We start from the raw sequence: 56,860 nt of genomic DNA on the forward strand, positions 1-56,860 counted from the left end.
GACGGGGTCGCGGACGGGACAGGGGTCTCCTCGCCGGAGGCGGGGATGGTTTCGTTGGAGTTGCCGGAATCGGCCACGAAGCGCCCTTTCTGGCACAGCACAAGCCTTCCCCTGCGACCGGAGGGAAGAGTTCCGGAAGGTCTTCCGGAGACCCTGTCCGCACGGCAGGAGCGGCTGCGTCGTTCGACATGTTCCGCAGTAAGGCGGGTGTGTCTCCAGTCTACCGGTACCACTGACATCGATGGGGGTTTGCCGGTACCTGGGACCGCATGTGCCGCCCTGAACCGGCCTCCGCCGACTCCCCATATGCGGGCCGGGCCCCCAGGACGCTCACGACGGCCCTCAGCGCCTCGGCATGTCAATGGACCGTCACTGTGAGCGCACTCACGGAACGAGAGCTTCCGGCTCTCCCCGCGCGCTGGTCATCCGTGCTGGTCAGAGGCCTTTCCCCAGCAGTGGAGCGGTCTCTTCCGGAACCCGGGCCGCCCACGGGGCACGGGCGGCCCGCCGAGGCCGCCCGTCAGCCGTAGGTGTCCCCCGGCCCCCGGCTGCCCGGAGCGCGCAGCCGGCCGTGCCGGGTGTCCGGCGCCTGCGGCCCCCGCACCCTGATCGACTTCACCGACCCCTGCCCGAGATCGGCGTTCAGCCGCGCCACCAGCTGGGGAGCCAGCAGCCGCACCTGCGTCGCCCACGCCGTCGAGTCGCAGCGCACCGACAGCACCCGCTCCCGCTCGTCGTAGGACTGCGGTACGCAGTGCCGCGCCAGCTCCGGGCCCACCAACTCCGGCCAGCGGCCCATCACACCGCCGACCGCCATCGGCATCTCCCAGCCGCGCTCGGTCTTCAGCCGCTCGATCGCCGCCCCCAGCGGCAGCGGATCACGGCCGTCCCGCCGCGCCCCGGACCGCAGACCGCCGCCGGTGCGCGCCTGCCGCTTCTGCCGCGCCGCACCGCCGCGCGCCCGCGCCTGCTCGCGGGCCGCCCGCAGCGCCACCCTGGCCAGATCGACTCCCGACGGCTCGGCCGCCGGTCCCGGAATCCGCACCTCCACGGAGTCCCCCCGCCCGCCCGGGGAGGGGGCGGGAGAGCTCCCGGGCAGGCCGGAGAGCTCCTCCGGACGATCCTCACGCCTCACAACCGGGTCACCTCCCCGCCTCCGACCGCGTACCGCGCCCCCGCCAGCAGTTCGGGGACGTCCTCCTCCACGGCCGCCGTCACCAGCACCTGCTCACCGTGCGCCACCAGCTCCGCCAGCCGCTCCCGCCGCCTGGTGTCCAGCTCGGCGAAGACATCGTCGAGCACCAGCACCGGCTCGTTGCCCTCGCCGCGCAGCAGGTCATACGAGGCCAGCCGCAGCGCCAGGGCATACGACCACGACTCCCCGTGGCTCGCGTACCCCTTGGCCGGCAACTCCCCCAGCCTCAGCACGAGATCGTCACGGTGCGGACCCACCAGCGTCACACCGCGCTCGATCTCCTGGCGGCGCGCCTCGGACAGCGCGGCCAGCAGCCCCTCGTACAGCTCCTCACGCGTACCGCCCTCAACCGGCGAGCGGTACTCCAGCACCACCGGGCCGCCGCCGGGAGCCAGCCGTTCGTACGCCTTGTCCGCCAACGGCCCCAGCGCCGCCACCAGCGACATCCGGTGCGCCAGCAACTCCGCCCCGGCACGGGCCAGATGCTGGTCCCACACATCCAGGGTGGACAGCGCCCCGCCGCCGGAGGCGCCACCGTGCCGGCGCGCCATCGCGGCCGTCTTCAGCAGGGTGTTGCGCTGCCTGAGCACCCGGTCGTAGTCCGACCGCACCCCCGCCATCCGCGGCGAGCGCGCCGTCACCAGCTCGTCCAGGAAGCGGCGGCGCTCCCCGGGATCGCCCTTCACCAGTGCCAGGTCCTCCGGAGCGAACAGCACCGTGCGCACGATGCCCAGCACATCCCTCGGCCTGACCTGCGAGGAGCGGTTGATCCGCGCCCGGTTGGCCCGCCCCGGGTTCAGCTCCAGCTCCACCAGTTGCTGCCGCTCCCCCTGCCGCACCACCGCCCGCACCACAGCGCGCTCGGCGCCCTGCCGCACCAGCGGGGCGTCGGAGGAGACCCGGTGGCTGCCCAGCGTCGCGAGGTAGCCGACCGCCTCGACGAGATTGGTCTTGCCCTGGCCGTTCGGACCGACGAAAGCGGTGACGCCCGGATCGAGCGGAACCTCGATCCGGGCGTAGGACCGGAAGTCGGCCAGCGACAGATGCGTGACGTGCATCGGATCCGCTTCTGGGCCGGTCAGCCGCCGACGGGCGGGGTGACGTCCGCGCCCGGCGCGTCGGCGCCCTTCTCGGCGCCGGCCGCGGCGGTCACCGCGTGGCCACCGAACTGGTTGCGCAGCGCGGCGATCATCTTCATCTGCGGGGAGTCGTCCTGGCGCGAGGAGAAGCGGGCGAACAGCGACGCGGTGATCGCGGGCAGCGGAACGGCGTGGTCGATCGCCGCCTCCACCGTCCACCGGCCCTCGCCGGAGTCGGCCGCGTAGCCGCGCAGCGCTCCCAGGTGCTCGTCGTCGTCCAGCGCGCGGACGGCCAGGTCCAGCAGCCAGGAGCGGATGACGGTGCCCTCCTGCCAGGAGCGGAAGACCTCGCGGACGTCGGTGACGGCCTCGGCCGCCTCCAGCAGCTCCCAGCCCTCGGCGAAGGCCTGCATCATCGCGTACTCGATGCCGTTGTGGACCATCTTCGCGAAGTGGCCGGCGCCCACCCTGCCCGCGTGCACGGAACCGAACTCGCCCTCCGGCTTGAGGGCGTCGAAGACCGGCTGCACCTTCGCGACGTGCTCGGCATCACCGCCGTACATCAGCGCGTAGCCGTTCTCCAGGCCCCACACGCCGCCGGAGACGCCGCAGTCCACGAAGCCGACGCCCTTGGCCGCCAGCTCCTCGGCGTGCCGCTCGTCGTCCGTCCAGCGGGAGTTCCCGCCGTCCACGACCACGTCGCCGGGGGAGAGCAGCTCACCCAGCGCGTCGATCGTCGACTGCGTCGGGCCGCCGGCCGGGACCATGACCCACACCACCCGCGGGGCCTTCAGCGAGTCCACGAGCTCCTCGAGGCTCTGGACGTCGGCGAGGTCGGGGTTGCGGTCGAATCCGACGACGGTGTGGCCTGCGCGGCGGATGCGCTCGCGCATGTTGCCGCCCATCTTGCCGAGACCGACGAGACCGAGCTCCATCAGGGGGGCCTTTCTTCGGAGTCCTGGTGTTGCGTTACCCGGGTACGAGCCTACGACGGAGGGGGTGGCGCACAGCTGCGGGCACACTCCGCTCGTATGCGCATGCGCGCGGACGGCTCCGGCGGCCCTCCCGCTCTCCCGGCCTCGGCCCGGCAGCCGCACCGGCATACCGCCCCCGTGCGAGGGACGGCCCTCCTGCACCCGGGCGAGCACACCCCGGCCGCCCGCCACCGGCCTCAGCCCGACAGCCGCACCGGCATGATCAGGTACTTGTACGCCTCGTCCGCCTCAGCGTCCACCGCCGGCCTGCCGCTCAGCAGCGCGGGCTTGGTCGAGGTGGTGAAGGAGAGCTGCGCGACCGGCGCGTCGATGGCGCTCAGGCCCTCCAGCAGGAAGCCCGGGTTGAAGGCGATCGAGATGTCGTCGCCCTCCAGCTGCGCGTCCACACGCTCCACAGCCTGTGCGTCGTCGCTGGATCCCGCCTCCAGGATCAGGACGCCCTGCTCGAAGGTGAGCCGTACCGGGGTGTTCCGCTCGGCCACCAGGGACACGCGCTTGACCGCCTCCACGAAGGGAGCCGTCTCGATCACCGCGACCGAGTTGAACTCCGTCGGGAAGAGCGTGCGGTACTTCGGCAGGTCGCCCTCGAGCAGCCGCGTCGTGGTCCGCCGCCCGTTGCCCTCGAAACCGATCAGGCCCTCGCCCGCGCCGGAGCCCGACAGCGCCAGCGTCACGTTGTCGCCGCCGCTGAGGGACTTCGCAGTGTCCAGCAGGGTCTTGGCCGGGACCAGGGCCACCGCGGAGGCGTCCGGCGTCTCCGGCTTCCACAGGAACTCGCGGACCGCGAAGCGGTAGCGGTCGGTGGACGCCAGGGTGACGGTGTCGCCCTCGATCTCGATGCGCACACCGGTGAGCACAGGCAGGGTGTCGTCGCGTCCGGCCGCGATGGCGACCTGGGCCGCAGCGGCGGCGAAGACCTCGCCGGGGACCGTGCCGGTCGCGCTCGGCATCTCGGGAAGCGCCGGGTACTCCTCCACAGGCAGTGTGTGGAGTGTGAACCGCGAGGATCCGCAGACGACGCTCACCCGTACACCGTCTGTGGAGATCTCCACCGGGCGGTTGGGGAGGGCGCGCGAGATGTCGGCCAGCAGGCGGCCGGAGACGAGGACGGTGCCGTCCTCCTCCACATCGGCCTCCACCGAGACCCGCGCCGAGACCTCGTAGTCGAAACCGGACAGGCTCAGCGAGCCCTCCTCGGCCTTCAGCAGCAGTCCCGCGAGGACCGGCACCGGGGGCCGGGCCGGCAGGCTGCGGGCCGCCCAGGCCACCGCCTCCGCGAGGACGTCGCGCTCCACCCGGATCTTCACTTAAGCCGCCTCCCGCTGTTGCTGGCTGCTCGCCTTGCTGGTCTTCGTCGTCGGCTTGTCGCCGGGGACCAGTCTGACGCACCCGGCTGACAGTCGGGGCGGGCCGGGGTCAAGTCGGGCGGAGGGACCTGGAGCGAGGTCGGACCGAGTTGTGCACAGGGCCCGTTTCCGATCGAAGTCCGCCCTTTATCTCCGTGGTCGTAGTAGTAGGGCCTGTGGAAACCGGGGATAACTCGATCCGCGCAGGTCAGGCAGGAGATTTTGTCCACCGGCCCTGTGGGTGGGGACGTGGACGAACAGGGGGGTCCTGTGGACGCCGGAAAGTTCTGCACATCCCGTGCACAGCGATCCGGGACTTCTCCCCAGGGCCGCCCACAGTTTTACCCACCTTCTCAACAGGCCAACCCAGCCCCTCGGTGTGACGCCTTTCACACGGAGGGGTGACATCGCGCGCCGTGTTGTCGAACAGTGGACAGCCCTGTGGAGAAGCTCGTGAAAGCTGTGCACAACGCGGCCGAGGCTGTGGGCAGGTGGTGGACAATCCGATCTGCCGCTTGTGGGCGCATTCGGGATCCACAGTCTGTGGATAACTTCTGACCACAGATCCACAGGCACCTGACCAGGCTCATTCGAGCATCGGGCGGTGTGCCTGTGGACGCTATCTGGACAACCCGGCGGTCCCCAGAGTGTGGACGGAAGAAAGTCGGTGAATCTGTGGATCACTCTTCTCGCCGGCTGTGGATTCGAACAGTGAGAAGCCCCCGGGAGGGACCTCCTTGGGGGCTTCTCACTGTCGGGGCGGCCGGGGCGGCCGGGGCGGCGCGTGCGGTCTGTGCCGGGGACGGCGCGGTCCGCACGCGCCGCACACGGCGGCGGGCGCGGCGGCGTCAGGCGTTCTTGATGCGGTTGGTCAGTTCGGTGACCTGGTTGTAGATGGACCGCCGCTCGGCCATCAGCGCGCGGATCTTGCGGTCGGCGTGCATGACGGTGGTGTGGTCCCGGCCGCCGAACTGGGCGCCGATCTTCGGCAGCGACAGATCGGTCAGCTCGCGGCACAGGTACATGGCGATCTGCCGCGCGGTGACCAGGACGCGGCTGCGCGAGGAGCCGCACAGGTCGTCCACCGTCAGCCCGAAGTAGTCGGCCGTCGACGCCATGATGTTGGCCGCGGTGATCTCCGGGGCGGCGTCCTCGCCGCCGGGGATGAGGTCCTTCAGCACGATCTCGGTCAGGCCCAGGTCGACCGGCTGCCGGTTGAGGCTGGCGAAGGCCGTGACCCGGATCAGCGCGCCCTCCAGCTCGCGGATGTTGCGCGAGATCCGCGAGGCGATGAACTCCAGCACCTCCGGCGGCGCGTTCAGCTGCTCCTGGACGGCCTTCTTGCGCAGGATCGCGATGCGCGTCTCCAGCTCCGGCGGCTGGACGTCGGTGATCAGCCCCCACTCGAAGCGGTTGCGCAGCCGGTCCTCCAGGGTGACCAGCTGCTTGGGCGGCCGGTCGGAGGAGAGCACGATCTGCTTGTTGGCGTTGTGGAGGGTGTTGAAGGTGTGGAAGAACTCCTCCTGGGTGGACTCCTTGCTCGCCAGGAACTGGATGTCGTCGACCAGCAGGATGTCCATGTCGCGGTAGCGCTTGCGGAACGCGTCCGCCTTGCCGTCGCGGATGGAGTTGATGAACTCGTTGGTGAACTCCTCCGAGCTCACGTACCGCACCCGGGTGCCCGGGTAGAGGCTGCGGGCGTAGTGCCCGATGGCGTGCAGCAGGTGGGTCTTGCCCAGTCCGGACTCGCCGTAGATGAACAGCGGGTTGTACGCCTTGGCCGGCGCCTCGGCCACGGCCACCGCGGCGGCGTGCGCGAAGCGGTTGGAGGCGCCGATGACGAAGGTGTCGAAGAGGTACTTCGGATTCAGCCGGGCCGTCGGCTCGCCGGGGCCGGTCGCGGGCGCGGGCTGCGCGGCGAGCGGGCCGGGGGCGCCGCTGGGGGCGGGCAGCTGCTGGGGATCGGGGCGACCGGTGCCCCGGGAGCCGTCGTAGCGCGGCACCGGCGGCTGGTCGTAGGGGGAGGCGTGGTGCCTGCCGTCGTAGGAGGGCGGCTCGTACGACGGGCCCTGCGACTGGTACGGGTCGCGCGGCGGCTGCCAGGCGTCGGGGTCCTGTGACCGGGGCCAGGCACCGGGCTGGTGCTGCCGGGGGGCGTGCGGATAGTCCGGATAAGCGGGCCGCGCGCTGGGCAGCTCGAGTTCCTGCTGCCGGTCCTCGTGCCGGGGGTCGCCGTGCCGGGGGTCGTGCTGCCGGGCGTGGCGGCCGCCGTGCGGGGGAGCGTCGTAGCGCGGCTCGTCGAAGTGCAGCGGCTGCTGGTGCGGCGCCGGCCGGCGGTGCTGCGGAGGTTCCGGGGACGCCGGCGGTACGGGAGGCGCCGGGGCCTGGGGCTCGGGGACCGGTCCGGTGACGGTGATCGCCAGGCGGATCGGCTGCTGGCACTCGCGGCTGAGCGCGTCGGTGATCAGCGGGGAGAGCCGTCCCTCCAGTACGCCCTTCGCGTACTCGTTGGGCACGCCGAGCAGCGCGGTGCCGGAGACCAGCACCAGGGGCTGGCAGTCTTTGAGCCACCGCTGGTCCTTGGCCTCGACTCCCTGGCCGTCGGCGAGGAGCTGTTCCAGCACGCGTGGCCACACTGCGGCAAGATCGGCAGGTAGGTCAGCCACAGGGCACGCTCACTCACTCACTCACTCGCTGGGTGGGGTTGTTCGGGCTTCGACAGTCCCACCCATGTGTGGTGCTTGGGACGGTCGGGAGGAAACGGAAGTTCGGCCACGGTAGTCAGCGCGGCGTGCGCGGTTCAAGTCGTTGTCCACAGGCTGTGTACAGAACCCCCCGCCCGGCCCTGGTTTGACCTGATGGTGCGGGCGCGCGTACCGTAACCAGGTCGAGTTGTCGATGGCTGCTGCCGCCTGCCTCCGATGGGCAAGATCCTGGTGATCATAGAAGCGGTGCACTCGGGCGTTGCGAGCTACTCGTGGGCGCACGGTGACAGCCAGTCGGCGCCCCACACGTCTCGTACGAGACACAAGCATTCCTGGAGCCCCGAGTGAGCAAGCGCACCTTCCAGCCGAACAACCGCCGCCGCGCGAAGACCCACGGTTTCCGGCTGCGCATGCGGACCCGTGCCGGCCGCGCGATCCTCGCGTCCCGCCGCGGCAAGGGCCGCGCCCGTCTGTCGGCCTGACCGACCAGGCAAGTCCGACCGCGGATCCGTGACGTGCTGCCCACCGAGAACCGGCTGAGGCGGCGTGAGGATTTCGCGGCCGCGGTACGCCGAGGACGCCGGGCCGGACGCCCGCTTCTCGTCGTCCATCTGCGCAGGGCGTCGCCCCGGAGCGATTCCGGGGAACGTACGGACCCGCACGCCGCCGGGGGAGCCACTCCCCCGGCGCGTGCGGGTTTCGTCGTGAGCAAGGCAGTGGGCAACGCGGTGGTTCGCAACCTCGTGAAGCGGCGACTGCGTCATCTGGTCCGGGAGAGGCTTGACGTCCTGCCGCCCGGTAGCCTGATGGTCATACGGGCGCTGCCCGGTGCGGGGGAGGCGGACCACGACAGGCTGGCCCGTGATCTGGACACCGCGCTGCAGCGGCTGCTTGGAGGCCCGTCGTGAAATACCCGCTGCTGTGGTTGATCAAGTTGTATCAGTGGACCATCAGCCCGCTGCTCGGTCCGGTGTGCCGGTATTACCCGTCGTGTTCGCACTACGGCTACGAAGCCATCCGGCGGCACGGCGCGGTGAAGGGGACGGCGCTGACAGCCTGGCGCATTCTGCGCTGCAATCCATGGTCGCCCGGCGGGGTCGACCACGTTCCCGCCCGGAAGCATCCGGTCTGGCACCAGCGGATGCGTGACCGCTGGCAGCACCGGACTCAGTCCAATGCCCAAGGAGCCTGACTCGTGGACACGATCGACACGATCCTCGGTCCTCTCTATGCCGCTGTTTCCTGGATCATCGTCCAGTTCCACAAGCTGTACAGCCTCGTGTTCGACGAGGACAGCGGTTGGGCCTGGGGTCTGTCCATCGTCTCGCTGGTGATCGTGATCCGCATCGCCCTGATCCCGCTCTTCGTGAAGCAGATCAAGGCGACGCGGAACATGCAGGCGATCCAGCCGAAGATGAAGGCGATCCAGGAGCGCTACAAGAACGACCGGCAGCGCCAGTCGGAAGAGATGATGAAGCTGTACAAGGAGACGGGCACCAACCCGCTCTCCAGCTGCCTTCCGATTCTCGCGCAGTCGCCGTTCTTCCTGGCGCTCTACCAGGTGCTGAACAAGATCGCCAACAACCAGGAGGTCGGCGTCATGGGCGCCGACCTGGTGGAGAGCGCCCGGAACGCGAGCATCTTCGGGGCCCCGATCGCGACCCGGTTCATGGACAGCGCCGAGAAGGTCGAGGCGCTGGGCGCCTCGCTGACCGACGTGCGCGTGGTCACGGTCATCATGATCCTGATGATGTCGGCGTCGCAGTTCTACACGCAGCGCCAGCTGATGACCAAGAACGTCGACCTGACGGCGAAGACGCCGTTCATGCAGCAGCAGAAGATGCTGATGTACGTCTTCCCGATCATCTTCGCCGTCTTCGGCATCAACTTCCCCGTCGGTGTCCTCGTCTACTGGCTGACCACCAACGTGTGGACCCTCGGGCAGCAGATGTACATCATCAAGCGCAACCCGACGCCGGGATCGCTGGCCTACAAGCAGCGTCAGGAGAAGCTGCGGGCCAAGGGCAAGCTCAAGGAGGACCCGGCGGAGGTCGAGGCCAAGAAGGCCGTGGAGGCCGCCCGTGCCAACCGTCAGCAGCCCAAGCGCATGACCAAGGCGCAGCGCCAGGCCGCCGCGGCCCAGGCGGAGGCGGATGCCAAGGCGAAGAATGAGGCCGGGCAGAAGACCTCGCTGAGCAAGGATGCCTCCAAGGACTCCCCGTCGACGCGGCCCGGGCAGCAGTCGAAGAAGAAGCCCGGGCAGCGCAAGGGCTCGCAGCGTTCCAAGCACCCGTCCAAGAAGTAAGAAGGAGTCCACTCGTGACGGACACGACCGCAGAGGGCACCGACACCCTGACCCGCCTTGAGCAGGAGGGTGAGATCGCGGCCGACTATCTCGAGGGGCTCCTCGACATCGCGGACCTCGACGGCGACATCGACATGGACGTCGAGGGCGACCGTGCCGCCGTGTCGATCATCAGTGACGGTGACAGCCGGGACCTGCAGAAGCTCGTCGGCCGGGACGGTGAGGTGCTGGAGGCTCTGCAGGAGCTGACACGGCTCGCGGTACACCGTGAGACCGGCGACCGCAGCCGGCTGATGCTGGACATCGCCGGTTACCGGGCCCGTAAGCGCGAGGAGCTGTCGGCGCTGGGCACCAAGGCGGCCAAGGAGGCCCAGCGCACCGGTGAGCCGGTGAAGCTGAAGCCGATGACGCCCTTCGAGCGCAAGGTGGTGCACGACGCTGTGGCCGAGGCGGGGCTGCGCAGCGAGTCCGAGGGCGAGGAACCGCAGCGCTGCGTGGTCGTGCTGCCGTGACCGACTCCGTGTCGTCGCCTCTTCCTCCCGCGCCCGAGGTGGCGCGGGAGGTTTTCGGTGACCGCTTCGACGATGCTGTCCGCTACGCGGAACTGCTGGCGGAGGTCGGGGTCAAGCGCGGGCTGATCGGACCGCGCGAGGTGCCCCGGCTGTGGGAGCGCCATCTGCTGAACTGCGCGGTGCTCTCCGAGGTCGTGCCCGAGGGAGTGACGGTCTGCGATGTCGGCTCCGGCGCGGGCCTGCCGGGTGTTCCGCTCGCCCTGGTGCGGCAGGACCTGAAGATCACGCTGCTGGAGCCGCTGCTGCGGCGCACGACCTTCCTCCAGGAGGTCGTCGAGCTGCTGGGGCTGGACCATGTTTCGGTGGTGCGGGGCCGGGCCGAGGAGGTTCTGGGGTCGCTGCCTCCGGTGCATGTGGTGACGGCCCGGGCCGTGGCCCCGCTGGACCGTCTCGCCGGCTGGGGTGTGCCACTGCTGCGGCCGTACGGCGAGATGCTGGCCCTCAAGGGAGACACGGCTGAGGAGGAGCTGAAGGTGGCGCGGTCCGCGCTTCAGAAGCTCGGCGCGGTGGACTCCTCGGTGCTCCGCATCGGTGAGGGCCTGGTGGATCCGGCCGCCACCGTGGTGCGTGTGGAGGTCGGCGAGAGCCCGGGCGGGGTGCGCTTCGCGGCCAAGAAAGCGAAGGCCGCCAGGACCGGTCGTTCACGGAGTGCGCGCCGCCGCCGGTGATCCTCGGAAGACGGACGTACACCTTCTGGAGAGACTCCCGTTACTCCGTAGAGTCGCCAAAGACGAGCCATGCGGAGTGTCGTCACGCTCGCAGGTGAACGTGGATGCATCGTGCTTCCCGTGAAACGTCGCTTTCTGCATGGATTCATCCGTCGAGGGCGCGCGACTGACGCGTCAGACCCATCCGAGCCCCGCTCAGAGGTGGATTCATCCACAGGTGAGCGGGGCTCGCTGGTTCCCGGCCCGGAGAGCATGGCAGTCTCTTCTCATTGCGAGCCTGACGTCGAGGAGAGTGAACCGTTGCGGTCCGACGGCCATATCACGGGACCGATGACCGATCCGGTCCCGGGTCCCCGTTCTGAAACGGCGGATGTTTCACGTGAAACGATGAGTGAGACGCCGCCTCCGATGGACGCCTCCCCCCGGTACGAAGGGGATGTCTCCGCCCCCGTCGGCCGTGCCGCTCAGCAGGCGGTCGAGGCGATGAACCGTGCCGGTGAGGGTCTCCCCAGGCCCGAGGAGACCCGGGTGATGGTGGTCGCCAATCAGAAGGGCGGAGTGGGCAAGACCACGACCACGGTCAATCTCGCCGCCTCCCTGGCTCTGCACGGGGCTCGGGTTCTGGTGATCGACCTTGATCCGCAGGGCAATGCGTCCACCGCCCTTGGGATAGACCACCACGCCGAGGTGCCGTCGATCTACGACGTTCTGGTGGACAGCAAGCCGCTTTCCGACGTCGTCCAGCCGGTGCGGGATGTGGAGGGTCTCTTCTGCGCCCCGGCCACGATCGATCTCGCCGGCGCGGAGATCGAGTTGGTGTCGCTGGTCGCGAGAGAGAGTCGTCTGCACAAGGCGATCTCCGCTTACGAACAGCCGCTGGACTACATCTTCATCGACTGTCCGCCCTCGCTCGGCCTGCTGACCGTCAACGCGTTGGTGGCCGGCGCTGAGGTGGTCATCCCGATCCAGTGCGAGTACTACGCACTCGAAGGGCTGGGGCAGCTCCTGAGGAACGTCGAGCTGGTGAAGGGGCACCTCAACCCCAAGCTCCATGTCTCGACGATTCTGCTGACGATGTACGACGGCCGTACGCGGCTGGCCTCCCAGGTTGCGGAGGAGGTGCGTGGGCATTTCGGCAAGGAAGTCCTGCGAACCAACATCCCGCGGTCGGTGCGTATCTCGGAGGCACCCAGCTACGGGCAGACGGTTCTCACTTACGATCCGAGTTCCAGTGGCTCGCTCTCCTATCTGGAGGCAGCCCGGGAGATCGCGCTGCGAGGCGCCGGTAAGCAGCAGGCACAGCACATGGTGGAGGGGACTCAGTGACGGAACGACGTAGAGGGCTGGGTCGAGGGCTCGGCGCGCTGATCCCCGCGGCGCCGACGGGACCGGATGACAGCGTCTCCCCCGTAGTGGGGGAGAACGGAGCGACATCTCCGACTGCTGTCCCGGTACTCACCCCGGGACGCGGTGTGGCGGCGGCCAAGGTGACAGGTCTCCCCAGTGATGCCGGGCAACAGCATGGCAGCGGCGTTTCACGTGAAACCGAAGCCATGGACGACGCTGTGAGCAGCGAGGCGGCAGGAGCTCACTTTGCCGAGGTGCCCGTCGACGCGATCACTCCGAACCCTCGGCAGCCGCGCGAGGTGTTCGATGAGGACGCTCTGGCGGAGCTGGTGACCTCCATCCAGGAGGTTGGTCTCCTGCAGCCGGTGGTCGTTCGGCAGACGGGCCCGGAGCAGTATGAGCTCATCATGGGGGAGCGCCGTTGGCGGGCCTGCCGGGAAGCGGGTCTGGAACGGATTCCGGCGATCATCCGTGCTACGGAGGACGAGAAGCTCCTCCTGGACGCCCTGCTGGAGAACCTGCATCGGGCACAGCTGAATCCTCTGGAGGAAGCGGCAGCCTACGATCAGCTGCTGAAGGATTTCAACTGCACCCATGACCAACTGGCGGACCGTATCGGCCGCTCGCGTCCTCAGGTCTCCAACACGCTCCGGTTGCTGCGTCTCTCTCCGTCGGTGCAGCGCCGTGTGGCGGCCGGGGTGCTGTCGGCGGGGCATGCGCGTGCGCTGCTGTCTGTGGAGGACTCCGAGGAGCAGGACCGTCTCGCCCACCGCATCGTGGCCGAAGGGCTGTCGGTTCGGGCGGTCGAGGAGATCGTGACCGTGATGGACCCCAAGCCGAAGGGAAAGAGCAAGGCTCGGGCACGGGCCGGTAAGCGGGTCTCCCCCGCGCTGGACCATCTGGCGAGCCGTCTCTCGGATCGCTTCGACACTCGGGTCAAGGTTGACCTTGGTCAGAGGAAGGGGAAGATCGTCGTCGAGTTCGCCTCGATGGAGGATCTGGAGAGAATTCTGAGCCAGTTCGCGCCCGGCGAGAACCAGCTTCTGGAGCGCCAGCTCGCCCAAGGAGACGACGACAGCGGCGAGTGAATCCGAGCCATCGAGGACACAGCCGAGAGCACCGCCGTACGACGCCCCATGGATACCATGTCTCCATGGGGCGTCAACTCGTTCCGCTCACCCTGGACAACCTGCCGGATCTCCCGAAGCGCTGCCGCAGGTGCGTCTTCTGGGAGCTCGATCCTGTCAGCGGTGATGCCGCTGTGAAGGCGGGCCGGCCTGATCTGGAGAAAGAAGCCTGGATATCGGCGGTGCTGTTGGAGTGGGGTTCCTGCGGACGGCTCGTCTATGTCGATGGCGTACCGGTGGGCTTCGTACTGTACGCACCACCCGCGTATGTGCCGCGCTCGACGGCTTTTCCCACCAGCCCTGTCTCGCCGGACGCGGTACAGATGATCACAGCCTGGCTGATGCCCGGATACCAGGGGCAGGGGCTGGGCCGGGTGATGGTGCAGACCGTGGCCAAGGACGTGTTGAGGCGGGGATTCAAGGCGATCGAAGCGTTCGGGGACGCCCGCTGGAAGGAGCCCGCCTGCCTGCTCCCCGCCGATCACCTTCTCGCTGTGGGTTTCAAGACGGTCCGGCCGCACTATGCCTACCCCAGGCTGAGGTTGGAGCTGCGTACGACTCTCTCCTGGAAACAGGATGTGGAGCTGGCGATCGACCGGTTGTTGGGAGCGGTGCATAAGGAACCCGCTCTCAGGCCCCTGTGATCTCTGCGGTGGCGAAAAGACGACAGGCCCGCCCCGTTTCGGGGCGGGCCTGTTCCACGTGAAACGTCAGCCGATGAAGTCGGCCAGGTCACGCTCGATGGCGGCCTTGGGCTTGGCGCCGACGATGGTCTTCACGACCTCGCCGCCCTGGTAGACGCTCATCGTCGGGATGGACATGATCCCGTACTTGGCGGCCGTCGCCGGGTTCTCGTCGATGTTGAGCTTGACGATGGTGAGCTTGTCGGCCTGTTCCTCCGAGATCGCCTCCAGCGACGGGGCGATCTGACGGCACGGACCGCACCAGGCTGCCCAGAAGTCGACCAGGACCGGCTTGTCGCTCTTGAGGACGACTTCCTCGAAGGTGGCGTCGGTGGCGGTCACGGTGGCCATGGTGAATCTCCTTGTTTCTCGGGGTGGGGTGGTGGCTGTTGGTGTCAGACGGCGGCGGCCGCGGCCTTGTCGGTCTTCTCCGGCTCGGCGTGGTGCCTCTCCGGGGCGTCGACCAGGGCGGCCAGGTAGCGCTCGGCGTCCAGGGCGGCGGAGCAGCCGGTGCCTGCGGCGGTGATGGCCTGCCGGTAAGTGTGGTCGACCACGTCGCCGGCGGCGAAGACGCCGGGAATGTTGGTGCGGGTGCTCGGCGCGTCGACGAGCAGATAGCCCTCGCCGTCCAGGTTGAGCTGGCCGTGGAACAGCTCGGTGCGCGGGTCGTGGCCGATGGCGATGAACAGCCCGGTCACCGGCAGCTGGGAGGTGGCGCCGGTGGTGGTGTCGCGCAGGGTCAGCCCGGACAGCTTGCCGCCGTCCTCGTGGAGCTCGGCGACCTCGCTGTTCCACACGAACTCGATCTTCTCGTCGGCGAAGGCCCGCTCCTGCATCGCCTTGGAGGCGCGCAGGGTGTCGCGGCGGTGGACGACGGTGACCTTCTCGGCGAAGCGGGACAGGAAGGTGGCCTCCTCCATGGCGGTGTCACCGCCGCCGACCACCGCGATGTGCTGGTTGCGGAAGAAGAACCCGTCGCAGGTGGCGCACCAGGACACCCCGCGGCCGGACAGCTCCTCCTCCCGGGGCAGGCCGAGCTTGCGGTAGGCCGAGCCGGTGGCCACGATGACCGCCCTCGCCCGGTGCACGGTGCCCGCCGAGTCGGTCACACTCTTGATCTCACCCTCCAGGTCGACGGCGGTGATGTCGTCGGCGACGAGCTCGGCACCGAACCGCTCGGCCTGGGCGCGCATGTTGTCCATCAGGTCCGGACCCATGACGCCGTCACGGAAGCCGGGGAAGTTCTCCACCTCGGTGGTGTTCATCAGCGCGCCGCCGGCGGTCACCGAGCCTTCGAAGACCAGCGGCTTCAGGGCGGCACGGGCGGTGTAGAGCGCTGCGGTGTATCCCGCCGGCCCGGAGCCGATGATGATCACATTGCGGACGTCGCTCACGGAGTCTTCCTTGTCTGCCGATGGGTTGCCGATGCCTGTCTGGAGCATCGCCTTGGGGAGGCCTATCCCGCCCAACGAATCCTAGGAGCCAGGCATTCCCAGCCGTGGTATTGCCTGAGCGCACCACTCAGCGTGGATAGGTACGGGTGGTCAGCACTGTGCCGGGGCCGGAGGGCTCCCCGCCGACGCAGTCGGCGTCGATCACATAGGCCTCCACCTGGGAGCCGTCGGTCTCATGAGGCAGGACCACGATGTACGCCCGCCGTCCCTCGTACTCACTCGTACCAACGGCCAGAGGAGTCATGTCACGGCCGACACCCTCCCGGACACACAGCGGCATGGTGGTCGTGGGCGCACTCGGGGATCCCGGGCTTGCCTTGAGGCTGAAGTCCGGGGAGCCGGGATCCGTCTCTCTCAGGCTTCCCTGACCTTCCTGCTTCTGCTTCCCCGATTCGCTGTCGGCCAGCAGGGAGCGTACGCGTGCTTCCAGCGCCTGATCGCTCCGGTAGCTCTCCGCGTTCGCGTCCACGGCCGCACCCTTGTCCGTGCCTCCGGAGGAGTTCGCCCCCACACCCGGAAGGAAGACCGCGCCAAGGGTGAGAAGAGCTGCCGCACCCGCGGTGCCGAGCAGGGCGGTGCCCCAGCGGCGCGGTCGCCTGCCACCGGCCCTTCCCGGGCCTCCGGTGCCCCGCGGCCGTCCCGTGGGCCGACCGGCAGACCGGCCCGCGGGACGGCCGGGACGGACCGTTTCACGTGAAACAGCGTTCGGCTCGTCCGCTGAAGACGCCGAGGACGGAGCATCCGGGGCTTCACTGCCGGAAGGGCCGGATGCACTGAGCAGAGCCTCGGCGGCCAGCGCGGCGTCGATGCGTCCTGCCGCGTCTGACGGCATCGGGGCCGGGTCCGGAAGGGTGCCCAGTGCGCTGCGGATCTCTTCCAAGGACGCCCGTACATCTGCGCACAGTGCGCAGAGCGACAAATGGGCGCGTACCTCGGCCGAGCGTCCCGGAGAGAGCAGCCCCTCGGTGAAGTCGGAGATCTCGTCGACCTCGGGATGCCCGTCAGCGCCGAACGACGCGGAAGACATGGACGTCATGCGTGCTCACCTCCGCCCTTCACGGCCCCGGTGCCTGGTTTCCCTCTTGCCGGTGGGACGGATGCCCCCTGTGTCCGGTTCCTTCTGCCGGCGCCCGCTCGGGATTCACCGGCCGGACTCTCCGAGCGTAGATGGCCGACCAGCGGCAGCAGCCGGGCCCTGCCGCGTGCACAGCGGCTCTTGACGGTCCCGACGGCGACCCCGAGGACGCGGGCCGCCTCGGCGACCGGATAGCCCTGCATATCGACGAGGACGAGCGCCGCCCGCTGCTCCGGTGGCAACTGGGAGAGCGCGGCGATGAGCTGACGGTGAAGGTCCCGGCGCTCGGCGGGCACGGCGGCGGACTCGTGCGGCTCCAGGAGCTGTTCCAGGCGTTCGGGTTCGGCGATGGGCGAGGTGCGTCGGCCGGCCGCCTTGCGTGCGCGGTCCAGGCAGGCGTTCACGGTGATGCGGTGGAGCCAGGTGGTGACCGCGGACCGCCCCTGGAAGGTATGGGCGCTTCGGTAAGCGGAGACGAAGGCGTCCTGGACGGCGTCGGCGGCTTCCTCCCGGTCCCTCAGAACGCGCAGGGCGACAGCCCAGAGCCGGTCGCGATGGCGGCGCACGATCTCGCCGAAGGCTTGGGGGTCACCGGCGACATGGCGGGCGAGGAGTTCCCGGTCGTCGACTCTGTCCGTATCATCTGGGCTTCTCGCACCTCCGGCGCCGTCGACGGCGCCGCCCGTCATATCGTCGCCCACCAGCCGGTCCCCTCCTCAGTCCGCTGTGCCCACGGGCGCCAGGTCAACTGAGGACCTCGACCTCCGTGATGCGGCCACGGTAGTTGCCTTCCTCCGTCAGGGGGAGTTCGGTGAGCCACACCAGGACATAGCGCGTCCTGATCGGCTTCTTGGCCCTGAGCTCCACCTCGGTTCCGGAGCCGCTGCTGACCTTGCTGAAGCCGTTCAGCGAGCCGGGCATCTGCGCGGTGTCCTCGTCCGCCGCCAGGAAGTCGACGGAGGTGCTGCCCCTGAAGCCGACCTTGACGGTGCTGATCTGCCGGGACTCGCCCAGGTCGAGGACCAGGCCCACTCCGTCCTTGAGATTCCCGAACTTCGCGCTGTTGTAGTACATGCTCTGCCAGAAGGTGCCCGCGTCGCCGTCGATCGCGTTGCCCACCTGGTCACTGTTCTCGGTGGGATCACCCCCGAACGGGTCGAAGTCCTTGGCGAGGGAGATCTCGACCGGCCTGCCCGTGGGAGCGGTCTCCGGCTGCTTCTGCTGCTCGATCTCGCTCTGTCCGGGGTCCGGCGCCGGGGGCTCTCCGCCCTTCAGGAGGGTGTCGGCCAGTTGCCAGCTCCCCAGTCCCAGAGCGGCGATGAGCAGAGCGGAGACGCCCCACTTCAGCAGCCTGCCGGCGCGTCCGGGCAGTGCGGGGGGTGCCGCGGGAGTCGTCACGGTGGGTGCGCCTGCGGGCCCCGCGGGAGGGCGGGGCACAGGGCCGCCATAGGCGCCCTGCCGGTAGCCGGGACTCTGGTACGGCGGCGGAGCGGTGAACTCGGGCTCGGGCGGCCGGATGCGCGGCAGCGCGGCGATCGCCTTGGCCAGCTCCTCGGGGGTGGTGCAGGGCTGTTCCTGGCGGGAGGCCGTGGCGCCGTCGTTGACCATCGCACGCATGGCCAGCTCGGAGAGCCCGCGGTGCACCCCGGCGCGTACCTGGTCCGGGGGGACGAGGGAGTCGCCGGTCAGCTCGGCCATGCCACCGAGGCCGTAGGCGTCCTCGCCGTACGGCCAGCGGTGGGCGAGGGAAGCGTAGAGCAGGGCGCCGATCGCCTCGGTGTCGGTGCGCTGGGGATGGTCGGAGATGATGCCGCGCAGGGCCGCGTTCACGGCCAGGCCGCGGATGCGGTACTGGCCGGCGGCGGTGCGCAGGACGCAGCCGGGGGTCAGCCGCAGATGGGCCAGACCCTCTCGGTGGGCGGCGGCCATCGCCTGGGTGATCTGGGTGACGAGCTGGTAGGCCTCGTGGGTGGGCAGCGGGCCGGAGGCGAGGAGGGCTGTGAGGGGGGTGGCGTCCGGGAGCCACTCGTGGACGACGTAGACGAGGTCGTTCTCCTCGACAGCGTCCAGCACCTGCACGAAGCGGGGGTCGCCGAGGAGGGCTGCGGAGCGGGCGGCGGCCAGGACCGGCCGGGCGCGGGGGTGGTCGGCTGCGAGGAGGTGGACGCCGACGGCGCGGCGCAGTTTCTCGTCGACGGCTCGCCAGCTGCTGAAGCCGTCCAGACGGGTGATGCACTCCTCCAGGCGGTAGCGCCGGGCGAGCTTGTGACCGCTGTGCAGCTCGGGCGGCTGCGGGGCCTGGGAAGGCTCGGGGGGCGGTGTCATCGTGTCGGTGGTGTCAGGGGTGCCGGAGGCGTCCGCCGTCGCACTGTCATCGCCGTCGTGGTCCGTGGAACCGTCGGCCGTGGTCCGCTCGACAGCGGCGGTCGGCGGCTTGTTCCCGCCGTCCGTACCGCCGCTGTCGCCGGTCACGTCGACGGCAGCCGTGCTCCGTTCCGCCACCGTCGCTCCCGCCTCCCCATTCGTTGCAGCCTGTTTCCCAACACAGCCAGAGACAATTGTGCCCACAGTCCGCCGCTGTGCACGACACACGGGTGGGACCGAAGGTTGTGCGACCGGCCTCGGAAGGCCGGTCCGTCAGCGGCCGAGCTTCGCGCGGACCATGCCCATCATGGCGGTCAGCTCCTCCACCCGCATACGCCGGGCTGCCAGAACGAAGACCGCGCCCAGCACCAGGCCGCCCGCGGCCAGGGCCGCGGCACCGCTGACGACGCCGGGGCCGAGGGCCCGGACGACGGCGTAGGCGATCGCGCCGCCGGCCAGGGCGGCCGGGATGCCGGCACCGCAGAGCCTGGCGTAGGTGCGCACGATGCGGGGGCCGTCCAGATCGCCGCCCAGCTTCGTGCGCAGCCGCTTCCAGGCGACACCGACGCCGACGACGTATGCGAGACCGTAGGCGGCGGCCATGCCGACGACCGCCCACCGGCTGGGCAGCAGCAGGAAGGCCACAGCGGATCCGACGGCATTGCAGACGGCCACGATCACCGTGTTGTAGAAGGGGGTGCGGGTGTCCTCATAGGCGTAGAAACCGCGCAGGACCACGTACTGCACGGAGTAGGGGACCAGGCCGAGGCCGAAGGCCATCAGGGTGTAGCCCATCGAGGTGGCCGCGTCGATGCCCGCCGAGGAGTACATCAGCAGGCACATCGGTACGCCGAGGGCCACGAAGGAGAAGGCCACCGGCACGATGGCGACGGCCGAGGTGCGCAGTCCGTGCGAGATGTCGTCGCGGACGGCGGCCGGGTCGTCGTCGTGGGCGGCACGGGAGATCCTCGGCAGCAGGGCGGCCATCACCGAGACGGTGATGATGGCCTGAGGCATCTGCCAGATCAGCTGGGCGTTGCTGTAGGCCAGGATGCCCGTACCGGGGTGTCCCTCGGCGTCGGCGGCCTTGCCGGCCCAGGTGACCAACTGGGTGACGACCAGGACGCCCGCCTGGTTGGCCAGGACGAACAGGAACGTCCACTTGGCGAGGCGGGCGGCCTTGCCCAGGCCGTGACCGCGCCAGTCGAAGCGCGGGCGGATACGGAATCCGGTGGCGCGCAGATACGGGACCATCGCGAGGGCCTGGACGACCAGCCCCAGCAGGGTGCCCATACCGAGCAGACGGACGCCCTCCGGGGGAATCGTCTCCACGCTCATCCCGGAGGTCCGGGCCGTGCCGTACACCCAGATGAAGAGACCGAAGGTGGTGATGATGACGATGTTGTTCAGGACCGGGGTCCACATCATCGCGCCGAAACGGCCGCGGGCGTTCAGGATCTGGCCCATGACCACATGGACGCCCATGAAGAAGATCGTCGGCAGGCAGTAGCGGGCGAAGGTGACCGCCACGTTGTTGGCCTCGGGATCACTGGCGATCGGTACCGACAGCATCCGCACCAGCAGCGGCGCGCCCAGCACGGTGAGCGCGCCCAGGCCGCCGAGAAGCACGGTGACCAGGGTGAGGAGGCGGTTGGCGTACGCCTCGCCGCCGTCCTCGTCGTTCTTCATGGCGCGTACGAGCTGCGGCACGAAGACGGAGTTCAGACCGCCGCCGATGGACAGGATGTAGATCATCGTCGGCAGCGTGTACGCCACGGTGTAGGCGTCGCCGAGGAGCGCGGCGCCGAGCGCGGCGGTGATCACCAGGGTGCGGACGAAGCCCGTGAGCCGGGAGACCATCGTGCCCGCGGCCATGATGGCGCTGGACTTCAGTATGCCGCCGCCCCGGCGGGCGGACTTGCCCGCCGCCGCGGGAGGTGGTTCCGCGGCGGCGGCCTCCGGTTCCGGTGCCGCCTGCGGTGGCGGTGGCGGCTGCGGCGCGGAGGCGGCGGGGGACGGGGGCTGCTGCGGGCCGGGCTGCGGGGGCCGCCCGTAGGGCTCCTGCGGCACGTGGGGGCTCCGGGGCCCCGGAGATCCCTGCGGCGTGTACGGATCCTGCGGCGCGTACGGCCCCGAAGGCTGCCCCTGGTCGTACGGCTGCCCCTGCGGCCCGGCCGGCTGCCCGGTGGGCGGGTACTGCCGGTGCTCCTGGGACGGGGACGCCTGCTGGTCGTGGAAGAGGTGGGCGAAGGCGTCGTCGCGGGTGCGGCCCCCGCTCTCCCGCGCCCCTGCGTCCAGCATGTCGTCCACGCCCGTGAAGCGCACGGTCGCCGAGTCGCCGCCTCGCCCCGGCTGCCCATGGGCGTCCTGAGGGGCGGGCTGGGGGGTGTTCCGGCCGTACGGGTACTGCCGGTACGGGTACCGCTCCTGCGCGTCCTGGCCACCCGGAGCGGCCGGCTCCCCGCCGCCGGGCGCATCACCGCGGTCACGGTCGTACGGCGCGTTCATCGCTGCAACCCCACCTCATCGTCCGCGGCCGTCTTCCCCGGCCCCGACAGCTCGCTCAACGCTCCACCTTCTCACCCGTGCCGGAGGGGTCGCGACGTCCGGCTCCGGTGTTCCCGGCGGGGTCACCCGTCTGCCCGTCCCCGGCCCCGGCCCCGTCCCCGTCACGGGCCTCCCCGGCGGGCTCCCCACCGGAGTCCGCGTCCCCCCGCTCCTCCGGTCCGTCCGTGTGCCGTACCAGAGGGGCGTCCGGGTCCGGCTGTTCGCCGATGCGCTTGCGCTGGGTGTACATCCGCACTCCGGCCAGCACCACGAGCAGGACTCCGCCGGAGATCACCAGCATCACCGCGGAGGTGATCTCGGTGACCTCCACCTGGAACCTCATCGCCTTGCCCCAGGGCTCGCCGTCCTCGGTGTAGAGCCGGGCCTCGACCCAGGTGCGGCCGTTGGCCTTGGCGGTGGTGGGGACCTTCACCGACTGGCTGTGCCCGCCCTCCACCGTGACCGGCTGAGCCTCGCCGACGTCCAGGCCGATCCGGCGTCCGGAGACCAGCCGCAGCTCCAGGTTCTCCACGTCCTGGAGGAGCTTGTTCTGCACGGTCACCGGGATGGTGGCGCTGCGGCCGGACAGCTTCATGTCCGACTTCTCGACCAGCCGGACACCGCCCGTCAGCTCCTCCAGGTAGCCGCCCACCGAGTCCCGGTACTCCGCCGCCGCCTCGCGGTCACCGCGCCAGGAGACGGACATCGAGCGGTGGAGCGCGCTGTTGAAGGGCGTCTCCACCCGGGCCGGCTCGGACAGGATGCTCTTGAAGTCGTCCAGGGTGTTCCGGATGGCGCGGATCTCCTCGAAGGACTCGGTTCGCAGCTCCCGCTTGTGCAGAGAGGCCGGGTAGGAGTCCCGCCGCGGTACCTCCCGGCCGGCCCGTGGGTCCGGATCGGCTTCCGAGGCCTCGGTCAGGCTCACGAACTCCGCCCAGCGTCCGTCGAGTTGGAGTGTGTCGAGTGCGTCGGCCATCACTTGGGCCTGGCTGACGGTGGGCATCCGCTGGGGGGCCACCACGATGCTGCGCTGCCGGCCCGGCTGCTGCGCTGTGATCGACTGGGTGTGGGCCAGGAACCGCTGTACGGCCCGTGTGGAGTCGTCGGCCCGGGTCATGTCCCCCTGGAACAGCTTCGACAGCCGGGCGTCCGCCACGATCGCGGTGGTGCCGCCGCCGATCGGCCGGGCGGCGGTGGGTGTGTGGTTGAGGGAGGCGGGTTCGCGCATGCTGTCGCTGCGGGCGATGACATTGTGGGCGCCCGCCGAGGTGGCCACGGAGACGATGGAGGGGTCGACGGCACCCTCCACCGGCCAGGCGAAGTCGGTGCTGGGCTCGGTGAGCAGGGTGGTCTCCACGGTCATCCGGCCCAGCTCGGTGGCCGGCCCCAGGTGGCTGAGCGCACCGGAGATCTTCTTGCCCCGGTGGGCGAGGGAGGCGAGGTCCGGGTCGCCGAAGGGCAGGGCCACGACCTCCCCGTCCTCCACAGCCTGCCGCAGTTCGTGCAGCCACCGCCGGGCGTCGGCCTGGCCCTTTCCGGCGACCTCCCGGCCGTCCTCGGTCAGCACCTTGTAGTTGTTGGTCATCGCCTCCACGGAGGCGAGCAGATCCGGGTCGACCACCCAGGTGACCGGCAGCTTGCTGCCCAGGGCGACCATCTGCTGGAGCCGTCCGCCGGGCGCGATCTCGGCTTCGAGGTCGTCGTCCTCGAACACCGGCATCCGCCGCCGGTCCCCGGACTCGGTGCGGGCCGTGACGTGGGTGGAGGAGATCAGCGGCCACAGGAAGGTCAGCTGTGTGGCCTGCTCGGGCGTGGACGGCTGCCATGGAAGGACGGCCCGCTCGATGCCCAGGACGCGTCCGTACGGCTCGCCGTTCATCCGGCCCGACAGCGATACACCGAGCTGGTACACCCCGGGCTCGTCGAACGGCAGCTTGTCGGCCGGCACGCTCAGGGTGAAGGAGAAACCGGCTCCCGAGGGGAGGTCACCGATCTTCACGGTGGCCTTGCCGCCGATCTCCTCGCCGTCGACCCCGGGCACGTAGGGGGTGCGCGAGTCGGCGCGGTCGATCGCGCTGCGCGTGGTCAGCCGGGCGCCGGGGCGCAGCGCGACCCTGGCCTCGGCGATGTCGGACGAGGTTCTGTTGCTGACGCGGCCGGAGACGGTGACCGTGTCGCCCTTGCCCGGCGCCGAGGGGGTGAGCCCGGTGATGGACACCGAGGCCGTACGGGACTCGTCGGCGGTGGGGACCGAGAGCGCGGCGGGGGCCGATGGAGCGGCGGCCACCGCGGGGGACTGGGGGGCCACTACCGTCAGCAGCGGCAGGGAGGCGGCCAGCACGGCCGTGCAGCGCACCGCCCATCGGCGGCGGGCAGGAGCGATGGGGGTCCCTGGGGTCTGTGCCGCCTCGGCCACGTGCCTAGTCCATCCTGTCCGCCGGTCGTCCGTACCGGTGTGCTGCCGATCTGCCAATGGTCTGCCGCTGGCCTGCTACTGGTCTGCCGCCGCTGTGACGCACTCAGATGCTAACGATCCCCGCCGGCCGTGAGTGCCGCGGAGCCGTCCATGGAGCCGACCACGGAGTCGGTCGTGGCGTCGGTCATGAGCCGGGATCGGCCGACGGGCCGGAAGAGCAACGGGGAGGACCAGTGGGAGACGGGCCACGTACCCTGTTCTGCTGTGCCGAACGCCAACACTGACAGCCATCCCCAGCAGCAGGCCCACGGGCCCACCCGAGGGGCTCCTCCGGCGGTGCTGGGAGAAGCCCAGCGCAGAGCCGTGAGCGAGCTGCTGCGGGTGTCCCCCGTCGCCGACGACCTGGCCCGCCGCTTCAAGGATGCCGGATTCACCCTGGCCCTGGTCGGTGGTTCCGTGCGCGACGCGCTGCTGGGCAGGCTCGGCAACGACCTGGACTTCACCACCGATGCCCGGCCGCAGGACATCCTGGCCCTGGTCCGGCCCTGGGCGGACGCGGTGTGGGAGGTGGGCATCGCCTTCGGCACGGTGGGCTGTCGCAAGGACGACTACCAGATCGAGGTCACCACGTACCGGTCGGAGTCGTACGACCGGACCTCGCGCAAGCCCGAGGTCTCCTACGGCGACTCGATCGAGGAGGATCTGGTCCGCCGGGACTTCACCGTCAACGCGATGGCGGTCGTGCTGCCCGAGAAGACCTTCGTCGACCCGCACCGGGGTCTGGAGGATCTGGCGCGCCGGGTGTTGAGTACGCCCGGCACTCCCGAGGACTCCTTCTCCGACGACCCGCTGCGGATGATGCGGGCCGCCCGCTTCGCCGCCCAGCTCGGCTTCGAGGTGGAGGACGGGGTCGTCGCCGCGATGACGGCGATGTCCGAGCGGATCGGGATCGTCTCGGCCGAGAGGGTGCGGGACGAGCTGAACAAACTGATCCTCGCCGACCAGCCCCGTCGCGGTCTGGAGCTGCTGGTGACGACGGGGCTGGCCGACCGGGTCCTGCCCGAGCTGCCCGCGCTGCGTCTGGAGCGGGATGAGCACCACCGGCACAAGGACGTCTACGAGCACACCCTGACCGTGCTGGAGCAGGCCATCGACCTGGAGGAGAACGGCCCGGACCTCACCCTGCGGCTGGCGGCGCTGCTGCACGACATCGGCAAGCCGAGGACACGCCGGTTCGAGAAGGACGGGCGTGTCTCCTTCCACCACCACGAGGTGGTGGGGGCGAAGATGACCAAGTCCCGGATGACCAAGCTCAAGTACCCGGGTGAGATGGTGAAGGACGTCTCGCGTCTGGTCGAGCTGCATCTGCGCTTCCACGGCTATGGCACCGGGGAGTGGACCGACTCGGCGGTGCGACGCTACGTCCGCGATGCCGGACCGCTGCTGGAGCGGCTGCACAAGCTGACACGGTCGGACTGCACCACGCGCAACAAGCGCAAGGCCAACGCCCTGTCGCGTGCGTACGACGGCCTGGAGGAACGCATCGCGCGGCTGAAGGAGCAGGAGGAGCTGGACTCCATCCGCCCGGACCTCAACGGCAACGAGATCATGGAGATCCTCGGACTGCGCCCCGGCCCCGAGGTGGGCGAGGCCTACCGGCACCTGCTGGAGTTGCGGCTGGAGCACGGCCCGATGGGGCGCGATGCCGCGACCGAGGCCCTCAGGCAGTGGTGGGCCGGTCGGGATTGACCGTACCGCTCCTTCCCTCACGGTGGCTGTTGCGGTGTTTCACGTGAAACACCGCAACAGCCACCGCCACATACAGCGCTGTCACCGTCATCACCAGAGCCGGTGAACGGCCGTCCGGGGGAAGCATCAGGGCGGCCAGGCCGGCGGCGCCGACGAAGGCGACGTTGAAGAGCATGTCGTACAGGGAGAAGACCCTCCCCCGGTAGACGTCGTCCACCGATGACTGCACGACCGTGTCCGTGGTGATCTTCGCGCCCTGAGTCGCCAGTCCCACCACGAAGGCGGCGCCCAGTACGGGCGCCGGCTGGAAGGGCAGCGCCAGCACGGGCACCAGCACCGCCGCCCCCGCGGCACACAGCGCGATCCAGCCGAACCGGCCTACGCGCTGCACGGCCCAGGGGGTGATGACGGCCGCGGCGAAGAAGCCCAGCCCGGAGACGCCCACGGCCAGTCCCAGAAGCGCCATCCCGCCCAGTGCGCCTCCACCGTCGCCGCTGCCTCCCCCGCCGCTACCGCCCCAGGCGTACCGGCTCAGCATCAGCACCATCACCGTCAGCGCGCCGTAGCAGAAGCGCAACACCGCCATCGAGGCGAGCGACTGGGCTGCCCTGCGCCGCTCCCCCAGATGGCGCAGCCCGGCGACCAGTCCGCGGGCGACATCGGCCAGCGCGACGCTCAGCCGCACCCGGGTGATCGTGTCCGGCCCGAGCGTTCCACGGCCGATCCAGAGCGATGCCAGGGCGCCCAGCAGATAGAGACCGGCACCGAGAACCACGATGGTGGCGTCCGCGCCCGCGCCGTCCGGAGCGGGGATCTGTACGAGGAAGGCGAGCCCGCCTCCCGCGGTGGCCGCCAGGGTGCCCGCGGTGGGGGACAGGGAGTTCGCCATCACCAGCCGTTCGCCGTCCACCACATGCGGCAGGGCGGCGGAGAGCCCGGCGAGCACAAAGCGGTTGACGGCGGTGACCGAGAGCGCGGCGAGGTAGAACAGCCACAGTGGTGCCGAGGCCAGCACCAGCGCCGCGGTGGCGCTCGCCAGTACGGCGCGCAGCAGGTTGCCGAACAGCAGCACCTGCCGCCGCTGCCACCGGTCGAGCAGTACCCCGGCGAAGGGGCCGAGTAGCGAGTACGGCAGCAGCAGGACGGCCATCGCGGAGGCGATGGCGGCGGGAGAGGTCTGCTGCTCGGGGGAGAAGACCACATAGGCGGCGAGCGCGACCTGGAAGACTCCGTCGGCCGACTGGGACAGCAGCCGTACCGCCAGCAGCCGGCGGAAGCCGGAGAAGCGCAGAAGCACGCGCAGATCACGCACAACAGCCATGCGGTCAGCCTCACACACCTGCCCGGTGGGGAGGCGCAGCGCCCCCGAGAGCGATCGATCCCTGCGGTGTTTCACGTGAAACACCGCAGGGATCGGCGAGCGTCATTCCCTGCCGGACCGGCCATACCCGCCGGTGTGGGGTCCCCATCGCACCGGCTGGTCCCTGGAGACCTGAGCCTCCTGAGGGGATTGAGGGTCTTGATGGGTCTGAGGGCTCTGCGGGCCGAGGAGAACCGGGTGGTGATGCCTTCGGGAGCCGAGAACGAAGACGTCGGGTGCGTGGTCGAGGACGCCCCCGGCGGGGTCGTCGGAGCCGTCCCGCCGGATCACATCCCGGTCCGGCAGCAGGATGTCCCGCACCACCACGGCGCACAGATACAGCGTGCCCAGCAGATGGAGCACGATCGCGAACTGGTAGCCCTCGGTGGGCAGCCCATGGTGGTCGTCACCGCTGCCCGTGTAGGCCAGATAGAACCAGATGCCGAGGTAGTACATCACCTCGCACGCCTGCCAGATCAGGAAGTCGCGCCAGCGCGGCCGGGCCAGGACGGCCAGTGGGATCAGCCACAGCACGTACTGCGGCGAGTAGACCTTGTTGGTCACGATGAACAGGGCGACCACGAGGAAGGCGAGCTGCGCGAAACGCGGACGGCGCGGTGCGCACAGGGCGAGCAGGGCGATCGCCGCACAGCCCAGCAGTACCAGCAGCGTGGCGTAGGTGTTGGCATGTTCCAGCGGGTTGCCGGTGCGCTGCGAGATGAGCAGCCAGAACGACCCGAAGTCGATGTTCCGTTCCTGACTGAAGGCGTAGAACTTCCCCCAGCCCTCTGGGGCGAGCAGCAGGACGGGCAGGTTCACCGCCAGCCAGGAGGTCACGGCTCCGCCCAGCACCGCGCCGAACGCCCGCCGGCGCCCCGCACGCCAGCAGAGCACCAGCAGCGGCCCCAGCAGCAGAAACGGATAGAACTTGGCGGCGGTCGCCAGCCCCAGCAGCACCCCCGAGGCGAACGGGCGGCCGCGCGCCCACATCAGCATCGAGGCGGCGGTCAGGGACACCGCCAGCAGGTCCCAGTTGATCGTCGCGGTGAGCGCGAGGGCCGGGGCGAGTGCGACCAGCAGTGCGTCCCACGGGCGCCGCCGGTGGGTACGGGCGACGCACACCACCAGGACGGCGGCGCAGATCATCAGCATCCCGGCATTGACCATCCAGTAGATCTGCTGCCGCTGCATCATCTCGCCGCCCTGCGGTGTGAACCAGGACGCCACCTCCATGAACACCCCGGTCAGCACCGGGTACTCCAGATACTCCATCCCGCCGGAGATCTCCTGGGGGATGCGGTCGAAGTACGGCGTGAGATCGGCGGCGAAGCCGCGACCGGTGTAGAGGTGCGGGATGTCGGAGTAGCAGGCGTGCACATACTGGCTGGTCGCCCCGCGGAACCAGCCGCTCTCGTAGCAGGGCGCTTTCTGTACCATGCCGAGCGCGAACATCCCCAGCATCACCAGCAGCACGACCCGTACCGGCGTCCACCAGGACCCTCCGGTCAGCGCACGCCTGCCGATCGGCCCGCCGATCAGCTCACTGCCCGCGGCGGAGACCTCGTCCTGGACGGTGGGCCGTACCGGTGCCTGCTGCTCCTGGTGCGCGCTCGTCATGAGCCACATCCTGCCGTATGGCGGATCCGGGCATGCGATACGCGAGGCGGTGGCCCGCCGGTTCCGGCTGCCCCGGCTTCTCCGGGCAGGCCAAGACGGCCGGGCCCGGAGAAGCCGGAAGCGGCGCCGTTTCCGGCGCCGCTTCCTGTGTCTTGCTCAGCTCTCCCCGCCGGAGTACCGGTAGGGGGCGGCCACTGCTCCGAGAGCTGCCTCAGGCGCCGTCCTGGCCCCAGATCCCGCCGTCGTTGCCGCCGTTTCCTCCGTTGCCGCCGTTGCCGTTCCCTCCGGTGTCGGTTCCGCCGGTGTCCGTGCCGCCGGTGTCCGTGCCTCCGGTGTCGGTCCCCCCGGTGTCGGTTCCGCCGGTGTCCGTGCCTCCGGTGTCGGTTCCGCCGGTGTCCGTGCCTCCGGTGTCGTCACAGAACCAGTCGTTGGGACGGCAGGTGCTCGACGGAGGTCCGGACGGTGTCTCCTGGGGCGGGGACGGCTCCGTGCTGGGCTCAGGCTCCTCGCTCTCCGACGGCGACGGCTCGGGCTCCTCGCTCTCCGACGGCGACGGCGACGGCGACGGGGCACCGACCTGGTCGATCTTCTTGCCGACCGGACCGGGCTTGGGGAAGTCCTTCGCGGGCTCCCCCTTGAGGGCGCTCTTCATGTACGCCGTCCACACCTCGGTGGGCAGCCGGCCACCGTGGATGGAATCGAAGCCACCCGTGTTGTTCATCGAGAGCAGGGTGCGCTTCTCCGGGTCCGTGCGGAACAGTGTGACCGCGGTGGACAGCTGCGGGGTGTATCCCACCCACCAGGCGGACTTGTTCTTGTCGGTCGTACCGGTCTTGCCCGCCACGGGGCGGCCCAGCTCCTGGGCCCTGGTGCCCGTGCCGTGCGGCTTCTCGACGACGCCGCGCAGCACATCGGTGATGTTGTCGGCGATGTCGGAGTCCATCGCCGTCTCCTTCTGGGGCTTCTCGAAGCCGGGCTCCTCCTCGCCGTTGTGCGCCACTCTCCGCACCGTGTAGGTGTCGACCTGGGTTCCCGAGGCGGCGAAAGTCGCATAGGAGTTGGCCATCTCGATGGCGCCCGGGGTGGAGGTGCCCAGTGCGAAGGACGGGTTGAGGTTCGGGTCGAAGCTGTCCTTCTCGATGCCCGCGCTCTCCGCCATGCCCTTGACCTTGTCCATGCCCACGTCCATGCCGAGCTGGACGAACGGGGTGTTGGCGGAGACCTCCATGGCCCGGCGCAGGGTGACGTAGCCGTGGTCCTTGTCGCCGTCGTTCACCTGGTAGAAGGGATTGCCCTCCTTGTCCAGGTAGTCGGTGCCGTCCTGCTGCTTGACCTTCAGCTTGTTGTCGCCGTTGTACTCACTGTTCGGCGCGACGCCCACACCGTTGCTCTTGTAGGTGCCGTGTTCCATGGCCGCGGCCAGCACGAACGGCTTCCAGACCGAACCCACCGGGACGCCCAGGGTGTCCGCGTTGTTGGTGAAGTGGCCGTTCTCGAAGCCCGGACCGCCGTAGATGGCCACGACCTTGCCCGTGCCCGGCTCCACCGAGGCGGCGCCGAACTGGACGAACTTGTCCTTCTCCGGCCTTTCCTCGGGGTCGATGTACTGCTTGGTGATCTTGTTGACCGCCTTCTCCATCGCGGCGGTCTTCTTCTTGTCGAAGGTCGTGTAGATCTGGAAGCCGCCCTGCTCGAACTGCTGCTTGCTGAGCCCCAGGGTTTTCCTGACCTCGGCCTCGGCGAGGGCGGCCAGATAGCCGGTCTGCCCGTTGAGTCCGGCCTGGGCCTTGCGTGGGGCGATCTTGGGGAACTCGTACTTGTCCCGCTCGGCCTGGCTCATCAGCTTCAGGTCGACCTGCCGGTCCATCACCCAGTTCCAGCGCTTGACGGCACGCTCGCGGTTCTCCTTGGGGGAGGAGTTGGGGCCCTCACCGCCGGCCGGGTCGTACAGGTCGGCGCCCTTGAGAACGGTGGTGAGCAGTGCGCTCTCGGAGGGCGTGAGGTCCTTGGCGTCCTTCTCGAAGTACGCCTGGGAGGCGGCCTGGAGGCCGTGTGCGCCGCGCCCGTAGTAGCTGGTGTTGAGGTAGCCCTGGAGGATCTCCTCCTTGTTCATCCGGGCGTTGACCTTTATGGAGATGAACAGCTCCCGCGCCTTGCGGGTGATGGTCTGGTCCTGGCTCAGATAGGTGTTCTTGACGAACTGCTGGGTGATGGTCGAGCCGCCCTGGGTGTCACCACCCGTGGCCATGTTGAACACCGCCCGGCCGATGCCGATCGGGTCGACGCCCTTGTCCTCCCAGAAGCTGGCGTTCTCGGCCGCGACCGCCGCCTGCTGCATCGACTTGGGAATGTCCTCCAGCTTCATGTTCTGCCGGTTGGTCTTGCCGGCCCTGGCCATGACGGTGTCGTCTGACCAGTAGTAGACGTTGTTCTGCTGGAGAGCCAGGGCGTTCTTCTCGTCCGGCACCTCCACCATGGCCAGCGCCAGCCCGCCGAGGCCGATCAGCATCCCCATGAAGGCCAGGGCCAGACCGGTGACCAGCTTCCAGGACGGCGTCCAGCGCCGCCAGCCGTACTTTCCGGATCTGGGGTAGTCGATGAAGCGCTTCTTCTCGGGCTCGTAGCGCCCCCGCCTGCGGCCGACGACCGTGACGTCCCCGGCGGTGTCGGCCGCCCGGCGTCTGCCGCCTCCGCCGCCGGCACCGGCGCGCTGTGCCGCGCGCCGCGCCTCGGCCCGGCCGCCGTGGGGGCGGTCCGAGGGCATGCCGTGGGAAGCGGTGGAGCCATACGACTGTGCGGCACGCCGACCGCCTGACGGCGGCTGTGCGGCGCGCCGGCCACGCGACTGCGGTGGCTTACGACGGTGCTCGCTCATGTGGAACAGCTACTCCTCGGGCAGGCGCTCGCGCCTGAAGGCGGCAGTGTACTTCCAGTCCCCCGAAGTGCGGCCCGCCCACGTTCCCAGAACTGGCCGCACTGCACCCGGGACGAGGACGCGTCCGACGCCTCGTTGGTTCCCGGTGGCCTTCTGCACAGCGGACAGACTACGCAGGTACGAAAAGCCCATCTCCGGCATTCAGGAGAAAGAGGGGCTACCGAGCTGTAGTGAAAGAGCGATGTGAAACCGCTCACTCTCCCCCGAGCCCGTCCCCCCTTGTCGCGCCCGTGGAGGCGTTCTATCGTCTTCGCTATCGCTCCGATGTATCGAATCGATACATCGATGAGAGACAATGACACAGGACGACAGGGCGTGAGCCCGGGGCGGCCGCCTGCGGACGGGCCGGCCGGCGGACACCGGCGGAAGGAGTGACGGCGATGGGCAGACGCTCGGGAATCCTGGAGTTCGCCGTCCTCGGACTGCTCCGTGAGTCACCCATGCACGGCTATGAGCTGCGCAAACGGCTCAACACCTCGCTGGGAGTCTTCCGGGCCTTCAGCTACGGCTCCCTCTACCCCTGCCTGAAGACGCTGGTCCAGCGCGGCTGGTTGGCCGAGGAGCCCGGTGACGAGCCCGAGGACTCCCTCGCGGCGCCGCTCGCCGGACGCCGGGCCAAGATCGTCTACCGGCTCACGGCCGAGGGGAAGGAGCGTTTCGAGGAGCTCCTCTCCCAGACCGGGCCGGACACCTGGGAGGACGAGGGGTTCGGCGTTCGCTTCGCCTTCTTCGGCCAGACCTCGCGCGATGTGCGGATGCGGGTGCTGGAAGGCCGCCGCAGCCGCCTGGAGGAGCGCCTCGCCAAGATGCGCACCGCCCTGGCCCGCACCCGGGAGCGGCTGGACGACTACACCCTCGAACTGCAGCGACACGGCATGGAGTCCGTGGAGCGCGAGGTCCGCTGGCTCAACGAACTCATCGAGAGCGAGCGGGCGGGGCGTGATCAGAACCGGGGGCAGACCCCGCCCGATCCGTCCGATGACACCGCGTGAAGGTCCGCGCCGAGCGGACCGGCACCAACACCACCGTCGGAAACGACACGGAACAAACACAGGGAGCAACCGCCAATGGGTTCGGTTCGCGTAGCCATCGTCGGCGTGGGCAACTGCGCCGCCTCGCTGGTGCAGGGCGTCGAGTACTACAAGGACGCCGACCCGAAGAGCCGCGTGCCGGGTCTGATGCACGTGCAGTTCGGCGACTACCACATCTCGGACATCGAGTTCGTGGCCGCGTTCGACGTGGACGCCAAGAAGGTGGGCCTGGACCTCGCCGACGCCATCGGCGCCAGTGAGAACAACACCATCAAGATCTGCGACGTGCCCGCCACCGGCGTGACCGTCCAGCGCGGCCACACCCTCGACGGCCTGGGCAAGTACTACCGCCAGACCATCGAGGAGTCGGCCGAGGAGCCGGTCGACGTCGTGCAGGTCCTCAGGGACCGCGAGGTCGACGTCCTGGTCTGCTACCTCCCGGTGGGCTCCGAGGAGGCCGCGAAGTACTACGCGCAGTGCGCCATCGATGCCAAGGTCGCCTTCGTCAACGCGCTGCCGGTCTTCATCGCCGGCACCGAGGAGTGGGCGGACAAGTTCGCCGAGGCCGGTGTCCCGATCGTCGGCGACGACATCAAGTCCCAGGTGGGCGCGACCATCACGCACCGTGTGCTGGCCAAGCTCTTCGAGGACCGCGGCGTCGTCCTCGACCGCACGATGCAGCTCAACGTCGGCGGCAACATGGACTTCAAGAACATGCTCGAGCGCGAGCGCCTGGAGTCCAAGAAGATCTCCAAGACCCAGGCCGTCACCTCCCAGATCCCCGACCGGGACATGGGCGAGGACAACGTCCACATCGGCCCGTCGGACTACGTGGCCTGGCTGGACGACCGCAAGTGGGCCTACGTCCGGCTGGAGGGCCGCGCGTTCGGCGACGTCCCGCTGAACCTGGAGTACAAGCTGGAGGTCTGGGACTCCCCGAACTCCGCCGGTGTCATCATCGACGCCCTGCGCGCCGCGAAGATCGCCAAGGACCGCGGCGTCGGCGGCCCGATCCTCTCGGCCTCCTCCTACTTCATGAAGTCCCCGCCGGTCCAGTACTTCGACGACCAGGCCCGGGAGAACGTGGAGAAGTTCATCAACGGCGAGGTGGAGCGCTAGGAAGCGCACCGGGTGTCACCCGGGCACCGCCCGGGAAGCACCCGGGAGCATCGCACCGGACGACGGGACGCGTCCGGTGGCGCGGCATGGCGAGGGGCCCGGACACGAAACCGTGTCCGGGCCCCTCGCCGTCGTACGGCCGTCGTACGGCAGTACGACGGCGCCCCCGGCCGCGTGCGACCGCTCAGTTGTCGACCAGCCGGTCGTACTGCGTCGTCGTGTGCCGCAGGATCGCCGTCAGCTCGTCGCCCACCTTCGGCTCCGCGGACTCCTCCGGCACGAACAGGATCGACACCTGCATGTGCGGCGGTTCGGCGAACCAGCGCTGCTTGCCGTCCCACACGAAGGGCGAGAGGTTGCGGTTCACCGTCGCCAGCCCGGCCCGCGCCACGCCCTTGGCCCGCGAGGTCATCCCGTGCATGGCCTTCGGCGCCTCCAGGCCCACCCCGTGGGAGGTGCCGCCGGCCACCACCACCAGCCAGCCGTCGCCCGCCGCCTTCTGCTGCCGATAGCCGAAGCGGTCGCCCCGCACCACCCGCGTGACGTCCAGCACCGAGCCCCGGTACCGGGTGGCCTCGTGGTCGCCCAGCCACAGCCGCGTGCCGATCCGCGCCCGGAAGCGGGTCTGCGGGAACTGCTGCTGGAGCAGTGCGAACTCCTGAGGCTTCAGGTGGCTGACGAACATCGTCTCCAGCGGCAGGCGGGCCGCCCGCAGCCGGTCCATCCAGCCGATGACCTCGTCCACCGCGTCCGTGCCGTCGGTGCGGTCCAGCGGCAGATGGATCGCGAAGCCCTCCAGCCGCACGTCCTCGATCGAGGCGCGCAGCTTGCCCAGGTCCTCCTCCACCACCCCGTGCCGCTTCATCGAGCTCATCACCTCGATGACGACACGGGCCCCGACCAGCGCGTTCACCCCGTCGACCGAGGAGACGGTGCGGATCGCCCGGTCCGGCAGCGGCACCGGCTCCTCACCGCGGCGGAAGGGGGTGAGCACCAGCAGGTCCCCGCTGAACCAGTCCTTCATCCGGGCGGCCTCGTACGTCGTGCCCACGGCGATGACGTCCGAGCCGAAGCGGGTCACCTCCTCGGCCAGCCGCTCGTGGCCGAAGCCGTATCCGTTGCCCTTGCAGACCGGGACCAGCCCCGGGAACTGCTGCAGCACCGTCTGCTGGTGCGTCCGCCAGCGTTCGGTGTCGACGTAGAGGGAGAGCGCCATGGCCGTACGGAACCTTTCTCATCGGTCCCGGCGAGCGCCGGCGGGCCGTCTTCCGTCCCGCCGGCGCTCGCCGGACGTGCGTGGAGCAGGGCGTCAGCGGCGCGACATGTAGATGTCGAGCGCCTTGTGCAGCAGCTTATTGAGTGGAAAGTCCCACTCGCCGAGATACTCGGCGGCCTGGCCGCCGGTGCCCACCTTGAACTGGATCAGACCGAAGAGGTGGTCGGAGTCGTCCAGGGAGTCGCTGATGCCGCGCAGGTCGTACACGCTCGCCCCGAGCGCGTACGCGTCCTGCAGCATCCGCCACTGCATGGCGTTGGAGGGGCGCACCTCGCGCTTGTGGTTGGCCGAGGCGCCGTAGGAGTACCACACGTGCCCGCCCACGATCAGCATGGTGGCCGCGGCCACCGGCTCGCCCTCGTGCTTGGCGAAGTACAGCCGCATCCGGTTGGGGTCCTCGGCGTTCAGCGCCGTCCACATCCGCTGGAAGTAGCCCAGGGGGCGCGGCCGGAAGCGGTCGCGCTCGGCCGTGACCTCGTACAGCTCCTGCCATACCGGCAGGTCGTCGTAGCCGCCCTGCACGACCTCGACGCCGGCCTTCTCGGCCTTCTTGATGTTGCGCCGCCACAGCTGGTTGAAGCTCTTGTGCACCTCGTCCAGCGAGCGGTTCTCCAGCGGCACCTGGAAGACGTAGCGCGGCTGGACGTCACCGAAGCCGGCGCCGCCGTCCTCACCCTGCTGCCAGCCCATCCGCCGCAGCCGGTCGGCCACCTCGAAGGCGCGCGGCTCGATGTGGGTGGCCTCGACGTCGCGCAGCCGCTTCACGTCCGGGTTCTGGATGCCGGCCTTGATCGCGGGGGCGTCCCAGCGCCGGATCACCACGGGCGGGCCCATCTTCACCGAGAACGCGCCCTTGGCCTTCAGGTGCGCCAGCATCGGGCGCAGCCACTCCTCCAGGTTCGGCGCGAACCAGTTGATCACCGGCCCTTCGGGCAGATAGGCCAGGTAGCGCTTGACCTTGGGTAGCTGGCGGTACAGCACCAGGCCCGCCCCGACCAGCTCGCCGCCCGCGTCGAACCACCCCAGGCTCTCCGAACCCCACTCGGCCTTCACGTCCGCCCACGCGGGCACCTGCATGTGGCTGGCCGATGGCAGGCTCCGGATATACGCCAGGTGCTGCTCGCGACTGATCGTCCTCAGGGTCAGGCTCATTACGGGGCGCTCCTCCGGCGTACTTCGCAGGGTCTGGCCGGAAGCCTACTGCGCAGGCACGTGCCCCGGACGTGCCAGTACGGGGCCGTGGCGAGCCGCCGCCCGCCGCGCCCGTCCCGGGCGGGCGGCCGGGAGGTCAGCCGAACAGCCCGCCGTTCGACATGCCCAGGTAGAAGCCGACCGCCGCCGCTCCCATGCTGACGACCAGCGCGAACCGCTCGCCGGTGGTCGCGGAGATCATCTGTCCCCAGCCGCCGGAGACGATCCCCAGCAGCCCGGCCCAGGACGCGATCAGGCTGAGACCGGGGAAGAAGCCGGTGACGAACGCGACCACGCCGAGTACCGCGGTCACGGCGACGAACCGGTTCTCGACCGGGTGCCGCCGGCCGTCGGTGTTGAGGAGGGAGGAGACCGGGCTCCTCCGTACCGCCTGTGCCATGGGGAACCTCCCGCGGGACCGTCCGGACGGCCGTGCTGCCGGACCGCCGGACTCCCGGACAGGGCGGATGAGCCGCATCCGCCGGACTTGCGAGGGTGCGACGGGTGACGCGTGTCACGCCCCCTGTGTCCAGATTGCGGGGATCGGGCACCGGATTTCAACCCGAGTGGCGGTGCGGGTACTCTGTACCGTCTGCGCGGTGTCTGCCCCGGCGGCGACCGGATCCGGGAACGGACCGGGACTGTCAGTGCCGGCCGATACCGTTGCTCACGCATCACGACCCTCCTGCCACGGAACGACCGTGGCCGCCGAGTCCAGAGGAGGTGGGTTCCACATGCGTCACTACGAGGTGATGGTCATCCTCGACCCCGATCTCGAGGAGCGCGCTGTCTCCCCGCTGATCGAGAGCTTCCTTTCCGTCGTCCGCGAGGCCGAGGGGAAGGTCGAGAAGGTCGACACCTGGGGCCGTCGTCGTCTCTCGTACGAGATCAAGAAGAAGCCCGAGGGCATCTACTCGGTCATCGACCTGCGGGCCGAGCCCGCGGTCGTCAAGGAGCTCGACCGTCAGATGAACCTGAACGAGTCGGTTCTGCGGACCAAGGTCCTCCGCCCCGAGACCCACTGAGCGCCCCCGCTCAGCGGATCCCGGGCAACCGGTAGCGCCTCCGGCACTCCGGAAGCACCGGCACCACAGCATCACCAGCAGCCAGCAGCACCCCGCCGAGAGGTTCACCCATGGCAGGCGAGACCGTCATCACGGTCGTCGGCAATCTGGTCGACGACCCCGAGCTGCGCTTCACCCCCTCCGGTGCGGCGGTCGCGAAGTTCCGTGTCGCGTCCACTCCCCGCACCTTCGACCGCCAGACCAACGAGTGGAAGGACGGCGAGAGCCTGTTCCTGACCTGCTCGGTGTGGCGGCAGGCGGCGGAGAACGTCGCCGAGTCCCTCACCCGGGGCACCCGCGTCATCGTGCAGGGCCGGCTCAAGCAGCGCTCTTACGAGGACCGGGAGGGCATCAAGCGCACGGTCTACGAGCTGGACGTCGACGAGGTCGGCGCCAGCCTGCGCAACGCCACGGCCAAGGTCACCAAGACCACCGGCCGCGGCGGCGGCCAGCAGGGTGGCGGTGGCGGCGGCTGGGGCGGCGGCCCCGGCGGCGGCCAGCAGGGCGGCGGCGCACCCGCGGGCGACCCGTGGGCGACCGGCGCTCCGGCCGGCGGCCAGCAGGGTGGCGGCGGTGGCGGCTGGGGCGGTGGCTCCGGCGGTTCCGGCGGCGGCTACTCGGACGAGCCCCCCTTCTGAGGGACCCCCAGGGGTTCCGGGAGGGGCTGCGCTCACAGGCACAGACTTCTTGAACCAAACGGAGAGAGACAATGGCGAAGCCGCCTGCTCGCAAGCCGAAGAAGAAGGTTTGCGTGTTCTGCAAGGAAAAGATCAAGTACGTCGACTACAAGGACACGAACCTGCTGCGGAAGTTCATCTCCGACCGCGGCAAGATCCGTGCCCGTCGCGTGACCGGCAACTGCACCCAGCACCAGCGTGACGTCGCCACGGCCGTGAAGAACAGCCGTGAGATGGCGCTGCTGCCCTACACCTCGACCGCTCGATAAGGGAAGGATGACCGACTCATGAAGATCATCCTGACCAACGAGGTCTCGGGTCTCGGCAACGCCGGCGACATCGTCGAGGTGAAGGACGGGTACGCCCGCAACTACCTGCTCCCCCGCGGATTCGCCATCCGCTGGACCAAGGGCGGGGAGAAGGACGTCGAGCAGATCCGCCGCGCCCGCAAGATCCACGAGATCGCCACGATCGAGCAGGCCAACGAGATCAAGGGCAGGCTGGAGGGCGTCACCGTGCGCCTGAAGGTCCGCGCCGGTGACCAGGGCCGCCTGTTCGGCTCCGTCACCCCGGCCGACGTCGCCGCGGCGGTGAAGACCGCGGGCGGACCGGACGTCGACAAGCGCCGCATCGAGCTGGACGCCCCGATCAAGACCCTGGGCTCGCACCGGGTCTCGGTGCGTCTGCACCCCGAGGTCGTCGCCAAGATCGGCGTCGAGGTCGGCGCCGCCTGACGGCATCCCCGGCGCACAGCCGAAAGGGCCGCGGTCCCCGGGAGGGGGGCGCGGCCCTTTGCCGTGCTCCGTGCTCTCCGTGCTGTGCCCGGCGGTCCGCTCAGGCGCGCACCGCCCCGGTGACGACCCAGCGGCCCGAACGGGCCCGCAGCCACAGGGTGACCAGCCGCATCCCCATCATCAGTCCGGCGACCGCCCACCACAGCGCGGTCAGCCCTCCGCCCAGCGCCGGGACCGCCAGCGCCACCGGGGCGAACACCACCAGCGTCGCCAGTGCCGCCCATGCCAGGTACGGTCCGTCGCCCGCGCCCATCAGCACCCCGTCCAGCACGAAGACCACCCCCGCGACCGGCGATGTCACCGCCACCACCAGCAGCGCGGGTGTCAGCCGGTCGTGTACGGCGGTGTCCGGGGTGAACAGCGGCAGCAGCAGCGGACGCGCCGCGACCACCAGCATCCCCAGCACCACCCCGGAGGCGATCCCCCACCGCACCATCCGCCGGCACGCGGCCCGTGCCCCCGCCGCGTCCCCCGCGCCCAGGTAGCGGCCGATGATCGCCTGCCCGGCGATGGCGATGGCGTCCAGCGCGAAGGCCAGCAGCGACCAGACGGTCAGCGTGATCTGGTGCGCGGCCACCTCGACGTCCCCCAGCCGCGCCGCGACGGCGGTCGCCAGCACCAGCACGGCGCGCAGCGACAGGGTGCGGACCAGCAGCGGCGCCCCGGCCCGGCCGCTGGCCCGGATCCCGGCGGCGTCCGGCCGCAGCGAGGCGCCGTGCCGCCGGGCGCCCCTGACCACCACCACCAGATAGACGGCCGCCATCGCGCACTGGGCGATCACCGTGCCCCAGGCCGAGCCGGCGATGCCCAGCCCGGCGCCGTACACCAGGGCGAAGTTGAGCACGATGTTGGCGGAGAAGCCGCCGACGGCCACGTACAGCGGGGTACGGGTGTCCTGAAGCCCCCGCAGCACACCGGTGGCGGCCAGGACCACGAGCATGGCCGGGATGCCCAGTGCGCTGATCCGCAGATACGTCACCGCGTGCGGAGCCGCGGTCGCGGACGTCCCGAACAGGTCGACGAGCGCGGGCGCGGTGGGCAGCACGGCGGCCACCACCGCCGCGCCGAGCAGCAGCGCCAGCCAGATCCCGTCCATGCCCTGCCGGATGGCGGCGGGCAGGTCACCGGCCCCGACGCGGCGCGCGACGGCGGCGGTGGTGGCGTAGGCGAGGAAGACGAAGATGTTCACCCCGGTCGTCAGCAGGGTGGCCGCGACACCGAGCCCGGCGAGCTGAGGGGTGCCCAGGTGCCCCACGATCGCGCTGTCGGCCATGACGAACAGGGGCTCCGCGACGAGCGCGCCGAAGGCGGGGAGCGCCAGCGCGATGATCTCGCGGTCGTGGTGGCGTACCGCGGTGCGTCCGGCCGACGGGGGAGCGTGTGTCATGATCCGATCCAAACATCCACAAGTAATAGTTGCAATAGATGTGTGACCATTACCATTCCTCACCTGGGGTGAGATCCTCTGCGCCGTTTGTCGCGATCTTGACGCGAGTCGCGAAGTTTTTCTCCTGCACAGCCGGTGGATGGGAAAACAGCAGCTCAGAACCTGTGCAAAAGTCGGCCGAACGAGTTCTCCACAGGCCCGTCCCCCGCCCCGTACACAGGAATCGCCGAGTTCTCCACAGGATGTGGTCGTTCATCCACACACCCTGTGGATAACCGGATTGGCTGGAGGCCCCCGTAGCCCTACCGTTGTCCGGCGCCCGCCTGCTGTTCCCCTCTTCTTCGCCCGGCCCACGACCGGAGCCGGGGCCGGAACCGCGACCGGGGAGCGGGCGCGCCCAGTGTCAGAGCCGTGCCGTAGGAAAGAGGGGCGCGGGTCGCGAGGAACGGGAGGAGGTGGCGGGGTGACGCAGTCCGAGCACGTCGACAGCCCGGCACCCGGATACGTCACCGGGGCCCCCGGTCCGGGAGACCATCTCCCGGTCTCCCGCCGCAGCCGCGAGGCCGCTGCCGACGGCGAGCGCCACGACCGCGGCCCCGACACCTGGCCCTCGGGCCCGGTGGGCGGCTTCGACCGACTCCCCCCGCAGGACCTCGACGCCGAGAAATCCGTCCTCGGCGGCATGCTGCTGTCCAAGGACGCCATCGCGGACGTGGTGGAGACCCTCCAGGGCAAGGACTTCTACCGCCCGGCCCACGAGACGGTCTACCAGGCCGTCCTCGACCTCTACGCCAAGGGCGAGCCGGCCGACCCCATCACCGTCGCCGCCGAGCTGACCAGACGCGGCGAGATCACCAAGGTCGGCGGCCCCGGCTATCTGCACTCCCTGGTCCAGGCCGTCCCCACCGCGGCCAACGCCCAGTACTACGCGGAGATCGTCCACGAACGCGCCGTCCTGCGCCGCCTGGTCGAGGCGGGCACCCGCATCACGCAGATGGGGTACGCCGCAGACGGGGACGTGGACGAGATCGTCAACTCGGCCCAGGCCGAGATCTACGCCGTCACCGAGCAGCGCACCTCGGAGGACTACCTCCCGCTCGCCGACATCATGGAGGGCGCGCTCGACGAGATCGAGGCGATCGGCTCGCGCAGCGGCCAGATGTCGGGCGTGCCGACGGGTTTCACCGACCTGGACTCCCTGACCAACGGCCTCCACCCGGGCCAGATGATCGTCATCGCGGCCAGACCGGCGATGGGCAAGGCGCTGGCGCTCGATACCCCGCTGCCCACCCCTGACGGGTGGACCACGATGGGCGACGTCCGCGAGGGGGATGACCTCCTCGACGCGGACGGGCGCCCCACCCGCGTAGTCGCCGCGACCGACGTCATGCACGGCCGCCCGTGCTACCGGATCACCTTCGATGACGGAACCACGGTTGTCGCGGATGCCGAGCACCAGTGGCTCACCGACACCCGCTCCTCCCGGCGCTACGCCCACCAAGCCGCGACGGTGAAGACCACGAAGGAGATCGCGGAGACAGTACGGTGCCTGACCGCCGACCGGCGCACGAACCACTCCGTGCGCAACACCGCTCCGCTTGACCTGCCCGAACGGGCGCTCCCGATCCCGCCCTACACCCTGGGCGTCTGGCTCGGAGACGGCTCAAGCACCGCCGCACGCCTGACCACCGTGGACCCTGAGATCCTGGAGTACGTCCAGAAGGACGGCATCACCACCCGTCCGGTCGGCAACACGGAAGTCACCTGCGCTCTGTCTCTGACGGTGGACGCACCGGAACGCCTCAAGCGGTCCTGCGCCGTGTGCGGCACGGAGTTCGTCCCCAGGCCGGCGCATGTCCGTACCTGCGGCCGATCCTGCGGTGGCCGGGCGCGTGCCGCTTCCGCCCCGGTACCACACGCCACCTGCGTCGACTGCGGGACCACGTGCTTCTCTCCCTTCACCAAGCCCCGGTGCGCCCCGTGCGCCAGGCGGCACGGCAGCTTCCTCGTCCTTCTGCGGGAGCTGGGCGTGCTGGGGAACAAGCACATTCCCACCGAGTACCTGCGAGGGTCCGTTGCCCAGCGGAGAGCACTGCTGGCGGGGCTTCTCGACACCGGCGGCACCGTATCCCGCACCGGCTCCGTGCAGTTCGCCGTCACCAACCACGCTCTCGCCGAAGGGTTCCGGGAGCTGGTCATGAGCCTTGGGTACCGGTGCGGGATGGCGACCAAGCGCGTCAAGGGCAGATCGGAGGAGTCCTCGACCTGCTACACGGTCACCTTCACCACCGGCGACGAGGTGTTCCGGCTGGGCCGCAAGCAGCAGGCACACCGGGACCGCCTCCGCCCGTCCACGCCGAAGCCGGTTCAGCGGTTCATCACGAGCGTGGAGGAGATCGAATCCGTTCCGGTACGGTGCGTCCAGGTCGACAACCCGGCCCACCTGTACCTGTGCAGCCGCTCCATGGTCCCTACGCATAACAGCACCCTTGCCCTGGACTTCGCCCGGGCCTGCTCCATCAGGAACAACCTGCCCAGCGTGATCTTCTCGCTGGAGATGGGCCGCAACGAGATCGCGATGCGGCTGCTGTCCGCCGAGGCTCGGGTGGCGCTGCACCACATGCGGTCGGGCAGCATGACGGACGAGGACTGGAACCGGCTGGCGCGCCAGATGCCCGATGTCACGGGCGCGCCGCTGTACATCGACGACTCGCCGAACCTGACGATGATGGAGATCCGCGCCAAGTGCCGCCGCCTCAAGCAGCGCAACGACCTGCGGCTGGTCGTCATCGACTACCTCCAGCTGATGCAGTCGGGCGGCTCGCGCCGTCCCGAGAGTCGTCAGCAGGAGGTCTCGGAGATGTCCCGGAACCTCAAGCTGCTGGCCAAGGAGCTGGAGGTGCCGGTGATCGCGCTCTCCCAGCTCAACCGCGGCCCCGAACAGCGCACCGACAAGAAGCCGATGGTCTCGGACCTGCGTGAATCGGGCTCCATCGAACAGGATGCCGATATGGTCATCCTGCTCCACCGCGAGGACGCCTATGAGAAGGAGTCGCCGCGGGCGGGCGAGGCGGACCTGATCGTGGCCAAGCACCGCAACGGCCCGACGGCGACGATCACCGTGGCCTTCCAGGGGCACTACTCGCGCTTCGTGGATATGGCCCAGACCTGACCCGACCTGATCTGATCCGACCGGGTGCGGTGCCCGCCCTGGGGCCCGGTGTCGGTGGGTCCTGCCATGCTGGCCGGCATGACCCCGGTGCCGTGGACACTGCTGGACATCGACCGCGCCCTGCGTGCGAGCTGGTCCGCCGACACCTGCTGCCCGTCCGACGGCACCCGCATCGCATGGAGTCCGGACAACCCGGCCTGGGGGCACTGCGACATCACCTCCCTGGTCGTCAACGATCTGCTGGGCGGCGAACTGGTGCTCGGAGAGGTGTTCCACGCAGGCGAGCGGGAGGGCTACCACTGGTGGAACCGGCTGCCGAACGGGATCGAACTCGACCTGACGCGCGAGCAGTTCGTCAGAGGTGAGACGGTCACCGAGGGGCGGGCGGTGGAGAGGCCCGCCGGGCGGACGCGCCGTCGCTGGGAGGAGTATCGGGTGCTGCGCGGACGTGTCGAGGGGCGTCTCGGCCCGCTGCCGCCGGTGCCGGGTACATGAGGCGCGCCCGTCCGCCGGGCGGCGCACGGGGGACGGACACGGGCACGGGTGGGAGGCCGGCGAGTTGTACGAGGAGCGGGGGTCGCGGCGGGTGGCCGGCGCGGTGGTGTGGCGCCGGGAGGCCCCCGCGCGGCCGCAGCGGGCGCGGGTGCTGCCGGACGGGTGCATGGACCTGATCCGGACGGCCGGCGGGCTGCTGGTGGCCGGGCCGGACACCAGGGCCCAGCTGGCCGACGACCTGCCGGGGACCGGCTATGTGGGGCTGCGCTTCCCGCCCGGCACCGGGCCGCGCGTTCTGGGCGTACCGGCGCACGAGCTGCGTGACGCGCGGGTGCCGCTGGAGGCGCTCTGGCCGGAGCGCGAGGCGCGGGAGCTGGCCGAGCGGATGGCCGAGCGGACGGCGGTGGCCCGGAGCGGGGCCGAGGTGCTGGAGGAGGCGGCGGCGGTACGGCTGCGACGGGCGCCGGACGACCCGTTGACGGCTGCGGTGGCCGCCGGGCTGCGCGGTGGCGTGAGCGTCGCCGAGGTGGCGCGCGGAGTGGGACTGAGCGAGCGGCAGCTCCACCGCCGCTCGCTGGCGGCCTTCGGCTACGGGCCCAAGACCCTGGCCCGGGTGCTGCGGTTCCGGCGGGCTCTGCGCCTGGCCCGCGGCGGCGTGCCGCCGGCGTCGGCCGCGGCCGGTGCCGGGTACGCGGACCAGGCGCATCTGTCGCGCGAGGTCAGGGCGCTGGCCGGGGTTCAGCTCTCGGTGCTGCTGTCGGAGGGCCGGTCGCCGGAGGACTGACCGCCGGAGGACTGACCGCTGGAGGGCTGAGAGCCGGGCGCGCCGTCCGGCAGCGGGGCGAAGAGGGCGACCGCGTTGCCGTCGGGGTCGAGGACGATGGCGTACCGCTGGCCCCAGAAGGCGTCCCAGGGGGCCTTGTGCCCGGTGTGCCCGGCGCGCTCCAGTCCGGTGTACTGCCGGTCGACGTCGGCCGGATCGTCGCAGGCGAAGGCGAGCTCGACGCGGCCGCCGCCGCTCGGCGGGGTCCAGGAGGGGTCGAAGGAGCGGATGGTCTCGACGGTGTCCCAGGCGATGCGCAGCCCGCCGGGCAGCGGGGCCTCCACATGGGGCTGCTCTTCGGCGCCGGCGGGGATGTCGAGGCCGAGGCGGCGGTAGAACGCGAGCGAGGCGGCCATGTCGGAGGTGACCAGGCCGACGAGATCGATACGGGGTGCCATACGGCCATGCTGGGGCGTCGCCGGGCCGGAGGTCTTGAAGGAATCGGACGTGTCCGGCGAACGGCCCGGCAGGCGGTCCGGTGCGGGCGGAAACGGGCCTATGCCGCCGCACGGGGCGGCAGCGGCACAGGGTGCCGGTCATGAGCGACTTCGGCATACGCCCCGCGACGGCGGACGATCTGCGGGCCATCGTGGACATGCTCGCCGACGACCCGCTGGGCGCCCGCCGCGAGTCCCCCGGCGACCTCGCCCCCTACCGGGAGGCCTTCGCGGAGATCGCCTCCGACCCCCACCAGCACCTGGTCGTTGTCCGATGAGCCGGCCCGCGGTCTGCGTGCTGATGCGAGTGATGCGCTCGTCCAGGGCGTCGAGGTCGATGTGGAGAAGGTTATCCACAGGCCGGGGGCGGGTGTTCCGTTCGGCGTCCAGCAGGTAGGCACGCACTTGACGTGCGACGACGCTGTCGCGCAGCAGCATCGCGACGTTCAGGACGGTGCGCCGGGAGAAGACCGCGACGGAGCGGGTGCGCGGCGGCAGTCCACAGGGTTGCTTGAAGCAACTCAGTTCCGGCCCTGTCAGAACGCGGTAGCCGTTGGCCTCCAGTTCGTCGCGGTGATCGTGGACGACGGCGCGGATGACGGTCTCCCCCACCTCGAAGTAGGCGGCCACCATCCGCGTCGTGACATGCGTCCCGTCCGGCAGGACGGAGAGGGCCTTCACCTTGTCCAGCGCGCCCGTGTGTTCGGCCACGCTCTCGCGCAGTGTCCTCGATTCCAGCAGGACTTCCTCGTTCACCGTCACCGTCTCCTCCATCCGGGCGTCACCCCGATGGCGCAGCCCCTCACCGGGAGAACGAGGTGATACATGTGAAGACACGATCGAATGGCATTAAAACGTGCGGAATTCCGCGCCGGTGCGGGCGGCTTGGAACAGGCCTCCTCCAAGGAGTTCTGTCCCGGCCCGCCGACGGGAGTCGTCCACACCCCCGGCGCCCCCGTCACCAAGGGGCCGGCGCGGTGGAAAACGCTGGCCCCGGCCGACGCGGCCGGGGAGAGTGTGCGGATGAGCGATTCCAGCGGAGACATGGACGGCGAGCTGCTGCCGGAGACCCGCCGCGCACTCCTCCACAGGCTGGCCGTCGCCCAGGCCGAGGGCCGGGTGCCGTCGGCGGTCGGGGCCGTGGTGCGAGACGGGCGGACGGTGTGGACGGGGGTGCGCGGCGGTGCGGTCGGCCTGCCCGGCGCGGCGGGGGAGACGGAGGGCGAGCCGACCGCGGACACCCGGTACCGGATCGGCTCGATCACCAAGACGTTCGTCGCGGTGCTGGTGATGCGGCTGTGCGACGAGGGGCTGCTGGACCTGTCCGACCCGCTCGGTGAGTATCTGGAGGTGCCCGCCGAGGCCGGGGAGGAGGTCGCCCGGGCGACGGTCGCCCAGTTGCTGTCCCACTCGGCCGGGCTGGCCGCCGAACCGCGCGGCCCCTGGTGGGAGCGGACGCCCGGCGAACTGCGCCCCGGGCCGGCCGACCTGTTCGGCGAGCGGCCCGTGCGGCATCCGGCCGGCCGGCGGCACCACTACTCCAACCTCGGTTACGCGCTGCTGGGCTCCCTGGTGGAGCGGCTGCGCGGCGCGCCCTGGTACGACGTGCTGCGCGAGGAGGTGCTCGGCCCGCTGGGCATGGACCGTACGACGCCGCTGCCGCGGGAGCCGTACGCCCGGGGGTGGGCCGTGCACCCGTGGGCGGACGCGGTACTGCCCGAGCCGCTCGCGGACACCGGGTTGATGGCGCCGGCCGGGCAGCTGTGGTCCACGGCCGGGGACCTGTGCCGCTTCGCGGCGTTCCTGGCGGCAGGCGACGAGAGGGTGCTGGGCGCGGAGAGCCTGGAGCGGATGCGGACACCGGCGGTGGCGCCGGAGGCGGAGTCCTGGGACCAGGCGTACGGGCTGGGGATGCAGCTGGTGCGCTCCGGCGGAAGGTTGCTGGCCGGACACACCGGTTCCATGCCGGGTTTCCTCGCGGCGGTGTGGACCGCTCCCGGGGAGCGGCTGGCGAGTGTGGCGCTGGTCAACGCGACCTCGGGGCTGCCGGTGGGCGGTCTGGCGGCCGATCTGCTGGGGATCGTCGCCGAGCGCGAGCCGTCCTTCCCCGAGCCGTGGCGTCCGCGCTCGCAGACCGGTCCGGAGCTGCCGGCGCTGACGGGTCCGTGGTACTGGGGGCCGTCGGTGTTCGCGCTGCGGGTGCGCGAGGGGCGGGCGCTGGAGCTGGTCCCGGTCGGCGGCGCGGGGCGGGCCTCGCGCTTCCGGCCGGAGGCGGACGGCACCTGGACGGGGCTGGACGGCTACTACGCGGGTGAGACGCTGCGGGTGGTGCGCGGGGCGGGCGGGGAGGTGAGCCATCTGGATCTGGGCACGTTCGTCCTCACCCGGACCCCCTACGATCCGGAGGCCCCCGTTCCGGGTGGTGTGGACCCGCAGGGGTGGCGCGCGGAGTGAACTCCGCGCCCCGGTCCGGGTGCCCGGGCCCGGGTCGGGGCGTCAGCCCAGTGCCACCGAGTAGGGGGCGAACCGCAGGCCGGGGTCGCCGGGGACGTCAGATGCCCCGTGCACCATCACGGTGGTGGTGAAGTCCCCGTCCAGGCCGCCCGAGCGCAGCCAGTCCACCAGCCCCCGGTGGTGGAGGCCGGCGTCGTAGCGGACCGGGCCGCCGGTGCGGGAGGCGAGTTCGGTGATCAGGGCTCGGGCGGTGGTCTCGTCCTCCGCGACGACCGGGCCGATCACGGTGGTGCCCTCGTTCGGCCAGGCGGCCGCGAAGCCGGCGATCCCGCCGGGGCCGGCCCGGGAGACGGCGACGGCGAAGTGGTCGGCGAAGGACGGCAGCCGGGCGATCAGATGGGCGCGGTCGGCGCCGAACGCCCTTGCGTCCAGGGCGAGTACGGCGGGCAGGTCGGCGGCGACGGCGTCGCGCACGGGGACGGGCGGGCCCGGGGAGCGGGCGGGAGCGAGGCGGCCGGTGAGCATGACGGTGGTGCCGACGGCGGTGAAGCCGAGCTCCTCGTAGAGGGGGCGGCCGTTGGAGGTGGCGGTCAGGAAGACGACGGCGTCCCCGGATTCCTCCAGCGCGTACCGCATCAGATGGCGGCCCAGGCCCCGGCGGGCGTGGCGCTCGGCGACCAGCACCATGCCGACGCAGGTGTGGGCCCGGGAGCCCGGGGAGCCGGGCCGCGGTCCGTAGGAGGTGAGGACGTAGGCGCCGATCAGGCCGCCGCGAGGGTCGTCCCCGGGCGCGTCGATGCCGTAGCCCTGCCCCGCGGTGAGCAGCAGCCGCCATTTGTGCTTCTCGCGCGTCCAGCCGCGGTCGGCGGCGAGGTCGAGACAGGCGGGCAGATCGGCGAGGGCGAGGCGGCGGACGGGCGGAAGCGGAACCGGGGGCCGGATGTGGGTGGACGTCACGGGTGCTCAGCCTGGCCGACGGACGGAGGGGCGGCCACCGGTTTACGCGTCTCCCCCCCCCGTCGCGTCCCCGGCCGCGCCCCGGCCGTGGACGCGGGGAATACCCCGGAACTGTCCGGGTATACGTTTTCGCCGCTTTTCCGGGTGCGTCCGGCCGGAATCCGCAAGCCGGTTGGAAAGGGAGCGGGCAGCTCTGGAAAACTGCGCGCAGAACGGCCCCCGATGCTTTCTGTGACCGTGTCCGGAAAAGTGAAGATAACGTATGGAGAGTGTGCCGGATCCGGGGTGGCGGATCCTGTGGGGAGAGGGCTCCGGTCGCGCCTTCCGCGCCGCGACCGACAGTTGTGGCAGGGTGATCGCCGCTGGTGGGCGTGGTGGGGGAGTCTCTTCCGGCAGGTCTGTGCGGGGGGACCGCGCCAGGAGCGGGCGCAGCGCAATTCGACGGGATGACGGAGCCCGCGGAATTCGGTGGAAGCCCTGCCGGGGCTTGTGTATCGATCGCGCACCGGTATGGTCGAGACCGCGTATCACCGCTCACACATATCCGCGGCCGATGAAACGGGGGCCCTGCCCAGGTGGTTTTCGCTCTGTAAGTGACCGAACCGATCGGAAGATGTACGAGGCGAGACAGACCATGGCCACTACGTCGGCGGGCAACGGAACTCCCCAGCGCGCGGCCGGTGGACCGCCCACCGTCGGTGGAGGTGGTGGAGGCGGTGACCGGGGCTGGTTCGCTCCGAAGCACGGAGAGGAGCGCACGGCACCGCCGTCCCGCCCCGCACCCGGCCCCGCACCGGGGCCCGCGCCCTCCGCGTCCGGCCCGGTCCCGGAGTTCACCGTCAACCCCGGCTACGGACGGTTCGAACCCTCCCGCGACGCGGAGCTGATACGCCGCGTCCTGGACGAGGTGGAGCCGGTATCGCAAGCTCTCACCTCGTACTTCTACGCCCTGCTGTTCACCCGGAACCCGGGGGTGCGCGCGCTGTTCCCCGCCGCCATGGACGCCCAGCGCGACCGGCTGTTCAAGGCGCTGCTCACCGCCGCCGGACTGATCGACGAGCGCCGCGCGCTGGTGGAGTACCTCTCCCATCTCGGCCGCGGCCACCGCAAGTACGGCACCGAACCCGGGCACTACCCCGCCGTCGGCGAGTGCCTGATCGACGCGCTGGCCCGCTACGCCCCGCGCACCTGGGGCCAGGAGGCGGAGGCCGCCTGGGTGCGCGCCTACACCGCCATCTCCCAGATCATGATCGACGCCGCGGCCGAGGACGCGCGCAGGGCGCCGGCGCTGTGGCACGCCGAGGTGGTCGCGCACGAGATGCGCACTTCCGACATCGCCGTCGTCACCGTCCGGCCCGACCAGCCCTATCCGTTCCTGGCCGGCCAGTACGCCAGTGTCGAGACGCCCTGGTGGCCGAAGGTGTGGCGGCAGTACTCCCTGGCCTGCGCCCCGCGCTCGGACGGGCTGCTGGTCTTCCACGTCAAGGCGGTGCCCGCGGGCTGGGTCTCGCGCGCGCTCGTCCACCGGGCCCGCCCCGGCGACGTGCTGCGGCTGGGCGGGCCGGCCGGTTCGATGACGGTGGACCACTCCTGCGGCAACGGCCTGCTCTGCCTGGGCGGCAGTACGGGCATCGCGCCCATCAAGGCGCTGGTCGAGGATGTCGCCGGGCACGGCCGCGCCCGCCCGGTGGAGGTGTTCTACGGCGCCCGCAGCGATCTGGACCTGTACGACCTGGACACCCTGCGCGAGATGGAGCGGAGGCTGTCGTGGCTGTCGGTACGCCCGGTGGTCGAGGGGCCGTCGGGCGAGATCACCGGCCGGCTTCCGGACGCGGTGCGGCAGGGCGGGCCGTGGCACGCCTTCGACGGCTACCTGTCCGGTCCGCCGGGGATGATCCGCAGCGGTCTGGACGCACTCGTGAGGGTGGGGATCCCCTCCGACCGGATACGGCACGACTCCCTCGGCGGGCTGGTCGCCCTGCGGAGTTGAGACCTGCGGGGCCCGCGGCTTCCCGCGAGGGCCGGGAGCGGCGGACGGACGAAGCGGACGCGACAGCGAGACAGGACGGAACCACCACGTGAACCACGACGTGGACGCGACGGAAGCGGTCGACGCCACCATGACGCTCAGGACGGTGCGCCCGGCACGCACGGTGTCCGTACCGGACGGTACGAGGCCGGCACACACGGCAGGTCCGGCAGGTCCGGCAGGTCCGGCAGGTCCGGCAGGCCCGGCATGGGCGGTGGACGAGCCGGAGGGCACGGCGCCGGCGGGCTTCGCCCCGGCACCCGCCCCCTTCCCCGCGCCCTCCCCCGCCACAGCCCCGGACCCTGCTCCCGAGCCCGAGCCCGGCCCCGAGCCCGTACGCCCCGGCAGCGACGGCGAGCACGCGATGCAGCAGCGCCTGGGCACGACCGAGCGCGCCGACCGCTTCTACGGCGAGCAGATGCTCGGCCACCTCAACGAGCGGATGCGGGAGTTCATCGGCCGGCAGGAGATGTTCTTCCTGGCCACCGCCGACCGGCACGGCGAGTGCGACAACTCCTTCCGCGCCGGTCCGCCCGGCTTCCTGCACGTGATCGACGAGCGGACCCTGGTCTACCCCGAGTACCGGGGCAACGGCGTGCACGCCAGTCTCGGCAACATCCAGGAGAACCCGCATCTGGGCATCCTGCTGGTCGACTTCCTCCAGGCCCGGATCGGCCTGCACGTAAACGGCCGCGCCGAGATCGTCGAGGACGCCGAGCTGCGTCCGGCCCACCCGGACCTGCCGTCCGACTCCGTGCCCGGCCGGCGGGCACTGGTGTGGGTGCGGGTGACGGTGGAGGAGGCCTACATCCACTGCGCCAAGCACATCCCGCATCTGCAGCGGGCGCCCAAGGGGACCCCGCGCGACTGGGGCACGGACGACCAGCGGCGCAAGGGCGGGGACTTCTTCGGGACGGTGCAGGAGGCGCGGCGTCGCGGCGGCCCGGCCGTACGTCCGCCGCGCGAGCGCGATGGCGCGGGCGGGCACGGCGGATCCGGCGGGCCGGGCGGTCATGTGCCTCCCTCCGACGATCCGGCGGCCTGGCGTGCCCACGCCGAGCAGTTGCTCGAAAAGGCCCGGCGGCGCCGGGCGGAGGGCGAACGTACGCCCTTCCGGGGCTGGTTCGGCTGAGCGGTCCCCGGCTTCCCCGGACCGGGGGCCGGGGTGGCTCCCCGGGGTGTCAGCCCAGGTCCGGGCCCAGCAGGGCGCGCACGCCCTCGACGTTGGCGTCGAGGTAGGCGCGCAGTGAGGGAGGCACCACCTCGACCGAGGCGATGCCCGCGCGGGTGAAGGGGACGCGGACGGCCTCGTACTCGCCGCGCGGCTCCTCGACCTCCGGGCCGTGCCGGCGGGACAGGTCCATCGAGGCCAGCCGGCAGACGAAGAAGAACTGCACCTTCACCGCGCCTCCCGCGGCGCCCTCCGCCGCGTCCACCGCCTCCGCGGCCAGCGGCGCGACGACCGCCGCGCCGCCCCCCGCGTCCTCGGCCGGGTCGTAGGGGACGGTGTCGACGAAGGCGGGGACCACGTCGGTCACCTTCGCCCCCAACTCCTCGTCCAGCTCGCGGTGGAGGGCGTCGACGACGGTGGCGTCCCCGGTCTCGACACCGCCGCCCGGAGTGATCCAGTACGGCTCGCGGCCGGGCTTGGTCCGCTTGATCAGGATCATCTCGTCGTCATCGAGCAGGATGGCCCGGGCGGTGCGTTTGACCACGGGGCGCGCGTCGGCGGTCATGGGGGAGGTCTGGCCCGCTCGGGGGCCGGTGAAACCTTCCGGGCGCAGAGGACGGGAAGGCGGGTGGGGCGGCGGAAGCGGTCGCGGGCGGGACCGCGGGCGAGCGCCGATATGACGACTGGACAATAACGCTCGGTCAACTAACCTTGACCATGCGCTGTTTACGCGCGTCGCACGGGGCGGCTTGGGGCATGAGGGGGGAGTTTCAAGCCGCCCCGCGCCCCTACCGGATCCCACGGAACCCGGCCGAGCCCCTCCACACTCCTTCGCGCCGCCCCGTACGCCAGCACCCCCGTACGTCGACCGGCCCCGTACGTCAGCCGCGCCCGGCTTCGTCCAGCGCCGCCCGGATGTCGGCGACCAGGTCGGCCGCGTCCTCCACACCCACCGACATCCGCACGAAGCCCTCCGGCACCGCGTCCCCGCCCCACCGGCCGCGCCGCTCGGCTGTGGAGCGAACCCCGCCGAAGCTCGTCGCGTCGTCCACCAGCCGCAGCGCGGCCAGGAACCGCTCGGCGAACCCCTTGTCCGGCAGTGTGAAGGAGACCACGCAGCCGAAGCGCCGCATCTGCCGCGCCGCCACCGGGTGCGCCGGGTCGTCCGCCAGCCCCGGGTGCCGTACACCGCTCACCTCCGGCCGCTCGCGCAGCGCCCCGGCGACGGCGAGTGCGTTCTCGGCCTGCCGCGCGGTGCGCAGCTCCAGCGTGGCCAGGGAGCGGTGCGCCAGCCACGCCTCCACCGGCCCGGGGATCGCCCCGACTGTCTTGCGCCACAGCCGCACCGACGCCGTCAGCTCCGGATCCCGGCACGTCACATAGCCCAGCAGTACGTCACCGTGTCCGGTCAGCGCCTTGGTGCCGCTGGCCACCGCGTAGTCGGCGCCCAGCTCCAGCGGCCGCTGGCCCAGCGGGGTGGCCAGGGTGTTGTCCACGGCGACCAGCGCGCCGCGCTCGTGGGCGGCGTCGGCCAGGCGGCGGATGTCGCACACGTCAAGGCCGGGGTTGGAGGGGGACTCGATCCACAGCAGCGCCGCCCCGTCCAGGGCGTCGAGCTGTGCGTCGCCGCCGGTGGGCGCGGTACGCACCTCCACCCCCCAGCCCTCCAGCCGCTCGCGCATCGGAACGAGCAGGTTGTAGCCGTCCGAGGGCAGCACCACCACGTCGCCGGGCCGCGTCCGCGACAGCAGCACCGCGGAGATCGCGGCCATGCCGGAGGCGAAGACGGTCGTGCGCGCCGTCTCGTCGCCCGGGGCCTCCAGCTCGCCGATGGCGCTCTCCAGGCCCGTCCAGGTGGGGTTGCCGTCGCGGCCGTAGGAGTAGGGGGCTTGCGCCGGGTCCCCGGGCAGGTGGAAGTGGGCGGCCAGCACCGGCCCCGGCAGCGGCGGCGCGTATAGCTCCTCCTCGGGCAGCCCGGCCCGCACCACCCGCGTCCCGTTCCCGTTCCCGTTCCCGTGGACGCCGCCCCGCTCGTTCCGCTCGCGCGTCATGTCCCGCTCCTCGTCGCTCTCCCCCGCCAGCCCGTCCGGCGCCTCCGAGCGTACGTGCGCGGCTCAGCCGAGCGCCGCCCGGGCCGCCGCACCGCAGCGGGCGCCGTAGCCGGAGCCGAAGAGGACGGCGTGCACCAGCAGATGCTGGAGCTGGTGCAGCGGCACGCGCCCCCTGTGGCCGGGCAGCGGGCGGACCTCCTCGTACGCCGCCAGCAGCCGCTCCAGGTGCGGGCAGCCGAACAGCTCCAGCACCGCCAGGTCCGTCTCGGGGTGGCCGCCCTGCGCGGCCGGGTCGATCAGACGGGCACGGCCGTCGGCGGACCACAGGACGTTGCCCGACCACAGATCGCCGTGGATGACTGCGGGCGGCTGCGAAGGGCCCGCCGTCCCGCCGCCCGCCGTCCCGCCGCCCGCCGTCCCGCCCGAGGCGCCGCCCGAGGCCAGTGCCTCGCACAGCCGCTCCACGTCCCGGGCGTCCCCAGGCCCGATCCCGCCGCCGTCCACCGCCCGCCGCAGCAGGGGCAGCAGCCGCCACTCGGCGTGGAAGACCGGCCAGTCCTCCGCCCCGGAGGGCGGCTCGGGCGGCGAGGGCAGGGGGACCGAGCCCAGATGGACGGGGAGAGCGGGGTCCGTTCCGCCCCAGACCGGGGCCGGAGTGGAGTGCAGGGCGGCCAGTTCGCGGCCCAGTCGCTCGGCCTGCCCGGCGCTCGCCGCGCCCGGCTCGACCCACTCCAGCACCAGTATGTCCGGCCCGGCGCCGATCACCTCCGGCACGGCCACCGAGCCGGTGGAGCGCAGCAGCTCCAGACCGGCGGCCTCGGCCGCGAAGAACCCCCGGGGGGCGCCGACGAGGGTCTTGGCGAAGACGGTACGGCCGTCCGCGAGCGCGATCCGGTACGCGTCGCAGATGTCGCCGCCGCCCACGGGCCGAGCCGGCCCGGGGGCCGAGCCGGTCAGGGCGGCCACCCGCCCGGCGACGCCCTCCCCGGACCTTCCGGGCCCGCCCGTGACGTCCGTCACAGCAGCGCCGCCCCGCCGTCACCGGTTCCGCCGTCCGCGGCCGACGGCCCGCCGAGAGCGGCCCGCACCTCCTCCAGCAGACCCGGCACGGCCTCCTCGACCAGGGCCAGGCACTCCTCGAAACCCTCCGGCCCGCCGTAGTACGGGTCGGGCACGTCCAGGTCGCACGAGCCGGCGCCGGGGGCGTACGACCGCAGCAGCCGGATCTTGCGCGTGTGCCCGGGACCGGGCGCCAGCCTCCGAAGGTCCCGCAGATGCCCCTCGTCCAGGGCGATCACCAGATCAAGGCGCTCGAACCAGTCGCGCCGGAACTGCCGCGCCACGTGCTCGTGCGCGTATCCGGCGGCCGTCAGCACCGCGACGGTGCGCGAGTCGGCGCCGTCGCCGGCGTGCCAGCCGCTCGTCCCCGCGCTGCTCGCCTCCACCAGCTCCGCCAGGCCGGCCCGCTCCGCATGGGCGCGGAAGACGGCCTCGGCCATGGGGGAGCGGCAGATGTTGCCGGTGCAGACGAAACAGACGCGGTAGGGCGTACGGGCGCCGCCGGGGGCGCCGGGAGTGTCGGGGCCGGAGGTGCGCATGCCCTCCATCATCGGCGATGCCCCGGGCCTCCCCGGCCCCCGGCCCCCGTCCTTCGTCCTTCTCCGCACGGCGGTCAGTCGCCGTCGGGCAGCACCATGCTCACCGCCCACGACACGATGGAGATCACCAGGGCGCCGAGCACCGCCGTCCAGAAGCCGTCCACACGGAAGGCCAGGTCGAACTGCTCGGCCAGCCAGGAGGTGAGCATCAGCATCAGCGCGTTGATCACCAGAGTGAACAGGCCGAGCGTGAGGACCAGCAGCGGCAGGGACAGCAGTTTCGTGATCGGCTTGACCACGGCGTTGACGACGCCGAAGATCAGCGCGACGAGGACCAGCGTGAAGGTCTTGCCCGCGGTGTCTTCACCCGTGAGCGTGATGTCGTCCAGCAGCCAGACGGCGACGGCCAGGGCCACCGCGTTGGCGATCGTTCTGACAAGGAAATTCACCATGCCCGAGATCGTTCCAGAAACGGGGACGGTCGCCTACCGGTGAGGGGTCGAGGAGTCATGAAGGCGTTCCGGCTGGAGGAGCTGGAGGCGGAGCGGGCCGCCAACGACGGCGCGTACCTGCAGTTCCTGCGCGAGAGGAACATGTCCGTCGGCCTGTACGCCCTGGACCGGGGCTCGCCCGACCCGCAGCAGCCGCACCGGCAGGACGAGGTGTACTTCGTCGCCAGCGGCCGGGCGCTGATCACCGTCGGGGACGAGACCACCCCGGTCGCGCGCGGCAGCGTGGTCTACGTGCCGGCCGGTGTGCCGCACAGGTTCCACCACATCACCGAGGACCTGCGGGTCCTGGTCGTCTTCTCTCCCCCCGAGGGCTGACCGGGCCGTCCGTGCGCTGACCGGGTCGTCCGGGCCCGGCCCGGGGCGCCGCCCCGGCCGCCCTAGGGGTCCGGTCAGGGAAGGACCCGGGCCCGCGGCGTCCCGGCGCGGGGCCCGCCCGCCTAGCATCGGAGGCGGAAGCACCGGACGCACCCGGCCACCGGGCCCTCCCGGTGGCCGAAGACTTCAGGAAGCGGGTACACGGTCATGGATCTCAAGGAGACCTTCGCGGCGCTGCCGTGGTGGGTGAAGTGGGTCGCGATCCCGCTCATCGCGCTCTTCGTCTTCGGCGGCCTGATCTTCGCCGTCGTCGGCTTCGTCGTGAAGCTGCTCTTCAAGGTCCTGCTGTTCGTGGCGCTGGTCGGCGCACTGGTCTACCTGGTGCGGAAGTTCACCTCTTCCGGATCCTCCTCGGGGGGCTGACGCCCCCGCCGGGCACCCGGCCCGTTCCGCGCCGGGCCCCGGGTATCCCGGGCGTCCCGGGCGCGGCTCAGCGCCGTGCCCGCCGCCTGCCTCCCCGGCCCCGGGAGCGCCCGGGCCCGGCCGCGGCCTCCCCGCCGCCGGACGCCCCCTCGCGGTCGGCGACCGCCACCAGGGCCGCCAGCGCCGTGGTCACCGGGACCGAGGCGACCAGGCCGATCGAGCCGATCAGCGTCCGCACGATCTCCTCCGCCACCAGCTCGCTGGTGGCCACCTGGCCCATTCCGCTCTCCGCTATCGAGAACAGCAGCAGCAGCGGCAGCGCGGCCCCCGCGTACGCCAGCACCA

51 protein-coding genes and 2 pseudogenes (2 of these 53 cut by a window edge) are annotated in these 56,860 nt (G+C 70.9%); 25 read left to right on the forward strand and 28 right to left on the reverse strand.

What is annotated here, in order from left to right; all coding sequences use genetic code 11:
- The 6 genes from gyrB to dnaA all read right to left on the reverse strand — a co-directional run.
- Positions 1–101: the start of a DNA topoisomerase (ATP-hydrolyzing) subunit B gene (gene gyrB / locus IQ279_RS06465; protein WP_206347346.1), read on the reverse strand. It extends 1,996 nt beyond the left edge of the window; the window shows 101 of its 2,097 coding nt (coding positions 1–101); the start codon lies at positions 99–101; its stop codon lies off the left edge, out of view.
- Positions 102–520: 419 nt separating this feature from the next.
- Entirely contained in the window at positions 521–1,051 is a 531-nt protein-coding gene (locus tag IQ279_RS06470) for a DciA family protein (protein WP_206347495.1), read from the reverse strand.
- Between the two features lie 80 nt (positions 1,052–1,131).
- Positions 1,132–2,253: a DNA replication/repair protein RecF gene (gene recF, locus IQ279_RS06475; RefSeq protein ID WP_206347347.1), complete on the reverse strand. Its 1,122-nt coding sequence runs from the start codon at positions 2,251–2,253 to the stop codon at positions 1,132–1,134.
- A 20-nt stretch (positions 2,254–2,273) separates the two neighbouring features.
- A complete protein-coding gene (gene gnd, locus IQ279_RS06480; RefSeq protein ID WP_206347348.1) occupies positions 2,274–3,209 on the reverse strand; it encodes a phosphogluconate dehydrogenase (NAD(+)-dependent, decarboxylating) in 936 nt (311 codons plus the stop codon).
- Positions 3,210–3,445: 236 nt separating this feature from the next.
- Positions 3,446–4,576: a DNA polymerase III subunit beta gene (gene dnaN / locus IQ279_RS06485; protein ID WP_206347349.1), complete on the reverse strand. Its 1,131-nt coding sequence runs from the start codon at positions 4,574–4,576 to the stop codon at positions 3,446–3,448.
- An 887-nt stretch (positions 4,577–5,463) separates the two neighbouring features.
- On the reverse strand, positions 5,464–7,281 hold the full coding sequence (gene dnaA, locus IQ279_RS06490; RefSeq protein ID WP_206347350.1) for a chromosomal replication initiator protein DnaA: 1,818 nt from the start codon (positions 7,279–7,281) through the stop codon (positions 5,464–5,466).
- 383 nt (positions 7,282–7,664) lie between these two features.
- Here dnaA and rpmH point away from each other — a divergent pair, with 383 nt between their 5' ends.
- The 9 genes from rpmH to IQ279_RS06535 all read left to right on the forward strand — a co-directional run bounded on the left by rpmH (position 7,665) and on the right by IQ279_RS06535 (position 13,983).
- Positions 7,665–7,802: a 50S ribosomal protein L34 gene (gene rpmH, locus IQ279_RS06495; RefSeq protein WP_003949374.1), complete on the forward strand. Its 138-nt coding sequence runs from the start codon at positions 7,665–7,667 to the stop codon at positions 7,800–7,802.
- Positions 7,803–7,835: 33 nt separating this feature from the next.
- Entirely contained in the window at positions 7,836–8,228 is a 393-nt protein-coding gene (gene rnpA / locus IQ279_RS06500) for a ribonuclease P protein component (RefSeq protein WP_206347351.1), read from the forward strand.
- On the forward strand, positions 8,225–8,512 hold the full coding sequence (gene yidD, locus IQ279_RS06505) for a membrane protein insertion efficiency factor YidD (protein WP_206347352.1): 288 nt from the start codon (positions 8,225–8,227) through the stop codon (positions 8,510–8,512). Before rnpA ends, yidD begins: the two co-directional genes overlap by 4 nt.
- Before the next feature lie 12 nt (positions 8,513–8,524).
- Positions 8,525–9,625, forward strand: coding sequence for a membrane protein insertase YidC (gene yidC / locus IQ279_RS06510; RefSeq protein ID WP_206347496.1), 1,101 nt, complete (start codon positions 8,525–8,527; stop codon positions 9,623–9,625).
- Positions 9,626–9,639: 14 nt separating this feature from the next.
- The gene (locus IQ279_RS06515) at positions 9,640–10,137 is read left to right on the forward strand and encodes a Jag family protein (protein WP_093851035.1); all 498 of its coding nucleotides are present in this window, start codon (positions 9,640–9,642) and stop codon (positions 10,135–10,137) included.
- Positions 10,134–10,865, forward strand: coding sequence for a 16S rRNA (guanine(527)-N(7))-methyltransferase RsmG (rsmG, locus tag IQ279_RS06520; RefSeq protein WP_206347353.1), 732 nt, complete (start codon positions 10,134–10,136; stop codon positions 10,863–10,865). The genes IQ279_RS06515 and rsmG overlap by 4 nt, the downstream gene beginning before the upstream one ends.
- A 252-nt stretch (positions 10,866–11,117) precedes the next feature.
- Positions 11,118–12,191, forward strand: a complete 1,074-nt coding sequence (locus tag IQ279_RS06525; RefSeq protein WP_277402513.1) for a ParA family protein — start codon at positions 11,118–11,120, stop codon at positions 12,189–12,191.
- A complete protein-coding gene (locus IQ279_RS06530) occupies positions 12,188–13,300 on the forward strand; it encodes a ParB/RepB/Spo0J family partition protein (RefSeq protein WP_206347354.1) in 1,113 nt (370 codons plus the stop codon). Before IQ279_RS06525 ends, IQ279_RS06530 begins: the two co-directional genes overlap by 4 nt.
- A gap of 65 nt (positions 13,301–13,365) precedes the next feature.
- Complete coding sequence (locus IQ279_RS06535; RefSeq protein WP_206347355.1) at positions 13,366–13,983, forward strand: GNAT family N-acetyltransferase; 618 nt, start codon at positions 13,366–13,368, stop codon at positions 13,981–13,983.
- A gap of 66 nt (positions 13,984–14,049) precedes the next feature.
- On the opposite strand, the gene trxA is transcribed toward IQ279_RS06535, so the two are convergent.
- The 7 genes from trxA to IQ279_RS06570 form a co-directional block, all read right to left on the reverse strand.
- Entirely contained in the window at positions 14,050–14,373 is a 324-nt protein-coding gene (gene trxA, locus IQ279_RS06540; protein WP_206347356.1) for a thioredoxin, read from the reverse strand.
- 44 nt (positions 14,374–14,417) lie between these two features.
- On the reverse strand, positions 14,418–15,416 hold the full coding sequence (trxB, locus tag IQ279_RS06545; RefSeq protein ID WP_206347357.1) for a thioredoxin-disulfide reductase: 999 nt from the start codon (positions 15,414–15,416) through the stop codon (positions 14,418–14,420).
- A 127-nt stretch (positions 15,417–15,543) separates the two neighbouring features.
- Positions 15,544–16,512 carry an anti-sigma factor family protein gene (locus IQ279_RS28960; protein WP_505011407.1) on the reverse strand — a complete coding sequence of 323 codons (969 nt, stop codon included), beginning with the start codon at positions 16,510–16,512 and terminating at the stop codon, positions 15,544–15,546.
- The gene (sigM, locus tag IQ279_RS06555; RefSeq protein WP_206347499.1) at positions 16,509–17,240 is read right to left on the reverse strand and encodes an RNA polymerase sigma factor SigM; all 732 of its coding nucleotides are present in this window, start codon (positions 17,238–17,240) and stop codon (positions 16,509–16,511) included. Before sigM ends, IQ279_RS28960 begins: the two co-directional genes overlap by 4 nt.
- A 55-nt stretch (positions 17,241–17,295) precedes the next feature.
- Complete coding sequence (locus IQ279_RS06560; protein WP_206347358.1) at positions 17,296–19,053, reverse strand: protein kinase family protein; 1,758 nt, start codon at positions 19,051–19,053, stop codon at positions 17,296–17,298.
- A gap of 135 nt (positions 19,054–19,188) precedes the next feature.
- Positions 19,189–21,423 carry a murein biosynthesis integral membrane protein MurJ gene (gene murJ, locus IQ279_RS06565; protein ID WP_206347359.1) on the reverse strand — a complete coding sequence of 745 codons (2,235 nt, stop codon included), beginning with the start codon at positions 21,421–21,423 and terminating at the stop codon, positions 19,189–19,191.
- Between the two features lie 55 nt (positions 21,424–21,478).
- Positions 21,479–23,878, reverse strand: a complete 2,400-nt coding sequence (locus tag IQ279_RS06570) for a DUF6049 family protein (RefSeq protein ID WP_206347360.1) — start codon at positions 23,876–23,878, stop codon at positions 21,479–21,481.
- A 264-nt stretch (positions 23,879–24,142) separates the two neighbouring features.
- Between IQ279_RS06570 and IQ279_RS06575 the strand changes: the two genes are divergently transcribed.
- Complete coding sequence (locus IQ279_RS06575) at positions 24,143–25,627, forward strand: CCA tRNA nucleotidyltransferase (RefSeq protein WP_372445085.1); 1,485 nt, start codon at positions 24,143–24,145, stop codon at positions 25,625–25,627.
- On the opposite strand, the gene IQ279_RS06580 is transcribed toward IQ279_RS06575, so the two are convergent.
- The 3 genes from IQ279_RS06580 to IQ279_RS06590 form a co-directional block, all read right to left on the reverse strand.
- Positions 25,599–26,948 (reverse strand): MFS transporter, encoded by a 1,350-nt coding sequence (locus IQ279_RS06580; RefSeq protein ID WP_206347361.1) that lies wholly within the window; start codon positions 26,946–26,948, stop codon positions 25,599–25,601. The genes IQ279_RS06575 and IQ279_RS06580 overlap by 29 nt on opposite strands.
- Before the next feature lie 102 nt (positions 26,949–27,050).
- Positions 27,051–28,604: a glycosyltransferase family 87 protein gene (locus tag IQ279_RS06585; RefSeq protein ID WP_241027691.1), complete on the reverse strand. Its 1,554-nt coding sequence runs from the start codon at positions 28,602–28,604 to the stop codon at positions 27,051–27,053.
- 211 nt (positions 28,605–28,815) lie between these two features.
- Positions 28,816–31,479, reverse strand: coding sequence for a transglycosylase domain-containing protein (locus IQ279_RS06590; RefSeq protein ID WP_206347362.1), 2,664 nt, complete (start codon positions 31,477–31,479; stop codon positions 28,816–28,818).
- 440 nt (positions 31,480–31,919) lie between these two features.
- Between IQ279_RS06590 and IQ279_RS06595 the strand changes: the two genes are divergently transcribed.
- Positions 31,920–32,531: a PadR family transcriptional regulator gene (locus IQ279_RS06595; protein ID WP_206347363.1), complete on the forward strand. Its 612-nt coding sequence runs from the start codon at positions 31,920–31,922 to the stop codon at positions 32,529–32,531.
- 75 nt (positions 32,532–32,606) lie between these two features.
- Entirely contained in the window at positions 32,607–33,689 is a 1,083-nt protein-coding gene (locus tag IQ279_RS06600) for an inositol-3-phosphate synthase (protein ID WP_206347364.1), read from the forward strand.
- A gap of 184 nt (positions 33,690–33,873) precedes the next feature.
- Here IQ279_RS06600 and IQ279_RS06605 read toward each other — a convergent pair whose 3' ends face one another.
- The 3 genes from IQ279_RS06605 to IQ279_RS06615 form a co-directional block, all read right to left on the reverse strand.
- Positions 33,874–34,905, reverse strand: coding sequence for an alanine racemase (locus tag IQ279_RS06605; RefSeq protein WP_206347365.1), 1,032 nt, complete (start codon positions 34,903–34,905; stop codon positions 33,874–33,876).
- 93 nt (positions 34,906–34,998) lie between these two features.
- Positions 34,999–36,117 (reverse strand): lipid II:glycine glycyltransferase FemX, encoded by a 1,119-nt coding sequence (locus tag IQ279_RS06610; RefSeq protein ID WP_206347366.1) that lies wholly within the window; start codon positions 36,115–36,117, stop codon positions 34,999–35,001.
- A 136-nt stretch (positions 36,118–36,253) separates the two neighbouring features.
- Entirely contained in the window at positions 36,254–36,556 is a 303-nt protein-coding gene (locus IQ279_RS06615; protein WP_206347367.1) for a hypothetical protein, read from the reverse strand.
- 334 nt (positions 36,557–36,890) lie between these two features.
- Between IQ279_RS06615 and rpsF the strand changes: the two genes are divergently transcribed.
- From rpsF to rplI, 4 genes are all read left to right on the forward strand, one after another.
- A complete protein-coding gene (rpsF, locus tag IQ279_RS06620) occupies positions 36,891–37,181 on the forward strand; it encodes a 30S ribosomal protein S6 (protein WP_206347368.1) in 291 nt (96 codons plus the stop codon).
- Positions 37,182–37,291: 110 nt separating this feature from the next.
- Positions 37,292–37,858 (forward strand): single-stranded DNA-binding protein, encoded by a 567-nt coding sequence (locus tag IQ279_RS06625; RefSeq protein WP_206347369.1) that lies wholly within the window; start codon positions 37,292–37,294, stop codon positions 37,856–37,858.
- A gap of 71 nt (positions 37,859–37,929) precedes the next feature.
- Positions 37,930–38,166 carry a 30S ribosomal protein S18 gene (gene rpsR / locus IQ279_RS06630; RefSeq protein ID WP_027765513.1) on the forward strand — a complete coding sequence of 79 codons (237 nt, stop codon included), beginning with the start codon at positions 37,930–37,932 and terminating at the stop codon, positions 38,164–38,166.
- Between the two features lie 18 nt (positions 38,167–38,184).
- On the forward strand, positions 38,185–38,631 hold the full coding sequence (gene rplI / locus IQ279_RS06635; protein WP_206347370.1) for a 50S ribosomal protein L9: 447 nt from the start codon (positions 38,185–38,187) through the stop codon (positions 38,629–38,631).
- A 100-nt stretch (positions 38,632–38,731) separates the two neighbouring features.
- Here the strand turns inward: rplI and IQ279_RS06640 are convergent, their stop codons facing one another.
- Positions 38,732–40,078, reverse strand: coding sequence for an MATE family efflux transporter (locus tag IQ279_RS06640; RefSeq protein ID WP_206347371.1), 1,347 nt, complete (start codon positions 40,076–40,078; stop codon positions 38,732–38,734).
- Positions 40,079–40,541: 463 nt separating this feature from the next.
- Here IQ279_RS06640 and dnaB point away from each other — a divergent pair, with 463 nt between their 5' ends.
- From dnaB to IQ279_RS06655, 3 genes are all read left to right on the forward strand, one after another.
- Complete coding sequence (gene dnaB / locus IQ279_RS06645; RefSeq protein ID WP_206347372.1) at positions 40,542–43,250, forward strand: replicative DNA helicase; 2,709 nt, start codon at positions 40,542–40,544, stop codon at positions 43,248–43,250.
- Positions 43,251–43,328: 78 nt separating this feature from the next.
- Entirely contained in the window at positions 43,329–43,745 is a 417-nt protein-coding gene (locus tag IQ279_RS06650; protein ID WP_307792243.1) for a YunG family protein, read from the forward strand.
- A gap of 64 nt (positions 43,746–43,809) precedes the next feature.
- Entirely contained in the window at positions 43,810–44,529 is a 720-nt protein-coding gene (locus IQ279_RS06655; protein WP_206347374.1) for a helix-turn-helix domain-containing protein, read from the forward strand.
- Between the two features lie 53 nt (positions 44,530–44,582).
- On the opposite strand, the pseudogene IQ279_RS06660 reads toward IQ279_RS06655, so the two are convergent.
- A pseudogene (locus IQ279_RS06660) lies at positions 44,583–44,966 on the reverse strand (VOC family protein); the annotation flags it as partial.
- Between the two features lie 140 nt (positions 44,967–45,106).
- On the opposite strand from IQ279_RS06660, the pseudogene IQ279_RS06665 reads away from it, so the two are divergent.
- Together IQ279_RS06665 and IQ279_RS06670 are read left to right on the forward strand one after the other, a co-directional pair.
- Positions 45,107–45,274, forward strand: a pseudogene (locus IQ279_RS06665) (GNAT family N-acetyltransferase); the annotation flags it as partial.
- A 754-nt stretch (positions 45,275–46,028) separates the two neighbouring features.
- The gene (locus IQ279_RS06670) at positions 46,029–47,459 is read left to right on the forward strand and encodes a serine hydrolase domain-containing protein (protein ID WP_241027692.1); all 1,431 of its coding nucleotides are present in this window, start codon (positions 46,029–46,031) and stop codon (positions 47,457–47,459) included.
- Between the two features lie 42 nt (positions 47,460–47,501).
- Here IQ279_RS06670 and IQ279_RS06675 read toward each other — a convergent pair whose 3' ends face one another.
- On the reverse strand, positions 47,502–48,416 hold the full coding sequence (locus IQ279_RS06675) for a GNAT family N-acetyltransferase (RefSeq protein WP_307792244.1): 915 nt from the start codon (positions 48,414–48,416) through the stop codon (positions 47,502–47,504).
- Between the two features lie 613 nt (positions 48,417–49,029).
- On the opposite strand from IQ279_RS06675, the gene IQ279_RS06680 reads away from it, so the two are divergent.
- Positions 49,030–50,406, forward strand: a complete 1,377-nt coding sequence (locus IQ279_RS06680) for a globin domain-containing protein (RefSeq protein ID WP_241027693.1) — start codon at positions 49,030–49,032, stop codon at positions 50,404–50,406.
- A 403-nt stretch (positions 50,407–50,809) separates the two neighbouring features.
- Complete coding sequence (locus IQ279_RS06685) at positions 50,810–51,577, forward strand: pyridoxamine 5'-phosphate oxidase family protein (RefSeq protein ID WP_206347503.1); 768 nt, start codon at positions 50,810–50,812, stop codon at positions 51,575–51,577.
- Positions 51,578–51,626: 49 nt separating this feature from the next.
- On the opposite strand, the gene IQ279_RS06690 is transcribed toward IQ279_RS06685, so the two are convergent.
- The 5 genes from IQ279_RS06690 to IQ279_RS06710 all read right to left on the reverse strand — a co-directional run bounded on the left by IQ279_RS06690 (position 51,627) and on the right by IQ279_RS06710 (position 55,717).
- Positions 51,627–52,181, reverse strand: a complete 555-nt coding sequence (locus IQ279_RS06690) for an NUDIX domain-containing protein (protein ID WP_206347377.1) — start codon at positions 52,179–52,181, stop codon at positions 51,627–51,629.
- A 316-nt stretch (positions 52,182–52,497) separates the two neighbouring features.
- The gene (locus IQ279_RS06695; protein ID WP_206347378.1) at positions 52,498–53,667 is read right to left on the reverse strand and encodes a cystathionine gamma-lyase; all 1,170 of its coding nucleotides are present in this window, start codon (positions 53,665–53,667) and stop codon (positions 52,498–52,500) included.
- 63 nt (positions 53,668–53,730) lie between these two features.
- Positions 53,731–54,687: a fructosamine kinase family protein gene (locus IQ279_RS06700; protein WP_206347379.1), complete on the reverse strand. Its 957-nt coding sequence runs from the start codon at positions 54,685–54,687 to the stop codon at positions 53,731–53,733.
- The gene (locus IQ279_RS06705) at positions 54,684–55,265 is read right to left on the reverse strand and encodes a low molecular weight protein-tyrosine-phosphatase (RefSeq protein WP_206347380.1); all 582 of its coding nucleotides are present in this window, start codon (positions 55,263–55,265) and stop codon (positions 54,684–54,686) included. The genes IQ279_RS06700 and IQ279_RS06705 overlap by 4 nt, the downstream gene beginning before the upstream one ends.
- Before the next feature lie 74 nt (positions 55,266–55,339).
- Positions 55,340–55,717 (reverse strand): phage holin family protein, encoded by a 378-nt coding sequence (locus IQ279_RS06710; RefSeq protein WP_206347381.1) that lies wholly within the window; start codon positions 55,715–55,717, stop codon positions 55,340–55,342.
- A gap of 57 nt (positions 55,718–55,774) precedes the next feature.
- On the opposite strand from IQ279_RS06710, the gene IQ279_RS06715 reads away from it, so the two are divergent.
- Both IQ279_RS06715 and IQ279_RS06720 read left to right on the forward strand, forming a co-directional pair.
- Positions 55,775–56,092, forward strand: coding sequence for a cupin domain-containing protein (locus tag IQ279_RS06715; protein ID WP_206347382.1), 318 nt, complete (start codon positions 55,775–55,777; stop codon positions 56,090–56,092).
- A 207-nt stretch (positions 56,093–56,299) separates the two neighbouring features.
- Entirely contained in the window at positions 56,300–56,515 is a 216-nt protein-coding gene (locus tag IQ279_RS06720; protein WP_206347383.1) for a DUF5326 family protein, read from the forward strand.
- A gap of 67 nt (positions 56,516–56,582) precedes the next feature.
- Here the strand turns inward: IQ279_RS06720 and IQ279_RS06725 are convergent, their stop codons facing one another.
- Positions 56,583–56,860, reverse strand: the 3' portion of a protein-coding gene (locus IQ279_RS06725) for a YibE/F family protein (RefSeq protein WP_372445086.1). Its footprint extends 1,243 nt past the window's final position; 278 of the gene's 1,521 nt are visible here — the last part of the coding sequence; its start codon lies off the right edge, out of view; it ends in the stop codon at positions 56,583–56,585.

The sequence above is a fragment of the Streptomyces verrucosisporus genome (assembly GCF_017114865.1).
GTDB lineage: Bacteria > Actinomycetota > Actinomycetes > Streptomycetales > Streptomycetaceae > Streptomyces > Streptomyces fenghuangensis.

What these genes read in the sequence shown, in the direction of transcription:
- IQ279_RS06600 (WP_206347364.1), top strand. Translation starts at nt 32,607, where the DNA reads ATGGGTTCGGTTCGCGTAGCCATCGTCGGCGTGGGCAACTGCGCCGCC.
- rpsF (WP_206347368.1), top strand. Translation starts at nt 36,891, where the DNA reads ATGCGTCACTACGAGGTGATGGTCATCCTCGACCCCGATCTCGAGGAG.
- IQ279_RS06580 (WP_206347361.1), bottom strand. Translation starts at nt 26,948, where the DNA reads ATGGCTGTTGTGCGTGATCTGCGCGTGCTTCTGCGCTTCTCCGGCTTC.
- IQ279_RS06625 (WP_206347369.1), top strand. Translation starts at nt 37,292, where the DNA reads ATGGCAGGCGAGACCGTCATCACGGTCGTCGGCAATCTGGTCGACGAC.
- IQ279_RS06590 (WP_206347362.1), bottom strand. Translation starts at nt 31,479, where the DNA reads ATGAGCGAGCACCGTCGTAAGCCACCGCAGTCGCGTGGCCGGCGCGCC.
- IQ279_RS06595 (WP_206347363.1), top strand. Translation starts at nt 31,920, where the DNA reads ATGGGCAGACGCTCGGGAATCCTGGAGTTCGCCGTCCTCGGACTGCTC.
- rpsR (WP_027765513.1), top strand. Translation starts at nt 37,930, where the DNA reads ATGGCGAAGCCGCCTGCTCGCAAGCCGAAGAAGAAGGTTTGCGTGTTC.
- sigM (WP_206347499.1), bottom strand. Translation starts at nt 17,240, where the DNA reads ATGACGGGCGGCGCCGTCGACGGCGCCGGAGGTGCGAGAAGCCCAGAT.
- IQ279_RS06705 (WP_206347380.1), bottom strand. Translation starts at nt 55,265, where the DNA reads ATGCGCACCTCCGGCCCCGACACTCCCGGCGCCCCCGGCGGCGCCCGT.
- trxA (WP_206347356.1), bottom strand. Translation starts at nt 14,373, where the DNA reads ATGGCCACCGTGACCGCCACCGACGCCACCTTCGAGGAAGTCGTCCTC.
- IQ279_RS06695 (WP_206347378.1), bottom strand. Translation starts at nt 53,667, where the DNA reads ATGACGCGCGAGCGGAACGAGCGGGGCGGCGTCCACGGGAACGGGAAC.
- IQ279_RS06610 (WP_206347366.1), bottom strand. Translation starts at nt 36,117, where the DNA reads ATGAGCCTGACCCTGAGGACGATCAGTCGCGAGCAGCACCTGGCGTAT.
- IQ279_RS06615 (WP_206347367.1), bottom strand. Translation starts at nt 36,556, where the DNA reads ATGGCACAGGCGGTACGGAGGAGCCCGGTCTCCTCCCTCCTCAACACC.
- recF (WP_206347347.1), bottom strand. Translation starts at nt 2,253, where the DNA reads ATGCACGTCACGCATCTGTCGCTGGCCGACTTCCGGTCCTACGCCCGG.
- gnd (WP_206347348.1), bottom strand. Translation starts at nt 3,209, where the DNA reads ATGGAGCTCGGTCTCGTCGGTCTCGGCAAGATGGGCGGCAACATGCGC.
- IQ279_RS06670 (WP_241027692.1), top strand. Translation starts at nt 46,029, where the DNA reads ATGAGCGATTCCAGCGGAGACATGGACGGCGAGCTGCTGCCGGAGACC.
- IQ279_RS06535 (WP_206347355.1), top strand. Translation starts at nt 13,366, where the DNA reads ATGGGGCGTCAACTCGTTCCGCTCACCCTGGACAACCTGCCGGATCTC.
- murJ (WP_206347359.1), bottom strand. Translation starts at nt 21,423, where the DNA reads ATGAACGCGCCGTACGACCGTGACCGCGGTGATGCGCCCGGCGGCGGG.
- IQ279_RS06605 (WP_206347365.1), bottom strand. Translation starts at nt 34,905, where the DNA reads ATGGCGCTCTCCCTCTACGTCGACACCGAACGCTGGCGGACGCACCAG.
- IQ279_RS06650 (WP_307792243.1), top strand. Translation starts at nt 43,329, where the DNA reads ATGACCCCGGTGCCGTGGACACTGCTGGACATCGACCGCGCCCTGCGT.
- IQ279_RS06585 (WP_241027691.1), bottom strand. Translation starts at nt 28,604, where the DNA reads ATGACGAGCGCGCACCAGGAGCAGCAGGCACCGGTACGGCCCACCGTC.
- rplI (WP_206347370.1), top strand. Translation starts at nt 38,185, where the DNA reads ATGAAGATCATCCTGACCAACGAGGTCTCGGGTCTCGGCAACGCCGGC.
- IQ279_RS06680 (WP_241027693.1), top strand. Translation starts at nt 49,030, where the DNA reads ATGTACGAGGCGAGACAGACCATGGCCACTACGTCGGCGGGCAACGGA.
- IQ279_RS06685 (WP_206347503.1), top strand. Translation starts at nt 50,810, where the DNA reads ATGCAGCAGCGCCTGGGCACGACCGAGCGCGCCGACCGCTTCTACGGC.
- IQ279_RS06710 (WP_206347381.1), bottom strand. Translation starts at nt 55,717, where the DNA reads ATGGTGAATTTCCTTGTCAGAACGATCGCCAACGCGGTGGCCCTGGCC.
- IQ279_RS06720 (WP_206347383.1), top strand. Translation starts at nt 56,300, where the DNA reads ATGGATCTCAAGGAGACCTTCGCGGCGCTGCCGTGGTGGGTGAAGTGG.
- IQ279_RS06690 (WP_206347377.1), bottom strand. Translation starts at nt 52,181, where the DNA reads ATGACCGCCGACGCGCGCCCCGTGGTCAAACGCACCGCCCGGGCCATC.
- IQ279_RS06640 (WP_206347371.1), bottom strand. Translation starts at nt 40,078, where the DNA reads ATGACACACGCTCCCCCGTCGGCCGGACGCACCGCGGTACGCCACCAC.
- IQ279_RS06525 (WP_277402513.1), top strand. Translation starts at nt 11,118, where the DNA reads ATGGCAGTCTCTTCTCATTGCGAGCCTGACGTCGAGGAGAGTGAACCG.
- IQ279_RS06715 (WP_206347382.1), top strand. Translation starts at nt 55,775, where the DNA reads ATGAAGGCGTTCCGGCTGGAGGAGCTGGAGGCGGAGCGGGCCGCCAAC.
- IQ279_RS28960 (WP_505011407.1), bottom strand. Translation starts at nt 16,512, where the DNA reads ATGACGTCCATGTCTTCCGCGTCGTTCGGCGCTGACGGGCATCCCGAG.